We start from the raw sequence: 57,671 nt of genomic DNA, 5'->3' as shown, positions 1-57,671 counted from the left end.
ATGATGGGCTCCGAAGAAGGCGGTACGGAAATCGAGGAAGTGGCCGAGCATTCCCCGGAGAAGATTTTCAAGGAAGTGATCGATCCGGTCGTCGGTCTCATGCCGTTCCAGGCGCGCAGGCTGGCATTCAACATCAACATTCCGAATGAGCTGGTGAACAAGGCAGTCGGCTTCATGACGGCGCTGTATGCCGCATTTACGGACAAGGACTGCTCGATCGCCGAGATTAACCCGCTTGTCGTAACGGGCGACGGCAACGTCATGGCGCTCGACGCCAAGCTGAACTTCGATTCCAACGCGCTGTACCGCCACAAGGATATTGTTGAGCTGCGCGACCTGGACGAGGAGGACGAGCGTGAGATTCAGGCCTCCAAGTTCGATCTCAGCTATATCGCGCTCGACGGCAACATCGGCTGCATGGTCAACGGCGCGGGCCTGGCGATGGCGACGATGGACATCATTAAATATTACGGCGGCAACCCGGCCAACTTCCTTGACGTAGGGGGCGGCGCGACGACCGAGAAAGTAACCGAAGCGTTCAAAATCATCCTTTCCGACGAGAACGTCAAAGGGATTTTCGTCAATATTTTCGGCGGCATCATGCGCTGCGACGTCATCGCGAACGGCGTGGTCGAAGCGGCGAAGCAGCTTGGCCTGACCAAGCCGCTGGTCGTCCGCCTGGAAGGCACGAATGTGGACCTGGGCAAGAAGATTCTGAACGAATCCGGCCTGAACATCGTCGCCGCCGACTCGATGGCGGACGGCGCGCAGAAGATCGTCGAGCTTGTGAAATAAGCACGGCACCGAAGCACCGAACACCGAACACCGAACGATAACCAGTAAGGGATGTGAGCCTTTCGATGAGCATTCTGGTAGACAAGCATACAAAGGTCATAACGCAAGGCATTACGGGCAAAACCGCCCTTTTCCACGCCAAAGGCGCCCTGGATTACGGCACGCAGATGGTCGGCGGCACCTCTCCGGGCAAAGGCGGGACGACAGTGGACATCGCGCTCGAGAATGGAAGCACCGTTTCGCTGCCGGTATTCAACACGGTTGAGGAGGCGGTGAAGGCGACCGGCGCGACGGCGTCCGTCATCTACGTTCCGCCGGCGTTCGCGGCCGATGCGATCATTGAAGCGGTCGATGCGGAGCTGGACCTGGCGATTTGCATCACCGAAGGCATTCCGGTGCTCGACATGGTGCGGGTATCGCGTTATATGGAAGGCAAGAAAACGCGCCTGATCGGGCCGAACTGTCCGGGCGTCATCACGCCGGACGCTTGCAAAATCGGCATTATGCCGGGCTACATTCACACGAAGGGCCATGTGGGCGTCGTTTCCCGCAGCGGCACCCTGACGTATGAAGCCGTGCACCAGCTGACGACCCGCGGCATCGGACAATCGTCCGCGGTCGGCATCGGCGGCGACCCGGTCAAAGGCTCCGAATTCATCGACATTCTCAAGCTGTTCAACGACGATCCGGACACCTACGCGGTTATCATGATCGGCGAGATCGGCGGAACGGCGGAGGAAGAGGCGGCCGAGTGGATCAAGGCCAACATGAAGAAGCCGGTCGTCGGCTTCATCGGCGGCGCCACCGCGCCTCCGGGCAAGCGGATGGGCCATGCGGGCGCCATCATTTCCGGCGGCAAGGGAACGGCGGCCGAGAAGATCGCCACGCTGGAGGCTTGCGGCATCAAAGTGGCGCCGACGCCTTCCGAGATGGGGTCGACGCTGGTGGGCGTCCTCGAAGAAAAAGGTCTGCTCGAGAAATGCGTCAACCGCAAATAAAATAGCAGGAATCGTACGATTCCGTTTGCGAAAGAAGGTAAGCAACCTTCCGCCGCCCGATCAGGGTGTCCGGAAGGTTGTTTTTTTGTTTGGACAATCCGGGCCCGCTTGCATTCTGTTCCCGGCTCCCTCACAATAGGATGGGAAATGCAAGTGCGCCCGTAATACGGGAGGCATGGTTCGATATGGGAGAATGGAGCAAGCGCGACATCTTGTTTGCGCTTCATGAAACGAGAGGCGTCGGCGCCATTACGATCAGGAAGCTGGTCGAGGGCAATTTGCTGGAGCGGTGCATGACGTTCGGGCAGGAGGAGTGGCGGGCGCTGCAGGTGGATCGTCCGGCGCGCGAGGCGCTGCAGCACACGTTCGATCCGTCGTTCGTCGAGGCGCGCAAGTCGTTGTACTCGGAGCGCGGCATCGCCTGGTTCACGGTTTTTGACCGCGACTATCCAAGCTGGCTGGGCAGAACCAGCGATCCGCCATGGGTGCTTTACGCCAAAGGCCGGCTGGAACTTCTCGAAGGCGTGTCCACGGCTATTGTCGGCACGCGCGGGCCAACCTCCTACGGCCGCCATACGGCCGCCAGGCTGGCCGAACAGCTTTCCTCATACGGCGTGACGATCGTCAGCGGTCTTGCGCGCGGCATCGACACGATCGCTCATGAAGGCGGCCTGCGGGGCGTCGGCAGCACGGTGGCGGTGCTCGGAACGGATATCGAGACGGTCTACCCGCCCCAGAACGGTTTCTTGTACCGCACGATCGCAGAACGCGGTCTGTTAGTGTCCGAGTATCCGCTCGGCACCGTCAGCCATCCGGGGCTTTTTCCGCAGCGCAATCGGATCATTGCCGGGCTGGCCTATGCGACGATCGTCATCGAGGGGGCTTATCAAAGCGGTTCGCTCATTACCGGGCAGCTGGCGCAGGGCTACAATCGCGAGGTGTACGCGGTGCCGGGGCCGATCAACTCGTCGAAAAGCGACGGCCCAAACCGGCTGATCCGCGATGAGGGCGCCAAGCTGCTGCTGACCGTCGACGATGTGATGACCGATCTTCGCGGGTCTTACGGGAGCCGATTGCTGAGCCGTAAGGGCGGGATATTCGATGAACGAACGCCGGCGCGGCGGGACGGAGAGCTTAGCGAAGAGGAAGCGTTGATCGTCGCCGAGCTGCGCGATCGGCCGCTCACGGTGGACGATTTGGCGGCGCGCCTGGAGATGCCGCTTGGACATTTACACGCACTTCTGATAAATTTATCTATAAAACGCAGGATCGAAGGGCATCCGGGTTCATTATACAGCGCGCTGTAGCGCGCGGGTGGGATCGATGTCGGGAGGAGGGGCACATATGGCGGATTCGCTCGTGATCGTGGAGTCGCCCGCAAAAGCGAAGACGATCGGCAAATATTTGGGCAGCAAATATATCGTCAAAGCGTCGATGGGGCATATCCGCGATTTGCCCAAAAGCCAAATCGGGGTTGAGGTCGACAACGGCTTCCAGCCGAAATACATTACAATCCGGGGCAAAGGCAACGTCCTGAAGGAATTGAAGGACGCAAGAAAAAAAGTGAAGCACGTCTATCTGGCGGCGGACCCTGATCGCGAAGGCGAAGCGATCGCATGGCATCTTGCGCACTATTTGGAGCTGGAGGAAACGGACAGCTGCCGGGTCGTGTTCAACGAAATCACGAAACAGGCGGTCAAGGACGCGTTCAAGTCGCCGCGGCCGATCAACATGGATTTGGTCAACGCGCAGCAGGCGAGACGGATTCTGGACCGTCTGGTCGGCTACAAAATCAGTCCGTTATTATGGAAGAAAGTCAAGAAGGGACTCTCGGCCGGGCGCGTTCAATCGGTTGCGGTAAAGCTGATCATCGACCGGGAGAATGAGATCGACGCTTTCGTGCCTGAGGAGTATTGGTCGATAACGGCGCAATTGCTCCACGGGCAGACACCGTTTGAAGCGAAATTTTACGGCATGGACGGCGAGAAAAAAGAGCTGTCGAACGAAGGGGACGTCCAGGGGGTTCTGAAGGCGCTCGGAGCAAACGAATTCACTGTCGGAGAAGTCAAGGAGCGGGAACGTCTCCGCAATCCGGCAGCGCCGTTCATCACGAGCTCGCTGCAGCAGGAGGCCGCCCGCAAGCTGGGCTTCCGCGCCGCCAAAACGATGTCCGTCGCCCAGCAGCTCTATGAGGGCGTGGATCTCGGCAAGGAAGGAACCGTCGGTCTGATCACTTACATGCGTACCGACTCCACGCGCATTTCGCCTGTCGCGCAGGAGGAAGCGAAGGGGTACATCACGGAGAAATTCGGCGCGGCGTTCGCGCCGGCGGAATTCCGCAACTATACGAAGAAGAACGCCAATGCGCAGGATGCGCATGAAGCGATCCGCCCGACGTCCGTGCTTCGGGAGCCGGATGAGGTCAAGCCGTTCCTCAGCCGCGACCAATTCAGGTTGTATAAGCTCGTATGGGAGCGGTTCGTGGCGAGCCAGATGTCGTCCGCGGTGCTCGACACGATGACGGTGGACATCCAGGCGGGCTCCGTCACCTTCCGCGCCGTCGGTTCGAAGGTGAAGTTTCACGGATTCATGAAGGTGTACGTGGAAGGCAACGACGACGGCACGACGGACGAGGAGAAGTTTCTGCCGCCGCTGGCGACGGGCGACACGGTGAAGAAAGCGTCGATCGAGCCGAAGCAGCATTTTACGCAGCCGCCGCCCCGTTACACGGAAGCGCGGCTGGTGCGCACGCTCGAAGAGCTCGGGATCGGGCGTCCCAGTACGTACGCGCCGACGCTCGAGACGATCCAGAAGCGCGGCTATGTGGCCATCGAGGACAAAAAGTTCGTGCCGACCGAGCTCGGCGAGCTTGTCATCCAGCTGATGGAGGAGTTTTTCCCCGAAATATTGGATGCCGAATTTACGGCCCATATGGAGGGAGACCTCGACCACGTCGAGGAAGGCAAGGAAGACTGGGTCAAGGTGCTGGGCAGCTTCTACGAGTCGTTCGAGAAGCGCCTCGAGGTGGCCGAGGAAGAGATGAAGGAAGTCGAAATCCAGGATGAGGTATCCGACGAGATGTGCGAGAAGTGCGGCAGGCCGCTCGTGTACAAAATGGGCCGCTTCGGCAAATTCCTCGCCTGCTCCGGGTTTCCCGATTGCCGGAATACGAAGCCGATCGTCAAGGATATCGGCGTCACCTGCCCGAAATGCCGTGAGGGGAAAATTATTGAGCGCCGCAGCAAGAAGGGCCGTATTTTCTACGGCTGCGATCAATATCCCGGCTGCGATTACGTATCCTGGGACAAACCGACCGACAAGCCTTGTCCGTCGTGCGGCGCGATGATGGTGGAGAAACGCAGCCGTTCCGGCGGCAAGCTGCTCTGCACCCAATGCAGGCACAGCGAGGAGCTCCCGGACGAGCAAGAGCAAGCCTAGCGGCGGCGCCGGTCAACGGCGCCTTTCGCACTTGAACGAGAGAAAGGAAGGTATGGCCTTGACAGTTAATCAACCGGTTACGGTTATCGGCGCGGGCCTTGCGGGCAGCGAGGCGGCGTGGCAGATCGCCTCGCAAGGCGTGCCGGTCATCCTGTACGAGATGCGCCCGGCGAACCGGACACCCGCCCACCATACCGATAAATTCGCCGAGCTTGTATGCAGCAACAGCCTGCGCGCCAACGGGCTGACGAACGCGGTCGGCGTCCTGAAGGAAGAGATGCGCCGGCTCGATTCGCTTATACTGCGCTCGGCCGACAAGCATGCCGTACCCGCCGGCGGAGCGCTTGCCGTCGACCGCGACGGCTTCTCCGGCGAAGTGACGGGCAGCCTGCGCAGCCACCCGCTGATCGAGGTTCGCCCGGAAGAGGTGACCGGCATTCCGCAGGACGGCATTACGGTCGTCGCGACCGGACCGCTGACATCGCCGAGCCTGTCCGAGGCAATCCGGCAGCTGATGGGCGAGGAATACTTTTATTTCTATGACGCCGCCGCGCCGATCATTGAGAAGGATTCGATCGACATGGGCAAGGTGTATCTTGCCTCCCGCTATGATAAAGGCGAAGCGGCTTACTTGAACTGCCCGATGACCGAAGAGGAGTTCGAGGCGTTTCACGACGCGCTGATTCACGCCGAGACGGCGGCCTTGAAGGAATTCGAGAAGGAAGTTTATTTCGAGGGCTGCATGCCGATCGAGGTGATGGCGGCGCGCGGCAAGCAAACCGTCCTTTTCGGTCCGATGAAGCCGGTCGGTCTGGTCAACCCGCACACCGGCAAGCTGCCGCATGCGGTCATCCAGCTCAGACAGGACAACGCGGCCGGCACGCTGTACAACATGGTCGGCTTCCAGACCCATCTGAAGTGGGGCGAACAGAAGCGCGTCTTCTCGATGATCCCGGGGCTGGAAAATGCCGAGTTCGTCCGCTACGGCGTCATGCACCGCAACACGTTCATCAACTCGCCGAAGCTGCTGGAACCCACCTATCAGTTCAAGGGGCGCTCCGACCTGTTCTTTGCCGGTCAAATGACGGGAGTTGAGGGGTATGTCGAATCGGCCGCTTCCGGCTTGATCGCGGGCATCAACGCAGGGCGCCTGGCGAGGGGGCTGGAGCCGCTGGTTCTGCCGCCGGAGACGACGCTCGGCAGTATGGCGCAGTACATCACGACGGCGGATTTCAAGCATTTTCAACCGATGAACGCCAACTTCGGGCTGTTCCCGCCGCTCGGCGCGCGCATCCGCAACAAGCGGGACAAGAACGAAGCGATCGCCGGCCGCGCGCTTGAAACGCTGGATCGCTTCAAGACGGAAGCTTTGGATCGGGCGGCGGAAGCGGGCCGGTCCTGATTCAACCTTTGGGGGCAGAGTGGAGGGGAAAAGCGATGGAGATGCAGTTTCACGCAACGACGATATGCGCCGTCAGGCACGAAGGCAAAGGCGCAATCGCCGGTGACGGCCAGGTGACGTTCGGCAACAGCATGGTGATGAAGCACTCCGCCAAGAAGGTCAGAAGGCTCTACCGCGGCCAGGTCGTGGCCGGGTTTGCCGGATCGGTGGCGGATGCGATTACGCTTTTCGAGAAATTCGAAGGCAAGCTCGAGGAGCATCACGGCAACCTGCAGCGGGCCGCCGTGGAAATGACGAAGGAATGGCGTTCGGACCGCGTGCTTCGCCGGCTGGAAGCGATGATGATCGTAATGGACGGCAGCGGACTGCTGCTGCTGTCAGGCAATGGCGAGATCATCGAGCCCGACGACGGCATTCTCGCCATCGGATCCGGAGGCAGCTTCGCGCTTGCCGCGGCGCGCGCCCTTAAACGCCACGCGACTCATCTCGATGCGAAGGAGATGGCCAAGTCGGCGCTCGAAACGGCTGCCGATATCTGTGTCTATACGAACCGGAACATCATCGTGGAAGAAATCTAAATCTAACGTGCCGGTCTTTGACGGCGGCAGGATCGGAGGTCCTTTCCATGGGCAATGAAGCGCTGACTCCGCGGCAAATCGTCGCGGAGCTTGATAAATACATCGTCGGCCAGAAGGCCGCCAAACGGTCCGTGGCGATCGCGCTTCGCAATCGGTACCGCAGAAGCAAGCTGGATGAGTCGCTGCGCGAAGAAATCGTGCCGAAAAACATCCTTATGATCGGGCCGACGGGCGTCGGAAAGACGGAAATCGCCAGGCGGCTGGCGAAGCTCGTGAACGCGCCTTTCGTGAAAGTGGAAGCGACCAAGTTCACCGAGGTCGGCTATGTCGGGCGCGACGTCGAGTCGATGGTGCGGGATTTGGTGGAGACCTCGATCCGCATGGTGAAAGCGGAGAGAACCGAGCAGGTGAAGGACAAAGCGGAAAAGCAGGCTGACGAGCGGCTGGTGGCGCTGCTTGTGCCGAGCGGCAGCAAGCCGAAAAGCGGCCGCAACCCGCTGGAAATGCTGTTCGGCAACCAGCAGGCGGCGCCCCAGGAGGAGCCGGAGTTGGACGCTTCGATCGCGGAGCGCAGGCGCCAGGTTCGGGAGCAGCTTGCGGCTGGCCGGCTTGAGAACGAAATGCTCGAGATCGACGTGGAGGACACGAGCCCGAATATGCTGGATATGCTTTCGGGCCAGGGCATGGAAGGCATGGGCATGAATATGCAGGAGATGTTCGGCCAGTTTCTGCCCAAACGCACGAAAAAGCGCAAGCTGCCCGTCAAGGAAGCGCGTAAAGTATTGACCCAAGAGGAAGCGGCGAAGCTGATCGATATGGATGAGGTCATCTCCGAATCGACGCGCCGGGCCGAGCAAACCGGTATCATTTTCATCGATGAAATCGACAAGATCGCCAGTACGTCCCGAGGCTCGGGGCCCGATGTGTCGCGGGAAGGCGTGCAGCGCGACATATTGCCGATCGTCGAAGGGTCGACCGTGATAACCAAGTACGGCCCGGTCAAAACCGATTACGTGCTGTTTATTGCGGCGGGAGCGTTCCACGTCGCCAAGCCGGCCGATTTGATTCCGGAGCTCCAGGGCCGGTTTCCGATTCGCGTGGAGCTGAGCAATCTGACGCTGGACGATTTCGTCAGCATTCTGACCGAGCCGAAAAACGCGCTGACGAAGCAGTACACCGCGCTGCTCGAAACCGAGGGCATCCGCGTCGAGTTTTCCGAAGAGGCGATTCGCGAGTTGGCCGGCATTGCCGCCGACGTGAACCGGAACACGGAAAACATCGGCGCCCGGCGGCTTCATACGATTCTGGAGAAATTGCTCGAGGATTTATCCTTCGAGGCTCCCGAGCTGTCGCTGGAGCAGATTACGATCACCCCGGAATATGTGCGGGATAAGGTCGGCGATATTGCGCAGAATCGGGATTTGAGTCAATATATACTGTAGCACGACGTTTTGCATCGATTTGGGAGGCTTGGGCATGACTTTATTAGCAAAAACCAGAACGCTGAACCGGCTGCTTCAACGGGCCGCCGGCAAGGCGCTCAGCTTCCGCGAAATGGCGGAGGTGCTCTGTTCCACGATTCAGGCGCATGTGTTCGTCGTAAGCCGGCGCGGCAAGCTGCTTGGCTGCGCGGCTGTCGGCGTTTGGGAGCATGAACGGATTCGCGCGGCCGCGTCGGGCGAAACGCATTTTCCTGCTGTGACGAACGAGCGGTTTCTGCAAATGCAGGAGACGGTAACCAACGTGGCGCCGGACGAAGGCATAGCGGAGACGTTCCCGGAAATGTCCGGCCATGAGGTCATGACGGTCGTTCCCATTGTAGGCGGCGGAGATCGGCTTGGAACCCTTGTTCTGACCCGCAACGCCGGGGCGTTCGGGGACGACGACCTGATTCTTGCGGAATACGGCTCCACCATCGTCGGAATGGAAATCATCCGCGAGCGCGCGGAGGAAATCGAGATGGAGGCGCGCAGCAGGGCCGTCGTGTCGGTTGCCGTCAATTCCTTATCGTTCAGCGAGCTTGAAGCGGTGGAGCATATTTTCGAGGAGCTCGGCGGCAAGGAGGGGCTATTGGTGGCCTCCAAGATCGCCGACCGTGTCGGCATTACGCGCTCTGTCATCGTCAACGCGCTCCGCAAGCTGGAGAGCGCGGGCGTGATCGAGACGCGGTCGCTCGGCATGAAAGGCACCTATATCAAAATTCTTAACCACCAGCTTCTGCGGGAGCTCGGCAAAATGAAAATTTGACGCCCGGCCTACCGTGCCGGCACAGTTCGACAAGCTCTATCGCAAAAAGCCCTATCTTAAAAAAGATAGGGCTTTTTGCTTATTGTGGTGCATTAAAAAATTAGGGAATATTAGGTAGTCGGCATAAAACGACACATCCAACCTCTATATATCGACAGCGCCTCTCATTTTTTTAATAAGTTTATGTCGAAATCAGCAGGAAACCGCGAAAAGTTGTTGAATAGTTAATTTTAGAAAAGATTAGGAAAGTGGGGGAATCGCCGTGAATTTGCTTAACGGCCCCGAGTTCAGGAGGCTGCAGGGAGCGATCGGCGCAGCCGAAATGCGGCAGCGGGTCATTGCCGACAATATCGCCAATGTGGATGTGCCCTATTTCAAAAGATCCGAAGTCGTCTTCGAAGATATACTGGAGCGGCAGTTGAACGCGCCCGGAACGAACCGGCTTGCCGGAAGGCGGACGGATGCGAAGCATATCCCGATCGGCGGCGGCTCGGCGGATTTGCGGCCTAGAATCGTAACCGATCAGACCTCGGTCATGAACAACAACGTCAACAATGTGGATATCGACCGGGAAATGTCGCTGCTCGCAAAAAACCAGCTTCGCTACAATGCGATGATTCAGCAATTGAACCACGAGGTGCGCATGGTACGGACGGCCATTGAAGGGAGAGCGTAATGTTTGAAGCTGAACAACGGATTTGACGCAAGCGCATCGGCTTTGACGGCCCAGCGGCTCCGCATGGACGTCATCTCGTCGAATATCGCGAACGCCGAAACGACGAGGGGACGCCTCGTCAACGGGAAATTCGAGCCTTATAACCGGAAAATGGTCGTCATGGAACCGATCCGGACGACATTCGCGGACGTGCTGGACGCCAAGCTTGAAGGCGGTTCAGGGCGTTCGAACGGCGTCAAGGTGACCCGGATTATGGACGACCGGACACCGCCCAAGCTGGTCTACAACCCGACGCATCCGGATGCCGACCCGGACGGTTACGTAAAAATGCCGAACGTGGACATTTTGAAAGAAATGGTCGATATGATTTCGGCCACCCGTTCTTATGAAGCCAACGTCACAGCCTTGAACGCGACGAAAGCGATGTTCATGAAGGCGCTCGAAATCGGCAAGTAATAAATAGCACGGAGGGATCAGTTTGATCACGAATCCACTACTAAATCCTATAAACCCGATCCGTATGAATGAAACATCGACTGCGGCAAAAGTTACGCCGGCCGAAACGGCGCAAAGCTTCGGCGCTTTTCTCAAAGATGCGATCGACAGCGTGGGCGAGCAGGAGAAGCAGGCCCGTCGTCTGACCGATGATTTTCTGGTCGGCAAAGCGGACGTTTCACAATTGATGATTGCGTCGGAGCAAGCGCAGCTTAGCCTTCAACTCACCTCGCAAATTCGCAATAAAGTCATCGAAGCCTATCAAGAGATCATGCGGACGCAGCTATAATGCCGGTATCGTCCCAGCATAGTAACCGGGTGAGGTGAAATCGTGAATGAGAAAGTTGCCCAGTATCGGGACCGCATGTTCGGATATTGGCAAAATTTCAGCAGAAACCAGAAGATTATGCTGGTCTCAGCCGCAGCCGGTCTGATCCTTGTCATTATTCTTCTGACGAATATGTTTTCAAGAACGCAGTACGAGGTTGCATTTCAGAATCTGGACGCGACGGACTCGGCGGCCATTATGGCTTACCTGGACGGAAGCGGCGTTCCGTATAAGCTCGAAGCGGGCGGAACCAGCATTGCGGTTCCCGTCGCGGACGCCACGAAGGTCAAGGTCGAGGTCGGCTCGCAGGGAATGGTGCAGAACGGCTCGATCGGATTCGATTCGTTCGACAGCGGCGCATCCCAATTCGGGATGACGGACAACGAGTTTGACGTGCGTTACCGGAATGCGCTCAACGGGGAAGTGCAGCAGCTGCTGAACGGCATGCAAGGGGTTCAGCGATCGAACGTGCTGATCAACTTGCCGCAAGAGAGCGTGTTTATCAATCCGGACGAGCAGGAACAGGCATCGGCTTCGATTACGATGTCGTTCGTTCCCGGCTTCCGCCCGACGCAGGAGCAGATCGACGGCTATTATAACCTGGTGAAGACTGCCGTTCCGAATCTGGCGGTCGCGGATATTACGATTTCCAGCCAGCAGGGCGAGCTGGTGGCATCGTCGAAAGTGAGCGGCGGTTCGGCGCTTGCGTCAAGCGCCGTGGATGCGCAGTTCCAGATTCAGCGCAAATACGAGAGCGAGCTTAAGCGCAGCATTCAATCTTTTCTCGGTACGATGGTCGGCATGGACAATCTGGTCATCAACGTGACGAGCACGATGAACTTCGACCAGACGGTATCGAAGGAAAATCTCGTTACGCCGCTTGAGAACAACAATAATGAAGGCGTGAAAATAAGCGAGCAGGTCGACAGCGCGACATCCACGGGAACGAGCGGCGCCAGCGGCGGCGTTACCGGGACCGGCGAGACCGACGTTCCGGGCTATCAAGCCGTGGACGGCGCCGACAGTTCAACGTCGGAAACGACATCGCGGACGACGAATTGGGATGTGAACCGCATCCAGCGGGATATCGTTTCCGCTCCCTACGTCGTCAAGGATCTCATGATCGGGATCGGCGTACAGGAAGGCGCCCTGCCGGAGGCGAACCGCGAGGTCGTCATGAGCTTTCTGACGGAGATGGTCAGAAGCCAGCTGGTTCAGTCCGGACAGAACATCGCCGATGACGCGTTGATCGCCCGCAAAGTGCAGCTCATCTCGCAGCCGTTCGTCGAATCGGCGGATCCGGGAGCGACGGGAGGCATTCCGCTCGGATGGGGAATCGGCATCGGCGCGGCCGCGCTGGCGCTCGGCGGCGCAGCCGTATTCGTCCTGATGCGCAGACGCAAACAAGCGGCGCTTGCGGCTGAACAAGAAATGGTGCAGCCGCCGAAGGTCGAGCTTCCGACGATCGACCTCGATCAGGTCACGACGGAAAGCCAGGTCCGGAAGCAGCTGGAGCAGCTCGCCAAACGGAAGCCGGAAGATTTCGTAAACCTGCTCCGCACGTGGCTCGTGGATGAATAGGGGTGAAACGATATGGCTAGAGCAGCGGCATTTCAGGGGCTGAGCGGGAGGCAAAAAGCGGCCATACTGTTGATTACCCTTGGACCGGAAGTGTCGGCGCAAATCTTCAAGCATTTGCGCGATGAGGAAATCGAGCAGCTGACGTTGGAAATCGCCAACGTCCGCAAGGTCGACAGCCTTGACAAAGAAACGATATTAACCGAGTTCCATCAAATCTGCATGGCGCAGGAATATATATCGCAAGGTGGTATCCAATACGCCAAGACGATTCTGGAGAAGGCGCTCGGAGAGAACAAGGCGCTTGACGTCATCAACCGGTTGACGGCCACCTTGCAGGTCAGGCCGTTCGATTTTGCCCGCAAGGCCGATCCGACGCAAATTCTGAACTTCATCCAGAACGAGAATTCGCAGACGATCGCGCTCGTGCTCTCCTACCTGCAAGCCGACCAGGCGTCGGCGATTCTGTCCTCGCTGCCGCAGGACAAGCAGGCGGAGGTTGCGAGAAAAATCGCGCTGATGGACAGCACGTCGCCGGACGTTATTTATCAGGTCGAACGCGTTCTGGAACAGAAGCTGTCCTCGACCGTTACGCAGGATTACACGATGGCGGGCGGCATAGAAGCGATCGTCCATATTTTGAACGGTGTCGACCGCGGCACCGAGCGGACGATTCTCGATTCGCTCGAAATTCAGGATCCGGAGCTTGCCGAGGAAATCAAGAAACGAATGTTCGTTTTCGAGGACATCGTCAACATCGACAATCGTTCGATCCAGCGGATTATCCGCGATATCGAGAATGCCGACCTTCAGCTGGCGCTCAAGGTGGCGAGCGAAGAAGTGCGGGAAGCGATCTTCCGCAACATGTCGAAGCGGATGTCCGAGACGTTCAAGGAAGAGATGGAATTTATGGGACCCGTCCGGCTGCGCGACGTCGAAGAGGCGCAGACGCGCATCGTAGCGACGATCCGCAGGCTGGAGGAATCCGGCGAGATCATCATCGCCCGCGGCGGAGGAGACGATATCATTGTCTAATCTGATCAAATCTTCCTATGTCGTACCGCTTGAGGATCTCAGAAAGCTGGATGCGACGAAGCAGATGCTGTATCTGGCCAAGCTGGCCGACATGCGGAACGGACTTCAGGCTGCGGCCGAAGCGCCCGACGAACAAACGGTTGCAATGAAGCACCAAATACTTCGCGATGCGGAATCGTTCGCCGAGGAGCGGCTCGGCCAGGCGTCCGCCGAGATCGAGCGGATGAAGGGGGAAGCGCAGGCGCAGATCGACGCCTGGTGGCAAGAGCGGCGCGAACAGGATTTGCAGCTGGTCGAGGGAGCCAGGCAGGCCGGATTCGAACAAGGCTTCGACGAAGGAGCCGCGCATGCGAGGGAGGAAGCGGCCCTGCAATGGAATTCCCTGATGCAGGAGGCGCAAACGCTGCTGGAGCAGGCTTACCTGATGAAGGAGCAAATCATTCAGGAGGCCGAGCCGTTCCTGGTCGAGCTCAGTACCGCGATCGCCGAGAAAATTATCGGCAAGCAGCTGACCGTCTCGCCGGAGCTGTCCGTCGAGCTTGCGCGCAAGGCGTTGTCGCGGCTCCGGGAGCAAGGCGCCATTACGCTGTGCGTCGGCCCGTCGCAGTTCGCTTTCATCCAAGCGGCGCGGGAGGAGCTGAGCCTGGCGATCGATTCGCAGGCCGAGCTTCACATTTTGCCTGACGCGTCGGTACGCGACCACGGCTGCGTGATCCGCTCCTCCTTCGGGAGCATCGACGCGCGGATCGACACGCAGCTGGAAGAGATCAAACGAGAGTTGATCCAAATTGCGCTGCAAAGCGACGAGCGGAGGCAATCGGATGACCGTCCTGCAACCTGACATTTCCAGATACATCGACCATTTGAGACCGCTCGATCCGGTTAGGGTCAACGGAAAAGTGACGCAGGTGATCGGCTTGACGGTCGAATCGGAAGGTCCGGACGCGAGCGTCGGCGATGTCTGTTATATTTATCCGGCCAAATCGGCCAAACCGCTGAAGGCCGAGGTCGTCGGTTTTCGCAATAACAAGGTGATTCTGATGCCGCTCGGCGACCTGCATGCGATCGGCCCCGGCTGCGACGTCGTCGGAACGGGCAAGCCGCTTACGGTGCAGGTCGGCTCCGAGCTGCTCGGCAAGGTGCTGGACGGTTTGGGACAGCCGCTCGACGGCTCCTTCATCCCGACGCGGATGCCGCATTACTCGACGCATAACCTGCCGGCCAACCCGCTGTTCCGGCCGCGCGTTACCGAGCCGCTCGGCATCGGCGTGCGGGCCATCGACGGTCTGCTGACCGTAGGACAAGGGCAGCGGGTCGGCATTTTCGCCGGTTCCGGCGTCGGCAAAAGCACGCTGCTCGGCATGATCGCGCGCAATACGTCGGCGGACGTCAACGTCATCGCGCTGATCGGCGAGCGGGGGCGCGAGGTGCTGGAATTTATCGAGAAGGATCTCGGACCGGAAGGCTTGGCCCGTTCGGTCGTCGTCGTGGCGACGTCCGACCAGCCGGCGCTTATCCGGATCAAGGGAGCGTTGATCGCGACGACGATCGCCGAATATTTTCGCGACCGCGGCCTGAATGTGATGCTGATGATGGATTCGGTCACGCGCTTCGCGATGGCGCAGCGCGAGGTCGGGCTCGCGATCGGCGAGCCGCCGGCAACCCGCGGTTATACGCCGTCCGTGTTCGCTATGCTGCCGAAGCTGCTGGAGAGGGCAGGCACGGGACCTGCCGGCTCGATTACGGCGTTCTATACGGTGCTCGTCGACGGCGACGATATGAACGAGCCGATCGCGGACGCCGTTCGGGGCATCCTTGACGGGCATATCGTGCTTAGTCGAAGCCTGGCCAACAAAGGCCATTTTCCGGCCATCGACGTGCTGGCATCGGTCAGCAGGGTGATGAGCAACATCGTCCCGGGCGACCAGCAGGATGCGGCCAACGAGCTCAAGCGCCTGCTGTCCGTATATAGAGATTCGGAGGATTTGATCAATATCGGGGCGTATCAGCGCGGCTCGAATCCGGAAATCGACAGGGCGATCGAATATTACGATGCGATTCGCGGCTTCACCCAGCAGAAAACGCATGAGAAGGTCGGCTTTGCAGAAGCGCAGCAGAATCTGGTCGCACAATTTTACGGGAGGTAATCAGCCGGAATGTCCAAATACCGTTATCCGCTGCAACGAATCGTCGATCTGAAGACAAGCGAGAAGACGCAAGCCGAATGGATGCTGTCCGCGGCGATCGGCAAGCTTCACGATGAAGAACGGTCGCTGGAACAGCTTGCGTCGGAGCTGGCGGAATGCCGCGAGCGGCTCCACGCCGCGGCTTCGGAAGGAATTCCTCTCGCCGAGCTCCAAATGATCCAGCACTATATCGGCTTTCTGGAGTCGCGCATCGACCGCAAAAAGCAGGATGTCCGGTATGCGCAGACCGAGGTGGAGCGCGGGCAAATAAGGCTTTCCGATAAAATGATGGACGAGAAGATCTGGCTGAAGACGAAGGAAAAAGCGCTGGATGCCTTTCTGCACGGCATGCGGCTGAAGGAACAGAACGAGCTGGACGAGATGGCGACCGTCCGGCATATGCTTGCGGCCAGGTAAGCCGCAAGCTGCGTGAAGCTTCCTGAAACAAACCGCGAAGCGCGCTTAGCCTCGCGGGCTTGAGGAGAGATTGGAATGGCGGAGATTGAAGCCGAAAAAACATACAGCGCGGTGGAACGAATCATGTTCTTTCTGACGCCGATTCTGTTCACGTTGGTGCTGCTGGGCGTTCTGCTGACGTTGTTCAACATCGATTTGCGGAACCGGCTGCTCGATGCCGGCAATAAGGTGCCGCTGCTGGAAAAAGTGCTGCCGGATGCTCCCGCGGCGGAGTTGCCGCCCGGAGAGGGCGACGAGACGATCCGCAGCCGCAATATCGGCGAAAGGATCAGCGAGCTTGAGAAGCTGCTGGCCGCCAAGGAATCCGAGCTTGCCGCGCTCACGGCGACGAAGGCGGCGCAGGAAAACACGATTGCCGATCTGCAAAGCCAGCTGGAGCAGTCCAAAGCGGCAGGCGCGAAGAAGCAGCTCGACGACCAGGAATACCGGAACAGGATTTCCGTCCTTGCGTCCATGTTCGGCGATATGACGCCGGGCCGCGCGGCGCCGATTCTCCAGAGCATGACGCTTGAGGAGATGGTGCTGATTATGGATGCGATGAGCCCCGATTCCCGGATCGCGGTCATGGAGAAGATGACTCCGCGAATCGCGGCGGAAGCGGCGGCGCTCCTTAAAGACACGATACCGGTCAAGGACAGGCAAATCGCGGCCCTCCAGTCGCGGCTGAAACAGCAAGCGACCGAAACGGCACAAGCCGATCCGTTCCTGGATACGACGCAGCTCAGCGCGACATTCAACAATATGGCGCCGGCCAAAGCGGCGGAGCTGCTGCTGCAAATGGCGGAGGTCAGTCCGTCGAAGGTGCTGCAGGTGCTCAATTCCGTAAACGATACGGCACGGTCCGGCATCGTCGCGGAGATGAGCGGCCTGAACCGGAAATACACGGCACAGCTTGTGGCGAAGCTCATGTCCGGCAAGTGAGAAATATCCCAAAGTGAAGCCGAGCTCTGCAGCTTACTCCTAATACTTTTCGGGGGCCCCGCCATGCATGAGGAGGAGCTTTGAAAGGAGGTGAGAAAAAGATGCAAATGACTATCGGGCAAATGCCGTCAGGTTCCGTGCAGCTGATCGCTTCAACCGGCGGCGCGCCTTCCGGCGAAGCGGCTCAAGTATTCGGCGGGTTGCTCGCGCAGGCGGCAGGCGGAACGGCGGAGGCCGGCGCCGCGAATCATGCCGTGCTTGGCAAGGCGATTGCCGCAGGCCTCGTTTCCGGCGATTTGGCCGCGCTGCTCGCCGGCGCAACCGGAGAAGGCATCGAATCGAAGCTCGACCGGGCGCTTCAGCTGCTGCAAGGTGAAACGGCGGCGGAAGGCGGGCAAGACGAAGCCGGGTTGGCGGACGTCTTGAACGAATTGAGCGCGCTGCTCATGTCGCTGTTCGGTTTTGTGCCGGTAAAGACGGCGGAAGCGGCCGACAACGGCTCGCAAACTTCCGGAGAGGGCGTTGCCGAAGCGGCGGTGGACACGGGCGATTCCGTTCGCAGCCAACTGGTTCAGACGCTGTCGTTCCTGAAGACGTTCCTGCAGGAAAGCGGCTCGAATGCGCTCGGCAAGGAACAGCTCGCCATCTTGAATGCCCGGTTGGACCGTTTGCAGCAGCCGGCGTCGGACAACGACCGCGCGGCGGGAATGCAGCAGGCGGAAAGCAAGGAAGGGCAGCCTGACGCCAAGCCGAACGGAACGGCGAACGCTGCCGGCCCAGCCGCGCAACCTAACCCGGGCTTGATCCGCGATGGCAACCGGCAGGCGGATGCCCGCGCGAAGCTGTCCGACGCCAATCCCAACGGAGCGGCGAACGTTACCGTGCAAGCCGCGCAGACGAACCTGCACCTGGTCCGCATGGGCAATCAGCCGCTTCAGCCTTCCTTATTGAAGACGGTTATTGCCGAGGCGGAGGCTGAGACAGGGAAGGCCGCGACTGCAGGCGCTGACGAAATCGCAATGGATGCTGCGTTTGATGGGCTGCCGACTGGCCGTCCGGATGGAGCGAAGCCGATTGTCGAAGGGGCAAAAACGCAGGTGCCGCAACCCGTGCCGGTAAACCGATTCTTCGAAACGATGACGGGCATGATCGTCAAGCAGTTCGGACTGACTCAGGCAAACGGCGTGACCGAAGCGAAGCTTCTGCTTATGCCTGAACATCTGGGACAGGTCGATGTGAGAATTTCACTGCAGAACGGCCAATTGACGGCTCAGTTCGTAGCGGAGAACGCGGCGGCGAAAGATATGCTGGAGAATCAGCTGGCGCAGCTTCGAAGCTCCCTTCAGTCGCAAGGCCTGCAGGTAGAGAAGCTGGAGGTTTCGCACGGCACGCAGCAGAGCCAGATGTTCCAGGACGGACGGCATCGCGAGCATGGCGGACAAGCGTTCCGGCAGCAGCAGGGCAACCGTAGCGGAAACGCGGCTGACGGCGGTATGGCCGGCTTCGAGGAAGAACTTGTCGATTCGGCCGTCAGAAACGGACTCGGCTACGGCAGGGCGATCAACATTACGGCCTGATCCGTTGAAACGGAGGTGAGAAGGAGCAATGGCGAACGAAATTGTATCGACGAAAAACGTATGGCCATACTACGATGCCGCGAACGTGCAGGCGGCGGCGGCCAAGCCGAAGGATACAAGCCTGGGCAAAGACGATTTTCTTAAAATTCTCGTCGAGCAGCTGAAAAACCAGAACCCGATGGAGCCGCTGCAGGATAAGGACTATATCGCGCAGATGGCGCAATTTTCTTCCGTGGAGCAATTAATGAACATGGCGAAGGAGATGACGGCCCTCCGTACGAACCTGGGGTTCGCATCTGGGCTGATCGGCAAGGAAGTGGAATGGATCGAGAACAATGCCTCCGGTCAAGCGATCGAACGCTCCGGAACGGTGGACTCGATCGTTGTCCGTGACGGTGTGCAGTATGTCAAGATCGGAGATGAGAACATCCCGGTCGATCGGCTGACCTCCATTGCCGACAAGCGGGAGGTGCCTGCCGGTGAGTGATTCCGTCAGAATCGGGCAGCTGCACCCGGCGGGAGCTGCGCCTATCGGCATCCGCAAAACGCAGGCCGCAGAAACGGGCACGCCGCATGGCGTCAAATTCCAGGACCTGCTGCAAGCTTCCCAGTTGAAATTCAGCCGTCATGCGGAGGTGCGCATGCAGCAGCGGGGCATATCGCTCAAGCCGGAACAGCTGGGCCAGATCATGAACGCGCTGACGCAGGCGGAAGCCAAAGGGGCGAAAGATTCGCTCGTGCTTTACCGCGACATCGCGATGATCGTCAATGTGCCGAGCAAAACCGTCGTGACCGCGATGGACGGCAAATCCGCGATGGGTAACGTCTTTACACAGATCGACAGCGCGGTCGTCATTTCGTAAGCATCGGCACGGCTATGCAGCGAGCAGCAACGGCAAGCAAAGGGTCGGACCTAACCGGGGACCCGGAGCCGCGGACCGAACGAAGCGGCTTGCCGGGCTAAACAACTTCTAACCAATATTAAACGGGAGGCTAACAAGCGTATGTTAAGATCGATGTACTCCGGCGTGTCCGGTATGCGCGCTTTTCAAACGAAGCTTGACGTAATCGGCAACAACATCGCGAATGTGAACACGATCGGCTTCAAAGCGGGCCGCGTCATGTTCAAGGATATTTTGAGCCAGACCGTGGCCGGCGTGAGCCAGCCGACCGAAGGAACGATCGGCGGCGTCAATGCCAAGCAGATCGGCCTGGGCGTAACGCTGTCGGCGATCGATACGATTCATACGGCGGGCAGCGCCATGACGACGAACGTCGCAACGGACGTGCGGATCGACGGCGACGGATTTTTCGCGCTGAAAACGACGCCGGACCAAGAGGTGCCTTACCTGTCGCGCGCCGGCAACTTCATGCTTGACGCGAACCGCCAGCTCGTCAACTCCGACGGCATGTTCGTCATCAGCGCAGGCGGCGAACCGATCGTGCTCGGCGAGGATGTAACGGCGTTCTCGATCGCGCAGGACGGAACGATTATCTCGGTAAGCGCGGATGGGACAAGCGAGCCGACCGAGTTCCAGCTCGCGGTCGTCAAGGTGGCGAACCCGGCGGGACTGGAGAAAGTCGGCGGCAATCTGTACCGCATGACGCCGAACGCGCATCCCGACGGGGAAGTGGTGCTGAGCAACGCCGGCAATATCGAAGTCGGCACGGGCGCCATCATTTCCGGGCAGCTTGAAATGTCGAACGTCGACCTGACGACCGAGTTCACGGAAATGATCGTCGCGCAGCGCGGCTTCCAGGCAAACTCGCGCATCATCTCGACCTCCGACGAAGTGCTGCAAGAGGTCGTCAACCTGAAGCGGTAACAGCTGAGCCATAACAGGCAGGCAAGAACTCCGCGGGGAGAACGTCCGGCGTTCTCCCCCGGATGATAAGGGGGAAGCTCATGATTGAGATGACGCGGCTGAACGGTACGAAGCTGATAATCAACGCGCTTCTGATCGAGACGATTGAAGAAGTACCGGACACGGTCATTACATTGACGACCGGAAAAAAGATATTGGCTTCGGAACCGGCGGCCGTGCTGATCGACCGAATTCGTCAGCATTTGCGCGAAATCGGGGTCGTAGCGTCCATCATTCGGAGCGAGCAAACGGAGGGGCCTTCGTCATGAAGAAAATGTTGCCTTGGTTAATTACGATCTTGCTGGCGATTGCGTTAATCGCGGTAGTCGCCGTATTTCTGTTCAATCAGTTTTTCGACGATTCGGGCAAGGATGCCGCGGCCGCTGCGATTGAAAGCGTGGAAGCCGTGAAGCCCGAGAAGATCAGCGCTTCCGAGCGCGTCGAGCTGACGGCCGAGATCCAGGACATCCGGACGAATCTGCTGGATACGGACTATGTAGTCGTCATGAACTTCGCCTTCCAGCTCGACTCCAAAAAAACGAAGGAAGATTTCGAGAAAATCAAGGACATCCAGATTAAACCGATCATCATCCGCACGCTGTCCGATATGACGCCGGAGGAGCTTAAAGGCTCCAAAGGGAAAGACGCGCTGACCGCGAAGCTGCTTAATTTGATCAATCCCGAGCTGCCCGAGAAATCGAAGCTCACCAAAGTCGAAATCACCAACTTTATCATAACGACGATCTGAGCCGGTTATCCGTGAGGTCGTTACCGAAAGCTTGTTGAGGGGGTGACACCTATGGTAGATGTATTATCGCAAAATGAGATAGACGCGCTGCTGGCCGCCCTTTCTTCCGGTGAAATGGACGCCGAGGAGCTCAAGAAGGAAGAAACGCAGAAAAAGATCCGCGCTTACGATTTCAAACGGGCCGTTCGCTTCTCCAAGGACCACCTTCGAAGCCTGACCCGTATTCACGAAAACTTTGCCCGGTATTTGACGACGTATTTCTCCGCGCAATTGAGAACCTTCGTCCAAATCAATGTGGTGCAGGTCGAGCAGCTGCCTTACGACGAATTTATCCGATCCATCCCGAAAATGACGATTCTCAACATTTTCGAGGCCGACCCGCTCGAAGGCCGAATGGTGCTCGAGGTGCATCCGAACGTGGCCTACGCCATGCTGGACAGGATGCTGGGCGGCCAAGGCTCGGCCCCCAACAAAATAACGGCGCTCACGGAAATTGAAACGATCGTCATGGAACGGATTTTCAACCGGGCGTTTGAAAGCTTGCAGGAGGCCTGGCGGACGGTCATCGATCTGTCGCCCCGGCTGGAGGCGCTGGAGACGAATCCGCAATTCATGCAGATCGTTTCGCCTAATGAAACGATCGCCCTTATTTCGCTCAGCACGAAGATCGGCGATACGACCGGCATGATCAATCTCTGTATTCCGCATGTCGTCATCGAGCCGATCATGTCGCGCCTGTCGGTTCATCATTGGTTCGTTTCCCAGAAAAAAAACCGTGCGCCCGAAGAAGTCGATATTCTGAGCAGCAGGGTAAGCAAAGCAAAGCTGCCGATCGTTGCGGAGCTCGGAAATTCGTCGATCTCGATCCGCGAGTTTCTGGAACTGAATGTGGGCGATGTCATTACATTGGACAAGCGCACCGATGAAGGGCTTCGCGTCAAGGTCGGCGAGCGGTTGAAATTTATCGGCAGTCCGGGCACGATCCGGGATCGAATGGCCGTGCAAGTGGACGAGATCGTAAGCGAAGGAGCGGAAGAAGATTATGACGAGTAAGGATTATTTGTCGCAAGAAGAGATCGACGCCTTGCTGCGCCAATCCTCCGGCGACGCGGATCCGGGCCCGGCTCCCGAGCCGGCTTCGGATGAGTATTTGAGCCCGTTGGAAGAAGACGCGCTCGGCGAAATCGGCAACATCACGTTCGGCAGCGCAGCTACCGCGTTATCCACGCTGCTCGGCAAGAAAGTGGACATCACGACCCCGAAAGTATCGGTCATTCACAGAAATGATCTGGATACGGAATTTCCGAAGCCGCATGTAGCCGTGCATGTTCAATATGTGGAAGGCTTCCAGGGCATCAACTCGCTGGTCATCCGGACGAGAGACGCCCAGGTCATCGCGGATTTGATGCTCGGCGGCGAGGGCGACGTTTCGGAAGGACAGGAGCTCAATGAGATTCACGTCAGCGCCGTGCAGGAAGCGATGAACCAAATGATGGGATCATCCGCAACGTCGATGTCCACCATCTTCAACCGGTTCGTCAATATTTCGCCGCCCGGCATCGATATTCTCGATGTGACGAACGGCTCGGGCGTCGGCAATTTGCCGCCCGTCGACGTTTTCGTCAAGATATCATTTCATTTAAAGATCGGCGATCTGATCGATTCGACGATCATGCAGCTGCTTCCGGTATCGTTCGCCAAGGAGATGGTGTCCACCTTGATGGGCGGAGCATCCGCGGAGCCCGCGGCCGTGGAACCGTCGTACACGCCGGCGCCGCCCGCGCCGGCACCGCCGGCGCCGCCCGCGCAGCAGCCGTCTCAGCCGCCGATGTACGATCAGCCTCCGATGCAGCAGCCGCCCGGATACGGTGCGCCTATGATGCCGGAAATGCCTGCGGCGGGGATGCCGATGATGCATGCTCCGGGTCCGCAAACGTACGGTTCCATTCCGGGCAGGAACGTCAACGTCCAGCCTGTGCAATTCGGTCATTTCCAACAGGCGCCGTTTCCGCAAGGGGACGACACGAATCTCAATTTGCTGCTGGATATCCCTCTGAAGGTAACGGTGGAGTTGGGAAGAACGCAGAAGCAGATTAAGGAAATACTTGAGCTGTCCCAAGGTTCGGTCATCGAATTGGATAAGCTCGCGGGCGAACCTGTCGACATCCTGGTCAACAACAAGCTGATCGCCAAGGGAGAGGTTGTCGTTATCGACGAGAATTTCGGTGTGCGGGTAACCGACATCGTCAGCCAGTGGGACCGGATCCAGAAACTTCAATAATTTCCTAGGGGGAAACAACAATGGCAAACCGCATTTTGATCGTAGACGACGCTGCTTTCATGAGAATGATGATCCGGGATATCCTGACCAAAAACGGCTACGAAGTCGTCGGCGAGGCTCCGGACGGAGCCCAAGCGGTTGAGAAGTATAAAGAGCTGAAGCCCGATTTGATTACGATGGATATTACGATGCCGGAGATGGACGGCATAGCCGCCCTGAAGGAAATCAAGAAGATGGACGGCAACGCCAAGGTCATTATGTGCTCCGCCATGGGACAGCAGGCGATGGTGATCGACGCGATCCAGGCCGGCGCGAAAGATTTTATCGTCAAGCCTTTCCAAGCGGATCGCGTAATCGAAGCGATCAAGAAGACGCTGGGATAACGGCCCGGGCATGAAGCGCCATGATCCCGCTCGTCTCGCGTTGTCCTCTCTCGCCGCCTTGGCAGCCGCGCCGTCAGCGGTGTCGGCGGCCGGCGATAATAGCGGCGCCGTGAATAATCTGGACGGGCCGCCCGCGGAGATGGTGGGCACTACGAGTATCGTCGGCAATCTCATTTGGGTGATCGTCAGTTTAATTATCGTAATCGGACTGATCGTGTTCGTCATCAAGTTTATGGCAGGCCGAAGCCGGATTTGGGGCGCGAACCGGTCGCTCCGCTCGCTCGGCGGCGTAGCCCTGGGGCAGAACAAATCGCTGCAGGTCGTGGATATCGCCGGACAATTGTACATCGTAGGAGTCGGCGAGGACGTCAGGCTGCTGGACAAAATTGAAGATCCCGAGCAGGCCGAAGCGATTATCCAGCTGCTGGAGCATCCGTCGCCGCCCATGTGGAACACGGCCGCCGCCCTCTCGTTCATGAACCGGTTGCGCAGCCGGACGGCAGGCGGGAACGTTCAGGAAACGAGTCCGATCGAGGACGACGACTTCCGCTCCATGCTGCAGAATAAGCTGCAGCGCCAGGCGGAAACGAAACTAAAGGTTGAAACGCTGTTGAACGAGACTTTATCGAAAGATCGGTTGAGAGACGAATGAACAGGAAAGTCGCCATTTCATTGATGCTTCTATTGCTCATGTCGCTAGGCTTGCAGCTGCAAGCGTACGCCGAGCCGCTGCCGAATATCGATATCCAAATCGGCAACGGCAGTGAAACGGGACCGAATACCTCGGCGATTTCCCTGCTGTTAATGATTACCGTACTAAGCATCGCGCCGGCTATTCTCGTGCTGATGACCAGCTTTACCCGAATCGTCATCGTGCTCGGATTCGTGCGGACGTCGCTGGGAACGCAGCAAATGCCGCCGAACCAGGTGCTGATCGGCTTGGCCTTGTTTCTTACTTTTTTCATTATGGCGCCTACATTGACGCAGGTGAATGAGGCGGCTTTGCAGCCGTACATGAAAGGCGAGATGACGCAGACGGAGGCTTTGAACGCCGCCGCTCAGCCGATGAAGAAGTTTATGGCTTCCAACACCCGGGAGAAGGATCTGCTGTTGTTTCTGAAATACACCGGCAGCGAGAAACCTTCGGGCTACGAGGACATACCGCTTACCGTGCTGGTGCCGGCTTACGCGATCAGCGAGTTGAAAACCGCGTTTCAAATGGGGTTTATGATTTTCATTCCGTTCCTTATCATCGATATGGTCATTGCCAGCGTGCTTATGGCAATGGGGATGATGATGCTGCCGCCGGTCATGATTTCATTGCCGTTCAAGATTCTGCTGTTCGTGCTGGTCGACGGGTGGTATTTGGTCGTCAAGTCGCTGCTGTTAAGTTTCAATACCGTTGTATAGGGGTAAATGAATAGCTGCCTTTCAGGCATGGGAGGGAACACGAATGGACGCCGATTTCGTCATCGGACTGGCAGGGCAAGCGGTTTTTACGGTTTTGAAAGCCAGCGCGCCCATGCTCGCGATCGGGCTGGTAGTCGGCTTGATCATCAGTATTTTTCAGGCGATGACGCACATCCAGGAACAAACCCTTGCATTCGTGCCGAAAATCGTGGCCGTGCTTGTGTCGGTGCTGCTTTTCGGGCCCTGGGTCCTGAATACGCTGGTCGACTTTACTTACAACCTGCTGAATAACCTCTACAAATATATCGGTTAGGCTGTGGAAAGATGAATATGTTTCTGCAGGCGTTTCCTGTTTTTCTGTTAATCTTTTGTCGAATCACGGCGTTTTTCGTCGTAGCGCCGCTGTTCTCGACGCGCGGAGTGCCGAACGCCTTCAAGATCGGTCTGGGCTTTTTCATCTCCCTCATCGTTTTCCTGAGCTACGGCGTCGGCGAGTCGGCCGCCTTTGACATCGGGTATCCGCTGCTGGTCATTCGCGAAGTGTTGACGGGTGTGCTGCTCGGCTACATCGTCTACCTGTTTTTTACGGTCGTTCAAACGGCCGGAGCCTTCATCGATCTTCAATTGGGCTTGGCGATGGCGAATATCATCGATCCGCTGACGGGCGCCGCGGCTCCCGTTACCGGCAACCTCAAGTACTACTTGATGCTGATGATCTTTTTATCGATGAACGGCCATCATTACATGCTGACGGCGCTCATGCAAAGCTATGACTGGATTCCGCTCGGCAGCGAGCTGTTCTTCCGCATTCGGGAGGGCGGCGTTACCGAATTTCTGACCCGGACGTTCGCGATGACGTTCTCCCTTGCGCTGCAGCTCTCCGCTCCGCTCGTCGTTGCGATGTTTCTGACGGACGTGGGACTCGGGTTTCTGGCCAAGACGGCTCCCCAGTTCAACGTCTTCGTCATCGGCATACCGGTCAAGCTGCTCGTCGGATTCGTGATTTTGGCGTTGACGCTGCCTGGCATGACGCTGCTCTTCGGCAATCTTTTCGCTGAAATGTTCGAATCCCTCAACCGCCTGCTCGCGATCGTAAACGCAGGCCCCGGTTAACGCTTAATCGGCTTCAAGGAGGGTGCGGTCATGCAGACGTTCCGCTTCAGGCTGGATCTGCAAATGTTCAACCAGGAAAAAACCGAACCGGCCACCGCGAAGAAGCGGGCGGAAACCAGGCAGGAAGGGCAAGTGGCGACGAGCCAGGAGCTGCCTGCGGCGATCATATTGCTGTTTATTTTTCTAAGCTTCATGATGCTCGGCGACTATTACGGCGAACGGGTTTTGCGGATTTTCGGCGACCTGTTCGAGAGCTGGCTGACCTACGATTTGTCGACGGGCAATCTGATGCCGCTGTTCTCCAGCCTGCTCATACAGTTGCTGCTGCTGATCGCGCCCGTTTTCATCATCGCGGTCGTCGCGGGTCTGTTCAGCACGTATTATCAAGTCGGTTTTCTGCTGACGGCCAAGCCCCTCATGCCGAAGCTGAGCAAGATCAACCCGCTTGCCGGCGCCAAGCAGATGGTGTCGCTTCGTTCGATGGTGGAGATGGTCAAGAGCGTTCTAAAATTGATCATTGTCGGCTTTATGGTTTATTCGTCACTCTGGGGCGAAAAGGAAACGCTGCTGACGCTAGCCCAAATGGAGCCTCTGCAAATTTTCAAGTTCACGGCGTCGGTCACCCTGTCTCTGGGCGTCAAAATCGCCGCTTTGCTGCTGGTGCTCGCCATTTTCGATTATATGTACCAAAAGTACGAGCACGAAAAAAGCATCAAAATGTCGAAGCAGGACATTAAGGACGAGCACAAGAAGAGCGAGGGCGATCCGCTCATCAAAGGCAAAATCCGCGAGAAGCAGCGCCGGATGGCGATCCGGCGGATGATGCAAAACGTGCCGAAGGCCGATGTCGTCATTACGAACCCGACTCACTTTGCGGTGGCGCTGCAATACGACGCCTCGAAGATGGACGCACCGGTCGTGCTCGCCAAAGGGATGGATTACGTCGCCCTGCGCATTCGGGAACTGGCCAAAGAAAACGGCGTTACGATCATGGAAAACAAGCCGCTCGCTAGAGCGCTGTACGATAGGGCGGAAATCGGCGACGCCATTCCCGCGGATTTGTTCCAGGCGGTGGCGGAAGTGCTCGCCTACGTGTACAAGCTGAAAGGCCGAGTCAAAAAAGCGTAGAACGGAGGGGACGTCATGAAGATCAAAGATTTGGCTGTACTGATCGGGATTATCGGCATCGTGCTCATGATGGTCATACCTATTCCGATCCGCTTGCTCGACGTCCTGCTTGTCATTAACATTTCGGCCGCATTAATGATTCTGTTGATTGCCATGAATACGAACGACGCGCTCGATTTCAGCATTTTTCCGTCGCTGCTCCTCATTACGACACTGTTTCGGCTTGCGCTCAACGTATCGACAACCCGCAACATTTTGTCGAAAGGGGAAGCCGGCGATGTCGTGGAGACGTTCGGCAGATTCGTGGCGGGCAACGAAATTGCCATCGGCTTCGTCGTGTTTCTCATTCTGGTCATCGTGCAGTTCATCGTCATTACAAAGGGCTCGGAGCGGGTAGCGGAGGTTGCCGCCCGCTTTACGCTCGATGCGATGCCCGGGAAGCAGATGAGTATCGACGCCGATCTCAACTCCGGTCTCATTAACGAGCTGCAGGCGAAGGAGCGCCGGGAGAAAATCGAAAAGGAAGCCGACTTCTACGGCGCGATGGACGGTGCGAGCAAATTCGTCAAGGGCGATGCGATCGCTTCCATCATCATCCTCATCATCAACCTGCTGGGCGGCTTCATCATCGGGATGGCCGTTCGCGGCATGGGTTTCCGTGAGGCGCTCGAAACGTTCTCGGTCCTGACGATCGGCGACGGCCTCGTCAGCCAGATTCCGGCGCTGCTTATCTCGACTGCGGCGGGCCTGATCGTGACCAGGGCCGCTTCCGAAGGAAACCTGGCTTTCGATTTGACGAACCAGCTGTTCAAGCATCCGAAGCTGCTCTATATCGTTGCGGGCACGGTTGCGCTGCTCGGCCTCGGCACTCCGATCGGTCCGGTAGCGACGCTGCCGTTCGCCGCCATGCTTGTGTTTGCCGGCAGGCGGATGTCGCGGAATCTGGCCCTGAAGCAGCATGAGCAGGAGCTCATGGTGGAAGAGCAGCAGATCGAGGAGGTGCGCAGCCCGGAGAGCGTGATCAACCTGCTGCAGGTCGATCCGATCGAATTCGAGTTCGGTTACGGGTTGATCCCGCTCGCCGACACGCAGCAAGGCGGCGACCTGCTCGACCGGATCATCATGATCCGACGGCAATGCGCGCTGGAGCTCGGACTTGTCGTTCCGGTCATCCGGATCCGGGACAACATTCAATTAAAGCCGAACGAGTACGTCATCAAAATCAAAGGCAACACCGTGGCGCGCGGCGAATTGCTGCTCAACCATTACCTGGCGATGAGCCCCGGCTACGACGACGATTCGATCGTCGGCATCGAGACGCAGGAGCCGGCTTTCGGCCTTCCGGCGCTGTGGATCGACGAGGAGATGAAGGAACGGGCCGAGCTTTCCGGCTACACGGTCGTGGATCCGCCGTCGGTCGTGGCGACCCATTTGACCGAAATCATCAAGAAGCACGCGCATGAATTGATCGGCCGCCAGGAGACGAAGACACTCATTGAGAATGTCAAGGAATCGTATCCGGCGCTGGTCGACGAGCTGATCCCGTCGATCCTTTCGATCGGCGAGGTGCAGAAGGTGCTCGTCAAGCTGCTGCGCGAGAAAATATCGATCCGCGATCTGGTCACGATTTTCGAAACGCTGGCCGACCACGGCCATTATACGAAGGATCCGGATATATTGACGGAATATGTGCGGCAAGCGCTCTCCAGGCAGATTACGAACCAGTTCTCGTCGGGTGCCGACACCCTGAAGGTCATCACCGTCGGACCGTCGCTGGAGAAAAAAATCGCCGAGTCGGTTCAGCAAACGGACCAAGGCAGTTATCTGGCTCTCGATCCGGTATCGACCCAACACATTTACCAGAAGCTGAACGAGCAGGTACACCGGCAGATCCAATCCGGCCAACAGCCGATTGTTCTCGCTTCCCCGACGATCCGCATGTATTTGCGGCAAATCGTGGAACGCACCATGCAGGATGTTCCGGTGTTGTCTTACAGCGAATTGGAACCGAGTGTTGAAGTACAAAGCATCGGAGTGGTCAATTTATGAGGGTTAAGCGTTATGTCGTAAACGCATTGCCGGACGCGCTGCCGCTCATCAAAAGCGAGCTCGGCAAGGATGCCGTTATTCTGAATACGAAGGAAATTCATATCGGAGGCTTCCTCGGCTTGTTTCGCAAGAAAAAGATGGAGGTGATCGCGGCTGTCGAGACGAATTCGCCTTCGCAGAAGCCGGGGCCGTCCGCGCCGAAGCGTCCGGCTGCGGCTTCGCCCGCGGTAACGTCCGCTGCTTCGGCGTCCGGCGGGGCATCGCGGCCCGGGATCGGGACGCAGCACGCGCCGGCACGGCCGCCGGCGGCCGCGGCGTCATCCGTACCGGTGGAGCGCCCCGTTTCCTCGACGCCGGAATTCGCCAGAGCGGTCATGCAGGCCGCCGCGGAGCTGGATGCCGATGCGAAGGCGGCGGCCCCGGCGGTGACGCCCAACGCTCCGCTGAAAGCCGGCGGAGGGCCGCCGAAACCGGCGGCCCCGGCGGCGCCCGCGGCGCCGGATCAATCGGAGGTGCTGGAAGAGATCAAGCAAATGAAAGAGCTGGTCTCCAGGCTGGCCAAGCGGCAGGACGGGGACAAGGAAGCCCCTGCGTTCGCGGGCTTGCGCGAGCGGCTGTCCGATCAGGAGGTGGCGGACAAGTGGATCGAACGGCTGTTCGAGACGGTGCGCGAGCATCCCGAGTTTGCCGGGGATGAGCCGTCCGTAAGGCGGATCGCCGCCGACACGCTGCGGGAGTGGATCGAGCCGTTCACGGCGCCGGGCATCGGGAGGTCCAAACGGATCGTTCATGTGGTCGGGCCGACGGGAGTCGGCAAAACGACGACGATCGCCAAGCTGGCGGCCGAGCAGTCGTTGAAAGGCAAACGGAAAGTGGGGTTCATTACCTCCGACACGTACCGGATCGCCGCCGTCGACCAGCTCCGCACGTACGCCAACATTTTGAACGTTCCGCTTGAGGTCGTCTTTTCCCCGCTTGAGCTGACGAGGGCGTTCAAATCGCTGGAGGATCGCGACATCATCTTCATGGACACGGCGGGGCGCAATTTCCGCAACGAGCTGTACGTCTCGGAGGTCAACAGCCTGCTGCAGACGGACGAGAACAGCGATACGTATCTGGTGCTGAGCTTGACCGGCAAGACGAAGGACATGGAAGCCGTCGCCGGTCGTTTCTCCAAATACGGCGTGGACAAGCTTATTTTCACCAAATTCGATGAAACCGACACGGTCGGCGCCGTTCTTAACATGGCGATGGAGCACGGCTTCAAAACCGCTTATATGACTTACGGCCAGAACGTGCCGGACGATATTGAGCCATTCCGGCCGGACATCTATGTACAACAGCTATTGGGGGCGGCGGCTCATGAATGATCAAGCGCAGGCGCTGCGCAATCTGGTGCAGACACAGGCAACGGCCGCCGGTGGACGCGCTACCCGTATCGTCACCGTCACCAGCGGCAAAGGCGGCGTGGGCAAGTCGAATTTCAGCCTGAATTTCGCCCTGGCGCTGCAGAAGCTCGGCAAGCGCACGCTCGTGTTCGATGCGGATATCGGCATGGCGAACATCGATGTGCTGATGGGTACATCGGCTCCCTACAACTTGTACCATCTGTTGAAGCGCGAGAAGTCGATCTGGGATATCGTCCACTCGGGCCCGCTCGGCATCCATTTTATCGCAGGCGGTTCGGGCTTCAAGGATTTGCTCGATCTGTCGGAAGCGGAGCTCGATTACTTCGGCGAGCAGATCGGCAGGCTGCACGGCCATTACGATGTCATTCTGTTCGACACGGGGGCGGGTCTTTCCAAGGAAACGATCAAGTTCATCGTAGCCGCCCAAGAGACGGTCGTCGTGACGACGCCCGAGCCGACGTCGATCACCGACGCTTACGCGCTGATCAAAATGGTCAGGGCGATGAACCATGACGTCGATTTCAAGCTCGTGGTGAACCGGGCGACCGACGGACGGGAAGGCAAGCTGACGGCGGACAAAATCGGCCTTGTGGCCAGACAGTTTCTGCAAATGGAGCTTCCCGTGCTCGGTGTCGTGCTGGATGATGCCAATGTGACGAAAGCGGTCAAAAAGCAGGTTCCTTTTACGCTCGCTTACCCCGGCGGCGATGCGGCCAAGAACATCGAGGACATTGCCAAGCGTTTCCTGTCCGTCGACAAGGATGGGGAGAAGGGCGGCGTCAGAGGATTTCTGCAGCGAATGTTCAGACGGTAACATACTGATCCTGGTGGGAGGTAGCCCGCTATGACGCCTTATCGCATTCTCGTAGTGGACGATTCCGCATTCATGCGCAAGCTGTTCTCCGACATCATCGGCGGAGACCCTTCCTTTACGGTGGTCGGAACGGCAGCGACGGGAGCGCAGGCGGTCGAGCTGCTGGCAGCCCTCGACCCCGATGCGGTGACGATGGATATCGAAATGCCGGATATGAACGGACTTGAGGCGCTTCGGGTCATTATGGGACAAAAGCCGACGCCGGTCATCATGCTGTCCGGCCTCAGCGAGGACAACAGGCGGGCAACGGTCGAGGCGCTGCAATACGGGGCATTCGATTTCATCCATAAGCCCACGGTCATGACGGCCGATATTGATCGGGTGGCCGAGCAGCTGCTGTCGCGCTTGAAAAGCGCGGTCAGCGTCAAGCTTCGTTCGTCGCTGCTGCCGCTTCCCGACAAACCGGCCGCCAAATGGCCCGAGAATCCGGCGTCCAAGGCTGTCGCTTCCGCTCAAGCGACACGGGCCGCGCCCGGAGGCGGGGCGCGGAGCAACCGGAAACCGGCCGAACCTGCGCCGGCCGAATCCGCGGCTTCCGCCGCTCCGAAGAAAAAGGCTTCGCCGGCGGCGCGGAAACCCGCCGTCTCTCCGGCAGCGCCGGGAACGCCGGCGGTTCCGAAGCTGCCGAGCAGGGTTTTGGAATTCCGTCATTTGATCGCGATCGGAACGTCGACCGGAGGCCCGCGCGCCCTTCATCAACTGATCGGCTCCCTGCCCGGAAATTTGCCGGCGCCGGTGCTGATCGTCCAGCATATGCCGCCGAAGTTCACCCATTCCCTCGCCCAACGGCTCGATTCGTTCTCGGAGCTGTCCGTGAAGGAAGCGGAGCATGGAGAGCGGGTTGCCGCCGGCACGGTCTATATCGCTCCCGGCGGCTATCATATGACGCTCGCCCGGGCGGGCGGCAGCTATCGGATTGAGCTTTCGCTGGGCGAACCGCGGGGAGGCCACCGCCCCTCCGTCGACCTGTTGTTCGAGTCTCTTGTACCTTTTGTCGAACTGGCTCGGCATGCCGTCATCATGACCGGGATGGGCAGTGACGGTGCAAAAGGCATGAAGGCTTTGGCGGCTAGCGGAGCGGAGACGACGATTGCCGAATCGGAAGAAACCTGCATCGTATTCGGCATGCCGCGCTCCGCGATCGAGCTCGGCGCCGCCAAAACCGTATTACCGCTGCACGGCATCGCTCCGCTATTGACGGAAGCGGTGATGAAATAAACGGCACTGATTACCGAGAACGACGCAGTTCACACAGGAGGTGCAAGGGAATGGATATGAATGCGTATTTGTCGATGTTCATCGACGAATCGAACGATCATCTTCAATCTTTGAATGAAAACTTATTGCGGCTCGAGAGCGCTCCTGAGGATTTGAGCATCGTACAGGTCATTTTTCGCTCCGCGCATACGCTGAAGGGCATGTCCGCCACGATGGGATTCGAGGATTTGGCTTCGCTTACCCATGAAATGGAGAACGTGCTCGACCTCGTCCGGAACAACAAGCTGAAGATGGACGGGTTTATTTTCGACACGTTGTTCAAAGGCCTGGATGCGCTCGAGGCGATGGTGCAGGACGTCGTCGGCGGCGGAACGGGCAAAGCGGACGTCTCGCATATCGTGGCTTCGCTCAAGGCGATCGTAAGCGGCGACTACAAAACGGCCGCTTCCGCTGCGGGCGCGCCGGTCGGGGCAGGTACCGGCAATGCGGTCAATGCGGGCGGAGCGGAAGCGGGCGGCATGGAACTGGACCAATTCCAGTTCTCCGTTATCCAGCAATCGATGGAGACCGGCCATCATGTGTTCCATATTAACGTCAAGGTCCGGGAGGACTGCATGCTGAAAGCCGCCCGCGCATACATGGTATTCGAGCTTCTGGAAAGAAGCGGGGAAGTCGTCAAATCGGAGCCGTCTGTTCAGGAAATCGAGCAGGAGAAGTTTGACCGCTCCTTCTCCCTCTACCTGATTACGCAGAAGCCGATGGACGAGCTCAAAGTCCAGATCGAGAACGTCTCCGAGATCGAGTCCGCCCAGCTGACGCTGCTCGACGAAGAGTCGCTTTCGCTGCTCTCGAAGCCGTCCAGGCCGGAGCCGGCCGCCGCTCGGCGCGAGGGAGACGGGAAACCGGCTGCCGACGATAACAAGCCGCGCGCCGGCGCGGCGCCCCAGGCGGCGGGAGGGGCCGTCACGAAGACGATCCGGGTAGACATCGAGCGGCTGGACGTGCTGATGAACCTGTTCAGCGAGCTGCTGATCGACCGCGTCCGGCTGGAGCAGCTGGCGAGCGAAATCCGCCGCGGCGATCTGACGGAAACGGTCGAGCATATGGCGCGCGTCAGCGGAGATTTGCAGAACATCGTGCTGAAGCTTCGCATGGTGCCGGTCGAGTCGGTATTTAACCGGTTCCCGCGCATGATCCGCGATTTGGCCAAAACGCTGGACAAGAAAGTGGACCTGGTCATCACCGGAGCCGAAACGGAGCTGGACCGGACGGTTATCGACGAAATCGGCGACCCGCTCGTGCATCTGCTGCGCAACTCGATCGATCACGGCATCGAAACCGCCGACAAGCGCCGGCAGTCCGGCAAACCCGAGACCGGCACCGTCAACCTGCGCGCTTTCCATAGCGGCAACAATGTATTCATCGAGATCGGGGACGACGGAGGCGGCATCAACCGCGAACGCGTGCTGGCCACCGCCGTGAAGAACGGGGTGGTGACCGCGGAACAGGGCAAGACGATGAGCGACGAAGAGGTGTACATGCTCCTGTTCGCCCCGGGCTTCAGTACGGCGGAGAAAATATCGGACATTTCCGGTCGCGGCGTCGGTCTCGACGTCGTCAAATCGAAAATCAATTCGCTCGGCGGCGCGGTAAGCGTCCAGTCGCAGCTCGGCAAAGGCACCGTATTTTCCATCCAGCTTCCGCTGACGCTGTCGATCATATCCGCCATGCTCATCAAGCTGGGCTCCGAGAAGTTCGCGATCCCTCTATCGTCGATCATGGAGACGACGATCGTTCGCCGGGAACAGATCCATCACATTCACGGCAACCGGATGATCGAATTCCGGGGCGCGATCATTCCGGTCGTCTCGCTCAGCCGTTTGCTCGAATCGCCGGATTTCGACGAGTCGCAGGAAACGGAGACGGAGGCCGTCATCATCCGGAAAGGCGACAAGTGGGCGGCCGTCATGGTCGACGATTTTATCGGCCAAAGCGACATCGTGTTGAAGCCGCTGGGCAACTATCTGAACGGCACGGCGGCGGTATCCGGCGCAACGATTCTGGGCGACGGACAGGTTGCGCTGATCATCAATCCCAACGCACTGATCAAGTGATTACCGGACGAACTATGAGGAGGTATACCAATGGGCGAGGAGTTAAAAGTAATCGTATTCGCGCTAGGCAACGAGCAATACGGAATTGAAGTCGACAGAGTCCGCACCATCGAGCGCATGCTGCCGATCACGCGCGTTCCCAAAACACCCGCATTCATCAAGGGCGTCATCAACCTGCGCGGCGTTGTCATCCCGGTGCTTGATTTGCGCGGACGCTTCGGGCTTGAACAGACGGAGGCGACCGAAAACTCCCGCATCATTATCGTCGCGGCGAACGATCTGGAGGTCGGCTTCATCGTCGACTCGGCGAACGACGTCATCGATATCGACAGCGATGCCATCGATACGCCGCCCGAAGTGGTAGGAGGCATTAAAGCGAAATATTTAAGGGGCGTGGCGAAGCTGGGCGAGCAGCGCCTTCTGATCATGTTGAATTTGGCCGAAGTGTTGAATAAAGACGAAATCATCCAGCTTGAGCGGATCGAGGAATAGCGCGTGATTGCTTTTAACGAATTTGCGGACGAATTCAAGCTGGACGTGTTGAAGGAAGTCGGGAATATCGGGGCGGGACATGCGGCCACCGCCCTCTCCCGGCTTCTCGACAAGCCGGTCGATATGGCCGTTCCGACCGTAAGCCTGGTTCCCTTCCAGGAAATCGCGGACCTCGTCGGCGGCTTCGAGCAGGTTGTCGTGGCCGTCTTTCTGCGGGTTGAAGGGGACGCTCCCGGCAATATGTTTTTCATCATTCAGGAAAATTCCGCCAAACGGCTGCTGAGCAGCCTGTTGTCCATCGAGCCGGGGGACGGGGCGGCGTATACGGAGATGGAATTTTCGGCGTTGAACGAGATCGGCAACATATTGGCGGGCTCCTATCTATCTTCGCTCGCCGACTTTACGAACCTGTCCATGCACCCGACGGTCCCTTCGCTCGCCGTCGACATGGCGGGCGCCATTTTAAGCTACGGACTGCTGCAATTCGGCCAGATGGGCGATAGCGCGATGCTGATCGAAACGACTTTTCTGGAAGATCGCGACGAGGTGGAAGGCCACTTTTTCCTGATCCCCGATCCGGATTCGTTCGAGAAGATATTCCGTGCGCTGGGAGTGCCTTTGGAATGACGGAGTATATCAAGGTCGGTATGGCCGATCTCAACATCGGCTCGGCAGGCGAAGTCCTGAAGACGACAGGCCTCGGCTCCTGTGTCGGGCTGACGCTTTACGACGCCGGCGCGCGTGTGGCCGGGATGGCGCACATTATGCTGCCTTCGTCCGAAATCGCCAGAGAGGGCGGTTTCAACCGGGCCAAATATGCCGATACGGCGCTTCCGGTTCTGATCGAACGGATGACCAAGGCCGGAGCTTCCGTTAGAAGAATGACGGCCAAGCTGGCGGGGGGAGCCCAAATGTTCGCGTTCGCGGGCCAGAGCGATACAATGAGAATAGGCCCGCGCAATGTCGAGACATGCAAACTGCTGCTCAGCGATATACGCATCCCGCTGACGGCCGAAGACACCGGCGCCAGCTATGGCCGAACCATCGAGATGGACAGCGGAACGGGATTGCTGACCGTCCGCAGCGTTCAGTATGGAATAAAGGAGCTGTAGCATGCTGGGATCTGTACGTTGGAATCTGGCATTGGCCGGTTCCGGTATGCTTCTTACGTTTTGGTCTTCACTGGGAAACAACGGTTTTGCCGTTTCCGGCCTGCGAAGCATGTACGCATTCATTGCGTTTTTCGTATTGGGTTACTTGATCCGGTTCATCCTGCGTGCAATCGTCGGGACGACGCCGGCGGACGGGCCCGGCCTGCCGGCCGATCCCGGCGTCGGCGGACAGGTCGATCTCTCGACACCGGAAGCGGGAGAGGATCTTAACGATCTTCTCAAGGCCCAGTTGGAAGGGAAGGGCCATCCGCCGGCAGAGGCGGCCGGCTTTGAACCTTTTCAACCGAAAAAAATCGTTTCGACGCAGAACATGGACCCGGAAGCACTGGCCAATGCGATACGTCATCTGTCTGATAACAAGGAATGACCGACCGCGGTTATCTGGAATGCTTTCCTTAAGCAAAACGGGAATCATTCGACATGATCGGTTTTCCTTAAGGAAAGGTTTGGGAGGGTGAGACGATGATGATCGAACCGAAAGCTCCTCATTTGTCCAACATGGAGTTGTGGCGGAAGTGGAAAGAAGACAAGGATATTGAGGCTAAAAAAAAGTTGATCGAGTTTTATTTGCCGCTGGTCGATTATGTGACGAACCGGATGGCGATCGGCTTGCCCAAAAACGTGTCCAAGGACGACCTTGCGAGCAGCGGCGTGATGGGCCTGATCGACGCGATCGAGAAGTTCGATTACCGGCGCGGACTTCAATTTGAAACCTACGCTTCCTGGCGAATCCGCGGCGCGATGATCGACGGCCTGCGGCAAGGCGACTGGGTTCCGCGCTCCGTGCGGGAGAAAGCGAAAAAAATAGAGGAAGCCTACCAGCAGCTGGAGCAGCAGTATCTGCGGTCGGTAACGGACGCCGAAATCAGCTCCTATCTGAACGTGAGCGAACGGGACTTCCGGACGATGGTGCAGGAAATCGCGGTAACGACTGTCGTCTCTCTTGAGGATCCGATCCGCGAGGAGGAATCGGAGACGCGGATGTCGATGCTGGTCGATGAGAAGGCGAAAAATCCCGATCACAAGGTTCAGCAGTTTTTTTTGAAGGAAACGCTGGTCAAGGGAATCGAAAGGCTTACCGAGAAAGAGCGGATCGTCATTTCTCTTTTTTATTACGAGGAGCTGTCGCTTAGTGAAATCGCCGAGGTGATGTCGCTGTCGCCTTCGCGGATTTCCCAGCTGCATTCCAAAGCGATTCTGCGGCTTCGCGGCGCGCTCGACAAGCAGAAAAACCAATTGATGCAGAACTGACGGAAGGAGGGGAAATGTTGTCAAACCTTGCCGCATTGGAAACGAGCATCGGTATTCAGATCGCGCCCGATCGACTATCCGCCGTACTGTATTTCAACAAGACGGATGAGGGGTTGGCATTCACCGCCGAGGAGCTGGAGCAATTTGTGAGAAGCCACGGCGTCGTGTTCGGCATCCATAAAGACGTACTGGCCGGCGTTGCGCGGGATCCGAAAAATTATTTCTACGGACAGACGGTTATCGCGACCGGCAACCCCCCGATCGACGGGAAAGACGGGGCGATCGAATTTGCGTACAGCATGGAAGAAGCTGCGCGCAAGCCGATGGAGCTGGAGGACGGTACGGTAGATTATAAAGAAATCATCCGGCTGAAAAACGTCATCAAGGGACAGCTGATCGCCGAGCTGATTCCTGCCGGGGAAGGGCAGCCGGGCAAAGCCGTTACCGGTGAAGAGCTTAGCGGAAAGAACGGCAAGGCGGCCCGGTTCAAGGTGGGCAAGAACGTCGTCCTGAATCCCGAGCAGACCGCCATGTACGCGGCAATCGACGGCATGATCGCCAGGACCGACCGGGACAAGATCAACGTGTTTCCGGTTTATGAAGTGAACGGCGACGTCGATTACAATATCGGCAACATCGATTTCGTCGGCACGGTCGTCATCAGGGGCAACGTGCTGACGGGCTTTCGGGTCAAAGCGGCAGGCGACATTCGCATCGTCGGAGGCGTGGAGGGCGCCGAGCTCGAATCGGACGGATCGATTGAGATTACGGGCGGCATTATGGCCGGCAGCAAAGGATCCGTCAAGGCGGGCAAGACGGTGAAAAGCTCCTTCATCCAGGACGGCAACGTGCTGGCCGGCGAGGACATCGTCGTGTCCCAGAGCATTATGCATTCCCACGTCAGGGCGGCGAGGAACATTGTATGTTCGGGGGCCAAAGGGCTGCTCGTGGGCGGAGTTGCGCAAGCCGGGGAAAAGGTTACGGCGCGGACGGTCGGCAACACGATGTCTACCGCCACCGTCATCGAGGTCGGTGTACTCCCCGAGCTGCGCGCCGAGCTGACTGATCTTCGCAGCAAGCTGAAGGGCGTCTCGGAAAGCCTCGATAAAACGGACAAAGCGCTCACGCTGCTCGACCACCTGGCCGCCGCGGGGCAGCTGTCTCCCGACAAGCTGGCGCTTCGCGTCAAGCTGAACGCCACCAAACGCCAGGCGTCGGAGGAACAGGCCGCCGTCAAGGAACGGATCCTCGAGATCGAGAAAACGCTGGAAGATACGGAGCGCGCCAAGGTCGAAGTGATCCATACGATATACGGCGGAACGAAGATCGTCGTCGGCCGCTACACCCGTTTCGTCAAGGATCCGGTGCAGCGGGTATGCTTTCGGTACTTTGACGGCGACATCAACATGACGCCGCTGGTATAATAGCGGTAGGCGGTCTACCATTCGTTCGAAAGGGAGATGGCGAATGACCTTCAAATCCATCGATTTGCAAATGTCCATTCCACGCACCCCGGAAGCGAGCGGCATACACGCGCAGCAGCTGCACAAGCCGGTTGCCGAGCAGCAGATGCTGGCGGCGGCCGCGGAGAAACGGACGGAACGGTTGAGACGGCGAAATACCGGCGTCGAAGAAACCGAGGGACAAACGATCAGGGACCGGCAGGGCAAGCAGCAGCCGGGCGGTCAAGAGCACCGGCGCGGCAAACGGCGGCAAGCGGGCGCACAGGCGGCGCCGCCCGCCGGCAATCATCCTTATAAAGGAAAGCATATCGACCTTACCTATTAGAACGGGATTACGGATTCGCCGCTGAGGCGGCCTTATTTTTGTGAAACGGCAGGTGAATGTCTTGGCACCATGGCAGCTCGTCGTATTGTTGGGGGCATTCGCGATCGTGGGCGCTCTGATCATGCCGCGGCGCGGCAAGGCAGCCGGGCCGGCTTCGAACGCAGAAGGCATGCAGGCCGCTCTGGAGCAGTTTATGGAGAACATGGAGGCGGATAACCGTGAATGGATCGAGACGGTTACCCGCGCCCAGCACCGGCAGCGCGAGGACAATGCCGCGCGCGACGAGCGGACCGCCACTTTGGAGCGGCGCGTGATCGAGCTTGAGGGCAAGCTTTCCCGCTTCGAGACGCGCACGGAGGAGCGGCTGGAACGGATTCGCGGCACGGCGGCTGCGGCAGCGGCCGTTGCGCCGGGGCAGCCGCCGGCGGGCGACGGCCCGCAAGGCAAGTCGACGATGCCGGAAGGCATATCGGCGCCTCGGATCCGTGAACGTTATGCTGAGCTGTTCGACTTGCACGGTCAAGGCAAGTCGATCGAGGCGATCGCCAAAAAGACCGGCATGAATAAAGGCGAAGTCATGCTCATTCTGCAGCTGGCCAAGCAGGAGGAGGAACGCCGTGTTTAACAACCGTCCGTTCCTTTTCGGTCTGGGCGCGGGGATCGTGTTCGGGGCGCTGCTGCTGCAATTGATGCTTGTATCCGCGCAGCAGCCGGATCGTACGGAGCGGCTCGACCGTTTGACCGGCGAACAGGGCGGCTATACGCAAGCGGAGGTGGACAAGCTGCTCGCGGCCGCGGAGCGGCGCATCCGCAGCGAGCTTGAGGCGGGCAAAGCGGATTCCGCGCCGGCCGGCGCCGCCGGAGGGAATGAGAAGACCGCGGCCGGTCAGCCGGACGACACCGCGGAACCGGCCACCACGCCCGGCACGGTCAAGGTGGACAAGCTGCCGGTGCGCATCAAGCAGGGCATGACGCTGGATCAGATCGCCGCGCATCTGAAGTCCAAGGGCGTGCTTGCCGAGGAAAAGGTGTTCCTCGCGCTCATGTCGGATTGGAGCAAGGAGATTGTGGCCGGCTTTTACTTTTTCGACGGAGAATTATCGCCCGCCGATGTGAAACGGATCATTACGAGCCCGCCGTTCGATTATTGAGCGGCGGTTTTTTTTGGGCGGTGTTCATGGTTGATGTTGAAATAATGGTCTTTCAACGAAAAAAGCTCGTTTGGCTGCATGATTTCCAACCTAGGATTTCAGAGCGGGAATTAATCATTGTTCGCCGAATTGTTCGGCGAATAGCCCGCGGTTGCGCCGGTCGGTCGAATATGGTATAGTAATTGTCGGTGTTAAAAACACACGCCGGTCAATTTCGTCAAGGGTGCTTCCGCGAAGCGGAAGTTTTGACGAAAGATGCGACAGGCGGAGGTCAACAAAAAACCATATTGGAGGTGTTGTGGAGATGGCGGTTATTTCCATGAAACAGCTGCTTGAGGCTGGGGTTCATTTCGGTCATCAGACCCGTCGTTGGAACCCGAAGATGGATCGTTATATCTTCACCGAGAGAAACGGCATTTACATTATCGACCTGCAGAAGACGGTCAAGAAAGTCGAGGAGGCGTACAACTTCGTTCGCTCCGTCGCCGAAGAGGGCGGCACGATTTTGTTCGTCGGCACGAAGAAGCAAGCGCAGGATTCCGTTAAGGAAGAAGCGGAGCGCTGCGGCAATTTCTACATCAACCAACGTTGGCTCGGCGGCACGCTGACCAACTTCCAAACGATCCAGAAGCGGATCGATCGCCTTCGCCAGCTTGAGAAGTGGGCGGAAGACGGCACGTTTGAAGTTCTGCCTAAGAAAGAAGTCATCATTCTCAACAAAGAGAAGGATCGCCTGGAGAAGTTCCTGGGCGGCATCAAGGGCATGCGCAGGCTGCCGAGCGCTCTGTTCATCATCGACCCGCGCAAAGAGCGCATCGCCGTTGCGGAAGCCCGCAAGCTGGGTATCCCGATCGTCGGCATCGTCGACACGAACTGCGATCCGGACGAGATCGACTACGTCATTCCGGGCAACGACGACGCGATTCGCGCCGTTAAGCTGCTCACGTCCAAAATGGCCGACGCAATCGTTGAAGCTCACCAAGGCGAGCAAACGACGGCATAAAGTTGGAAACGAAAAGGGTGGTTGGAAGGTGAAAACCTCTCGCCGCCCTTTTTTTAAAAGCTATAGCGGCTTTGCTACATAAAGAGAACCGAATATTCAGGAGGTCAATCTAATGGCAGTTAATGCGAGTGCAGTTAAGGAATTGCGCGAAAAAACCGGAGCGGGCATGCTCGATTGCAAGAAAGCGCTGGAGGAAGCGAACGGCGATCTGACCAGAGCGGCGGAAATTTTGCGCGAGAAGGGCCTTTCGGCGGCAGCCAACAAAGCGGGCCGGATCGCAACGGAAGGCATCGTTGAGTCATACATCCACGGCGGCGGAAGGATCGGCGTGCTCGTTGAGGTCAACTGTGAAACCGACTTCGTCGCGAAGACCGACCAGTTCCGCGAATTCGTGCGCGACGTCGCGATGCAGATCGCGGCAGCGGCACCGAAATACGTCCGCCGCGAAGAAGCCCCGCAAGAGGATCTCGACAAAGAGCGCGAAATCCTGAAAGCTCAGGCGCTGAACGAGGGCAAGCCGGCTCACATCGTCGACAAGATGGTCGAAGGCCGGATGGCTAAATTTTATGAGGAATATTGCCTGCTTGAGCAGCCTTTCGTAAAAGACCCGGATAAAACGATCTCCCAACTGCTGAACGAAAAAATCAGCGCGATCGGGGAAAATATTTCGATCCGCCGCTTTGTTCGCTACGAGCTCGGCGAAGGTCTCGAGAAAAAACAAGACAACTTCTACGAAGAAGTGATGTCTCAAGCCAAATTGTAATCCGAACGCAGACGGCGGGGCGGCACTTCCGCCCCGCCTTTTGTTGCGTCTAGTGATTTTCACTTTTTTAGGGATTATTTTTGGTCCGATTGTCTCGGCGCTTTTGGGAAGTGTTTTTATCAGGAGGGCCCTCGGATGCGAGGCGCCGGATGGAGGTAATCGTTTGGAACGTCCCGTGTATAAACGCATCGTTCTGAAGGTAAGCGGCGAGTCGCTCGCCGGACAGAACGGATACGGCATCGAAGCAAGCACGATCGCATCGATCGCAGAGCAGGTGAAGTCGGTCGTCGAGTTGGGTGTGGAAGTCGCGATTGTGTGCGGCGGAGGGAACATTTGGCGGGGGATCGCCGGGTCGGCCAAAGGCATCGACCGCGCGACCGCCGATTACATGGGCATGCTGGCCACCGTTATGAATTCGCTCGCGCTGCAGGACGCATTGGAGCAAATCGATGTGCCGACCCGCGTGCAAACGTCGATCGCCATGCAGCAAATCGCGGAGCCGTATATTCGCAGACGCGCGATTCGGCATCTGGAGAAAGGACGTGTCGTCATTTTTGCGGCAGGGACGGGCAACCCGTTTTTCTCCACCGATACGACGGCGGCGCTGCGCGCAGCCGAAATCGAGGCGGAAGTTATTTTAATGGCGAAAAACAAAGTGGACGGCGTATACTCCGCCGATCCGTTCAAGGATTCCACGGCCGAGAAATTCGAGCAGCTCACCTATATGGATGTGCTCAACAAAAATCTCGGCGTCATGGATTCGACGGCGTCTTCCCTATGTATGGACAACAACATCCCGCTCATCGTTTTCTCCATTACCGAAGCCGGCAATATCAAGCGGGTCGTGATGGGCGAGAAAATCGGGACCATCGTGAAAGGGAGTGTGGGCTAATGCCACAATCGATCAAGAAAAATGCGGAAGAGCGAATGGACAAAGCGCTCGGCGCGCTGCGCCGCGACTTGTCGACGCTCCGCGCGGGACGAGCCGCTCCGGCCCTGCTGGACCGCGTTCAAGTGGAATATTACGGCGCGATGACGCCGATCAACCAGCTGGCGAACATCAATACGCCCGATACGCGTACGCTGATCATCCAGCCGTGGGATAAAACGTCGCTCGGCGCGATCGAGAAGGCGATTCAGAAATCGGATCTCGGACTGACGCCGTCGAATGACGGCACCCAGATCCGGATCGGCATTCCGCCGCTGACCGAAGAGCGCCGCGCCGAGCTGGTCAAGGCGACCAAACGGTTCGGCGAGGAAGCGAAGGTGGCGATCCGCAACATTCGCCGCGACGCGAACGACGATATCAAGAAGCTGGAGAAAACCGACATTTCGGAGGACGAATCCAGACGGCATCAGGAAGACATCCAGAAGGCGACCGACAGGTTCATCGCGGAAGTCGATAAAATATTGGCCGCCAAAGAGAAAGAAATTATGGAAGTATAAAACGGCAGGATTGAACCGCCCCTCCGGACAGGTGGGGTTTGTTCTATTCTATTATCCTTTGTCCCTTTGGGAGGGAAACGAATGTTCGAGCGGATTCGATCCCGGCTCGGCCGGGTGCCGCAGCATACCGGCTTAGGCGTTGCGGAAGGCAATATTCCGCGGCATGTAGCCATTATTATGGACGGCAACGGGCGTTGGGCGAAAACGCGCGGCCTTCCCCGCGTCGCGGGCCATCATTCGGGTATGAAAACGGTAAAGCGGATTACGATGGCGGCGAACGAGCTCGGCATCGAATATTTGACCCTGTACGCTTTCTCTACGGAAAACTGGAAGCGTCCGAAAGCCGAGGTCGAGTTTCTGATGAAGCTTCCCCAGGAGTTTCTCGCGATCGAGCTTGACGAGCTGATCGAGAACAATGTACAGGTGCGCATGATGGGCTACAAGGAGGAACTGCCGGATTACACGCTTGAGGCGGTGGAGCAAGCGATCCGTCGGACGGCCGGGAATACCGGATTGGTGCTGAATTTTGCGCTTAATTACGGCAGCCGCAAAGAGATGACGGATGCGGTACGCAAGCTGTGCGCGGATGTGCGGGACGGTTTGATCCGTCCCGAGGACATCACGGAGCAAGCATTCGAAGCCCGCTTGCTGTCGGACGGCATCCCCGACCCGGACTTGCTCATCCGGACGAGCGGCGAGCTGAGGATCAGCAACTTCATGATGTGGCAGCTGGCCTACAGCGAGCTTTGGTTCACGGATGTTTATTGGCCGGAATTCACCGAAGCCCATTTCCACGAAGCGATCGGAGAATATCAACGGCGTGCGCGCCGGTACGGCGGACTTTAACGTACATAGGAGTGAGGCGGAGGTTGAAACAGCGAATCGTGACGGGCGTGCTGGCCGGGCTGGCGTTTGCGATGCTGGTCGTATTGGGCGGCTGGTATTATAAAGGATTGCTGCTTATATTGGCTCTTATCGGCTTTTATGAATATATCCGGCTGAACGGCTATCCGCTTCGCGATCCGCTTGCGCTGCTCGGTTTGATCGGTATGCTCGCCATCGCGGCGCCCTTGCAGGACATGGGCCTGCCCCGGGTGCCGCCGGAGACGATCGTCTGGAGTTTAATGTTCGCTTTGCTCGCCGTCACTGTGCTGACCAAAAACAGGGCCACGCTTGACGGCTCCGCGCTGATGCTGATGGGAGCCGTCTACGTCGGCTTCGGCTTCTCGGCGATGATGGCGGTGCGCGGCATCGAGCCGGGCGGACTTTTTCTGAGCGCACTTACTTTCGGCGCCATATGGGCATCCGACGCCGGCGCTTATTTTGTCGGCAAAACGGTCGGCCGCCATAAGCTGTGGCCGGCCATCAGCCCGAATAAAACGATCGAGGGAGCGCTCGGCGGCGTGCTGCTCTCCTTAATCGTCTGCCTGATCAGCGCGCTTGTCGCGCCGGAATGGATCTCGGTGGGAAGAGCCTTGACGATCGGCATCATCGCTTCGGTGGCGGGGCAGCTCGGCGATCTTATTCAGTCCGCCTATAAGCGGCTGCGCGGGGTCAAGGATTCCGGAAAGCTGCTGCCGGGGCACGGGGGCGTGCTCGACCGCTGCGACAGCTGGCTGATCGTGTTCCCGCTGCTGACGCTCACCGGCGTACTGGGATAGTTATCGGATACGATATAGGGGGAGCTCGCTTGAAAAACATATCCATCCTCGGCTCAACCGGGTCGATCGGCACACAGACGCTGGACGTCATCGCGAGCGATCCGGAGCAATACCGGGTAACCGGCCTGGCGGCAGGCACGAATGTGGAACTGCTTGTCAGGCAGGCCCAAGCTTTCCGTCCGGCCAAAGTGTGTTTGGCGACGAAGGAGGCGGCCGACCGGGCCGCGGCATCGCTCCCGCCCGGAACGAAAGTGCTTTACGGCGCGGAAGGCCTCGATGAAATCGCCGCCGGCACCGGCGCCGACTATGTGGTGACGGCGATTGTCGGCAGCCAGGGGATTCGTTCGACGATGGCGGCTATCGAGGCCGGCGCGTCGATCGGCCTGGCCAATAAGGAGACGCTTGTGGCAGCGGGGCATCTGGTCATGCGCCGCGCCGCCGAGAAGGGAGTCGCGATTCTGCCGGTAGACAGCGAGCATTCCGCGATCTTCCAATGCCTGAACGGCGAGAGCCGGGGGGCGGTGCGCAAAATTACGCTGACGGCTTCCGGCGGGTCGTTCCGCGACAAAACCCGCGATGAGCTGCAGGGCGTCACCGTGGAGCAGGCGTTGAACCATCCGAACTGGGCGATGGGCGCGAAAATTACGGTCGATTCGGCGACGATGGTCAACAAAGGACTCGAAGTGATCGAAGCGCATTGGCTGTTCGGCGCCGGTTACGATCGAATCGACGTGCTGCTGCATCCGGAGAGCGTCATCCATTCCTATGTCGAATTTGTCGATCACAGCGTCATTGCCCAGCTCGGCTGGCCGGACATGCGCATTCCGATTCAATATGCGCTGACTTATCCGGACCGCCGTCCCACGCCGACCGCTCCGCTCGATCTGGCGAAGCTCGGCAAACTGCATTTCCGGGAGATGGATTATGCCCGTTACCCGTGCCTGAGGCTCGCGTTCGAGGCCGGACGCGCCGGGAAGTCGGCGCCAGCCGTCTATAACGCCGCGAACGAGGTGGCCGTGGCGCGTTTTCTGAAGGGCGGGATCGGTTTTCTGGATATTGAAAAGGTGATTGAAACGGTATTGGAAAGGCATGCCGTATGCGAGCTGCCGGATTTGGCGGCGATCGCCGAGGTCGACGCGCATGCGCGCCGGGAAGCGTCCGCCGTGTGACGGCACACGTTCCGCGCGGGGCGGCCTTCGGTTCTCTTGTATCGGCCGGGAGAATAATGATAATCTAAGTACAGGCCGTTACGAACAGGAGGGCGCACGACATGGAAATGGTTGAGATTGTGCTCTTGACCGTGCTCGTTTTTTTCGTGATCGTATCCATTCACGAATGGGGTCACTTTTATTTTGCGAAGCGCGCGGGCATTCTCGTTCGCGAGTTCGCCATCGGCTTCGGGCCGAAATTGTTTTCGGTGCAGCGGGGGGAAACCCGTTATACGCTGCGGCTCATACCGGCGGGAGGCTTCGTGCGCATGGCCGGTGAAGACCCGGAAACGGTGGAAATTCAGCCGGGACAGACGATAGCGGTCAGACTGGTGAATGACCGGGTGACGCGGCTTTATCTCGATCGGCTGGACGAACGCAGCAACGTCATTCGGGGCGAGGTGGAATCCGTCGACCTGGAGCGGAGCCTGAAGCTTGCGCTTCACGTCGAAGGGGAGCGGGAGCGCTATGACGTTCATCCGGCGGCGATTATGATCGCGCGCGGACGCGAGACGCAGATTGCGCCGATCGACCGCCAATTCGGCAGCAAGACGGTCGGGCAGCGCGCCTTGGCAATTTTTGCCGGGCCGCTTATGAATTTCATCCTTGCGTTCGCGTTGTTTATGGTGTACATCCAGATGGCCGGCGTGCCGATGGAAAATCCGGACCGGATCCTGGTCGGCTCGTTCGTCGACGACAAGGAATCGCCCGCCGCCAAAGCCGGACTCAAAGTCGGCGATGAAATCCGGACGATCAACGGACAGAACATCGGCGTCGACGTGGATAAAATGCTGACCCTGATCGGAAGCTCCGGCGGCAAGCAAATGGAATGGACCGTCATTCGGGACGGCAAGCCCGTCAACATCTCGATCACACCGGTTCCGGATGGGGAGAACGTCGGCAAAGTCGGCATTTATCCGGCTTATCCGTCCCGTGCGGCCACCTTCACGGAGACGTTCGCGTTCGGCGCGAAGGCGATGAAGAACATGACGATCAACATTTTTGAAGGATTCAAAATGCTCATTCTGGGCCAATTCGAGCTCGACGACCTTGGCGGGCCGGTGAAGACGGCGCAGGTGACCAGTCAGATCGCGGCTCAAGGCATCGAGCAGCTGACGTCGTGGACGGCGGTTCTCAGCCTGTACCTCGGTATTTTCAACCTGCTGCCGATTCCTGCGCTGGACGGAAGCCGGCTCATTTTCCTCGGCGTGGAAGCGGTGCGGGGACGGCCGGTCGATCCGAACCGGGAAAGCATGGTGCATTTCATCGGATTCGCAATGCTGATGCTGCTGATGCTTGCCGTCACGTACAACGATATTTTGAATTTGATTCAGGGGTAGGCCGAAGGCCGTATTGCCGATTGGGAGGCGCGTATGTCGAAGGATAAGGGGTTCGTAACGGAAATTACGCCGCAGGGGGAAGATTTTTCGCGTTGGTATATCGACGTCATCAAGAAAGCGGAGCTGATGGACTATTCGCCGGTAAGAGGCTGCATCGTGTTCCGTCCGGAAGGCTATGAGCTGTGGGAAAACATACAGCGCGAGCTGGACCGCCGTTTCAAGGAAACCGGCCACCGCAACGCCTATTTCCCGCTGTTCATTCCGGAAAGCTTCTTCCAGAAGGAGAAGGAGCATGTCGAAGGCTTCAATCCGGAGCTGCCTTGGGTGACCGAGGCGGCCGGCGAGAAGCTGGAGGAGCGTTTGGCGATCCGCCCGACGTCCGAGACGATGTTCGGCCACATGTACGCGAAATGGATTCAGTCTTACCGCGATCTGCCGCTGCTGATCAACCAATGGGCGAACGTCGTCCGGTGGGAGAAAAGAACGCTGCCGTTCCTGCGGACGAGCGAATTTCTATGGCAGGAAGGCCACACGGCGCACGAGAATGAGGAGGAAGCGCGGGAGGAAACGATGAGGATGCTGGAGATTTACCGCGACTTCGTCGAGAACTTCCTCGCCATACCGGTCATCGTCGGCCAGAAGACGCCTTCGGAGAAATTCGCGGGCGCGGTCGACACGTATTCGATCGAGGCGATGATGAAGGACGGCCGCGCGGTGCAGGCGGGCACGTCGCATTACCTCGGGACGAATTTTGCGGTGGCGTTCGATATCCGATTTTCGGACCGCGGCAACAATCTGCAGCATGCGCATACGACTTCGTGGGGCGTAAGCACCCGGCTGATCGGCGCGCTCATTATGGTGCACGGGGACGACCGCGGGCTGGCGCTGCCGCCGAAGGTCGCGCCGACGCAGGTCATCATGATCCCGATCGGCCCTCCGAAGACGAGGGAGCAGGTGGTCGGCAGAGTGGACGAGCTGTACAAGGACCTTAAGGCGGCCGGCATCCGCGTGCGGGTCGACGACCGCGCCGATCTGAGCCCCGGCTGGAAATTCAACGAATATGAGATGCGCGGCGTACCGCTCCGTCTGGAGCTCGGCCCGCGCGATATGGATAACGGCGTCGTCGTGCTCGTATCCCGGATATCCGGCGAGAAGCGCGTCGTGCCCCAGGACAACCTGGCGGAGGAAGTGCGGCGGATGCTGGACGAAATCCACAACGATATGTTCGAGAAGGCGAAGTCGTTCCAGGAAGAGAATTTTAAGGCGCTGGAGACGCTCGACGAGATGAAGGCGTTCCTCGAGCAGAAGCGCGGGTTCGTCGAAGCCGGCTGGTGCGGCTCCGAGGCTTGCGAGCGTCAGGTGAAGGAAGAGACGGGGGCTACCAGCCGCAACATCCCGTTCCAGCCGGCCGCGCATCGGGAGTCCTGCCTCGTATGCGGCGAGAAGGCGGCGCACACGGTGGTTTTCGCGAGAGCCTATTGATGCTAGAATAATAATATGCAGCGGGGCTCCCCCAAAAGTGCAGGCCGCTTTTGGGGGAATTGTTTTTGTATTTCTTTAAGGGTTGCATGGGGAGGAAAGGCATGAGCAGCACAGGGGACAAGCGCCGGCGGTTCGAGCTGCTGCTGAAGCAGGCGAACGTGGCGGACGATGTGATACTAACCTACTTCTCGGACGGATACATAGACCATGTGGCCGTTAACGCGGCGAACCGGGAATGGACGTTTTGCATCCGCAAAACGTCCTTGCTTCCTTACAAGGTGTACCGGATGTTCTGCGAAAGCGTCAGGTCGAAGCTGGGACACATCGCCGATATCGCCTTTGTGTTCGACTACGATCCCGAGGTGCGCACGCATGAGGTGGCGAGCGCATATTGGGAGCACTTCGTCGACTGGGCGACGCAGGAGATGGTGTCGGTCAACGGCTGGCTCGGCAAGGCGCGGCTGCAGGCGGAGGCCGATCTGCTGACGTTGACTTTGCTGGACAATATGGGGCTGGAGCTGGCGCGCAAGAAAAAAATCGACGAGGCGGCCGTCCGGTTCTTCGAGCGTTATTTCAAACGGACGTGCAAGATCAAGCTGACGGCCCTCGAAGCCGGCGAATCGCGCCAGGAGGCCTACGAAGCGTTCAACCAGAAGCGGGAGCAGGAGGAGCGGGAGGTCGTCCAGGCGATGATGGCCAGCGTCGTGTCGGAAGCTCCGCCCGCCGGGGGGCCCGAGAACGAGCGCCTGATCGTCGGCTATGACATCCGCGAGGAGCCGGTGCCGATCATGCGGGTGACGGAAGAGGAGAAAAAGGTGACCGTACAGGGCGCCGTTTTCGGCCTCGAGCAGAAGGAGCTTCGCAACGGAAGCACGCTTTTCACCTTCAATGTTACGGACTTTACCGATTCGATCATGATGAAGATGTTCGCCAAGACGAAGGAGGATGTGAAAGTCCTCAGTCTGCTCGCCAACGGCAAATGGATCCGGGCCCGCGGGCGCGTCGAGTACGATCGGTTCATGACGGAGCCCGAGCTTGTCATGATGCCGAACGATCTGCATGAGGTAAAGGCCCCGCCCGAACGGAAGGACGACGCGGAGGAGAAGCGCGTGGAATTCCATTTGCACACGACGATGAGCACGATGGACGCGGTGACCCCGGTCGATACTTATATCAAGACGGCGGCCAAATGGGGACACCCGGCGATCGCCGTTACCGACCACGCCAACGTGCAGTGTTATCCGGACGCGTACAAGGCGGCCAAAAAGAACGGCATCAAGGTGCTGTTCGGCGTCGAGGCCAATGTCGTCAACGACGCGGTGCCGATGGTGCTGAATGCGCGCGTGGAGGATTTGCAGACCGCCGAATACGTCGTGTTCGACATTGAGACGACCGGCCTGTCGATCATCAACAGCAAGATCATTGAGCTCGCCGGCGTCAGAATGCGCGAGGGCAAGGAAATCGACCGGTTCGAAACGTTCATCAACCCGCACGAGAAAATTCCATACCATATTCAGCAGCTGACCAATATTACGGACGATATGGTGAAGGATGCGCCGGAGCTTGAGCCGAAGCTGCGCGAGTTTATCGAATTCATCGGCGACGCCGTGCTGGTGGCGCACAATGCCCGGTTCGATATCGGCTTTATTCAGGCGAACTGCAAGGCGATCGGCTTGCCCGAGGTGGCGAACCCGGTGCTCGATACGCTGGAGCTCGCGCGCTTCATCCACCCGTCGCTCAAAAACCACCGGCTGAATACGCTGGCCGACAAGTACAAGATCAGCCTGGAGAACCATCACCGCGCGATCGACGACTCCGTGGCGCTCGGCGGCGTGCTTTTCGGCCTGATCACCGACGCTGCGTCGCGCAGCATAACGGGGCTGCATCAGCTGAACGATTACGTGGGACTGGATTTTTCCAATTCGCGTCCTTTTCACTGCAATATCTACGCCCTCAACGCGACCGGCAAAAAAAACCTGTTCAAGCTTATCTCGATGTCGCACACCGAATATTTCAAGCGGGTCGCCTGCATGCCAAAATCGAAGCTGGTGGAGCTGCGCGAGGGGCTGCTCGTCATCTCCGGCTGCGAGAAGGGCGAGTTTTTCGAGACGGTGCTGAACAAAACGGAGGAGGAGGCCGAGGATGTCGCAGGCTTCTACGACGTGCTGGAAATCCAGCCGGTCGACTTCTATATGCATCTGGTCGAGAAAGGCCTGGTCGGCAGCCGGGCGGAGCTCGAGCAGGCGCTGCGGCGCGTATGCCGGATCGGCGACAAGCTTGGCAAGCCGGTCATCGCGACGGGCAACGTCCATTATTTGAACCCGCGCGACAAAATTTTCCGCGACATTACGATTCACGGCATCACCGGCTTCAGCCCGTTGAAGGATATCAAGAAGCCCGACGCCCATTTCCGCACGACCGCGGAAATGCTGGAGGCGTTCGCCTTTCTCGGCGAGGAGAAGGCGCGCGAGGTCGTAATCCGGAATACGGTGGAGCTGGCCGGACGGTTCGAGGATTTCGAGATGTTTCCGGACAAGCTGTTCACCCCGATCATCGAAGGGGCGGACGAAGAAATCCGGAACACCTGCTACGACTTCGCCAAGCGGATGTACGGGGAGCCGCTGCCGCAGGTCGTCGTCGACCGGCTGGAGAAGGAGCTCGTGCCGATTATCAAGTACGGCTTCTCGGCGAACTATCTGATTTCCGAGCGGCTCGTCAAGAAGTCCAACGCGGACGGCTATCTCGTCGGCTCGCGGGGCTCGGTCGGCTCGTCCGTCGTCGCGACGTTCCTCGGCATATCCGAGGTCAATCCGCTGCCGGCGCATTACATATGCTTGAATCCGGATTGCAAGCACAGCGAATGGTTTCTCGACGGCAGCGTGCCGAGCGGCTTCGACCTTCCGGATAAATCATGCCCGGACTGCGGGCGGCCGCTGAAGGGCGAAGGCCAGGATATTCCGTTCGAAACGTTCCTCGGCTTCAAGGGCGACAAGGTTCCCGATATCGACTTGAACTTCTCGGGCGAATATCAGCCCCATGCGCATAACTACACGAAGGTGCTGTTCGGGGAGAAAAGCGTGTTCCGGGCCGGCACGATCGGCACGGTCGCGGAGAAGACGGCGTACGGCTTCGCGAAGAAGTACGAGGAAGACCAGGGCAAAAAATGGCGCGGCGCCGAGCTGAACCGGCTGGCCGCCGGCTGTACCGGCGTCAAGCGGAGCACCGGCCAGCATCCGGGCGGGATTGTGGTCGTGCCGGATTATATTGAGGTTGAGGACATTACGCCGGTTCAATATCCGGCCGACGATACGAGCGCGGAATGGAAGACGACGCATTTCGACTACCACGCATTCGACGCGAACCTGCTGAAGCTCGATATTCTGGGACACGACGATCCGACGATGATGCGCATGCTGCAGGATTTGACGGGCGTCGATCCGACGACGATCCCGATGAACGATCCCAAGGTCATGAGCCTGTTCAACTCGACGCAGGCGCTCGGCGTGACGGCCCAGCAGATCCGGACGCCGGTCGCCACCTACGGCGTGCCGGAGATGGGAACGAAGTTCGTCCGCCAGATGCTCGAGGAAACGCAGCCGTCAAGCTTCGCCGACCTGCTGCAGATTTCGGGCCTGTCGCACGGCACGGGCGTCTGGCTCGGCAACGCGCAGGAGCTGATCAAGAAAGGCACCTGCAACATCAAGACCGTTATCGGCTGCCGCGACGACATCATGCTGTTCCTTATTTATAAAGCGGGAATGGATGCGGGCCTCGCGTTCAAGATTACGGAGAGCGTCCGCAAAGGCAAAGGCCTGACGCCGGAGTGGATCGAGGAGATGAAGCGGTGCAAGGTGCCGCAATGGTATATCGATTCCTGCCTGCGCATCGAGTACATGTTCCCGAAGGCGCACGCCGCCGCTTACGTCATCTCGGCCGTTCGCACCGCCTACTTTAAGCTCTATTATCCGATCGCCTATTATGCCACTTACTTCACGGTGCGGGCGGAGGACTTCGATCTGGAGCTGCTGTGCCAAGGCTATGACGCGATCATGAAGAAGCTGATCGAGATCGAGGAGAAGGGCTTCAACGCCACGACGAAGGAGAAGGGCATGATCTCCATTCTCGAGATGGCGCTGGAAATGACGGCGCGCGGCTTTTCGTTCAAGCCGATCGATCTGTACCGCTCGGACGCCACGAGGTTCCGGATCGACGGCGATTCGCTCATTCCGCCGTTCGCGGCGATCGGCGGCATCGGCGACAACGCGGCCCGCAACATCGCGGCGGCCAGGGAGCAGGGGGATTTCCTGTCGGTCGAGGACTTCCAGCAGAAGTCACGGGCGTCGAAGACGATCGTCGAGCTGCTCGGCGCGATGGGGTGCTTTCGGGGGCTGCCGGAATCGAACCAGCTGTCGCTGTTTTAAATCGAATGGATGACGGAATGAAACCGAAGGCGTGGTTTTCATTTGCTGTTGTCACTTCTCCCCGATTATGCTATAATTTTTCTGGTAATGCTGTTGATATGGTGTCTGCAGAAGAAGAGTGGGGAAACCCACTCTTTACGTTTTGTCTGCGGACAAAACATCATTGGTTCGGGGGGTCAGGTGCCGTGAGCACATCCAAAATAAAAGCCGCAGTTGAAGAAATGGTGCAGCCTTTTTTGACGGAGCACGGATTTGAACTGGTGGACATCGAATACGTCAAAGAAGGCGGCAACTGGTTTCTTCGCATTTTCGTCGACAAGGAAGGCGGCATCGATATCGATGAATGCGGCCGGATCAGCGAATACGTCAGCGAACGGCTCGACGAGAACGATCCGATTCCGGACGCTTATTTTCTCGAGGTATCGTCGCCCGGCGCGGAACGCCCGCTCAAGAAGCCCGAGGATATGGCGAAGGCGGTCGGCAAGCCTGTGTTTCTGACGACTTACGAGCCGGTCGGCGGCGCCAAGGAATTCGAAGGCAGGCTCGTTTCCTTTGACGGCGAAGAGGCCGTCGTGGAGGTCGGGAAGCAACGGCAGGCGATTCCGTACGCCAAGATTGCGGGCGCGCGTCTGGCCGTCGTATTTTAACCAGTTGAGAGGGGGAACTGTTTTCCAATGAGCATGGATTTTATCGAGGCGCTTGCGGAAATCGAGAGGGATAAGGGTATCGGCAAGGACGTGCTGCTCGAAGCGATCGAGGCGGCGTTGATTTCGAGCTACAAACGCAATTTCAACACGGCTCAGAATGTGCGCGTCGACATCAACCGGCATACGGGCGTCATCAAGGTGTATGCGCGGAAGACGGTCGTCGAGGAGGTGCTTGACCCGCGTCTGGAAATATCGGTCGAGGCGGCGCGCGAAATCAATCCGCATTACCAGCTTGACGATATCGCCGAGATCGAGGTAACGCCGCGCGACTTCGGCCGCATCGCGGCGCAAACCGCCAAGCAGGTCGTGACGCAGCGCATTCGCGAAGCGGAGCGCGGGCTGATCTACAATGCGTTCGTAGACAAGGAAGAAGATATCGTGAACGGCATCGTGCAGCGCCAGGACACGCGCAACCTGTACATCGACCTCGGCAAGGTGGAGGCCGCCTTGCCGCTTGCCGAGCTGATGCCGAACGACAAGTTCAAGCACGGCGACCGCGTGAAATCATATATCACCAAAGTCGAGAACACGACGAAAGGGCCGCAGATCATTTTGTCCCGCACCCATCCGGGCCTGCTCAAGCGGCTGTTCGAGCTCGAAGTGCCGGAAATCTACGACGGCGTCGTCGAGATTCGCTCGGTGGCGCGCGAGGCGGGCTTCCGCTCCAAAATCGCCGTTCATTCCCGCAATCCGGAGGTCGATCCGGTAGGGTCATGCGTCGGTCCGAAGGGATTGCGCGTGCAGACGGTCGTCACCGAGCTGAAGGGCGAGAAAATCGATATCGTCCGCTGGTCGGACAGCGTCGAGGAGTATGTGGCCAACGCGCTCAGCCCGTCCAAGGTGCTGGAGGTCATCGTGTACGAGCAGGAGAAAATGGCGCGCGTCATCGTGCCGGATTATCAGCTCTCGCTTGCGATCGGCATCAAAGGGCAGAACGCCCGTTTGGCGGCGAAGCTGACCGGCTGGAAAATCGACATCAAGAGCGAGACGCAAGCCGAGCAGGAATTCGACCGGCCGAGAACGCAAGGCGGGGCGATGCACCAGGACTCCGTTTCCTACGACGGGTAGCCGGCCGGCTGCCGGAGGGCTTATAGAAGGACGGGGGGATGACGATGAAGCCCAGGAAAGCGCCTTTGCGCAAATGCGTGGCCTGCCAGGAAATGATGCCCAAGAAATCGCTTATTCGCGTTGTACGGACGCCGGACGGCGGCGTGCTGATCGACCTGACGGGCAAAAAAGCCGGCCGGGGCGCCTATCTGTGCGGCAAGGTCGCCTGCTTCAAGCTGGCCAAGAAAAGCAAGTCCTTCGACCGGGCGTTCAAGCTGGCCGTCGACCCGGCGATCTACGAGCAGCTGGAGCGGGATTTCGTCGCGGTGGAGGACGATTTCAACGCCGCCAAGGAGCGGGAAGACGATGACGGCGAAGCATAAGGCGTTGTCGGCGCTAGGCATGGCGATGAGGGCCGGCAAGCTGGCGACCGGCGATGAAACGGTGCTCAAGGCGGTCAAACAGGGAAAAGCGGCGCTCGTGCTCGTGGCCGGCGACGCTTCCGACAATACGAAGAAGAAATACCGTGACAAGTGCGCGACCTATGGCGTGCCGTTGCTGGAAGTGTTCGACCGGTTCACGCTCGGCGCCGCGATCGGCAAGGAGGAGCGTGTGATCGTCGGAGTGGCGGACAGCGGCTTCGCCGGCATGATACGCAGTCATCTCGGTACACATTCGGAGGTGGAGGAATATTGACTAAACAGGACAACAAGGATAAACTGCGCGTCTATGAATACGCCAAATCGCTCAATATGAGCAGCAAGGAAATCATTACGATTCTGAAGCGGCTCGATTTGCCCGTCAACAATCATATGAGCGTGATGGAGAATGAAATGGTGTCCAAGGTTGAAGGCTTCTTCCGCAATATCAAGGAGAACGCCGCGGCCAAGCGGGCGCAGGAAAGCTCGGGCGCAGGCCGCCAGCAAGCTGTCAAGCCGTCCGGCGACCGGCCGCAGGCGGCACAGGGCGCGCGGACGAACGACCGGCAGGACTCGCTCCGCTCGAACACGCTTCAATCCGGACAGCGGCCGGCGCAAGGGCAGTCCGGCGGACAGCGCCCGAGCGATACGGTAAACCGGATCAACCCAAATCAAACAGAAAAGCAGGAGACTATGAATTCAACTACGACGACAACGCAAGTTCAGAGCAACCCGAATGGCCGGCAAGGCGGCGGAAACGGCCGTCCGCAAGGGCAGGCCGGCCAAGGACAGCAAGGCGGCGGGTATAGCCGTCCGCAAGGCCAAGGCGGAAACCGCCAGCAAGGCGGCCAGGGACAGCAAGGCGGCGGGTATAACCGGCCGCAAGGCCAAGGCGGACAGAACCGCGGACCGCAAGGCGCAGGCCAGGGCGGGCAGAACCGCGGGCCGCAAGGCGCAGGCCAGGGCGGGCAGAACCGCGGGCCGCAAGGCGCAGGCC

The 57,671-nt window shown here is 58.6% G+C and carries 60 protein-coding genes (1 of these 60 running past the window's edge); all 60 read left to right on the top strand.

Annotated elements, in window-relative coordinates; all coding sequences use genetic code 11:
- Positions 1–795, top strand: partial view of an ADP-forming succinate--CoA ligase subunit beta gene (sucC, locus tag RWM61_RS07700; protein WP_313999181.1) — the 3' portion only. It extends 366 nt beyond the left edge of the window; 795 of the gene's 1,161 nt are visible here — the last part of the coding sequence; the start codon falls outside the window, past its left edge; its stop codon occupies positions 793–795.
- Positions 796–860: 65 nt separating this feature from the next.
- A complete protein-coding gene (sucD, locus tag RWM61_RS07695; protein ID WP_313999178.1) occupies positions 861–1,793 on the top strand; it encodes a succinate--CoA ligase subunit alpha in 933 nt (310 codons plus the stop codon).
- Between the two features lie 185 nt (positions 1,794–1,978).
- Positions 1,979–3,100: a DNA-processing protein DprA gene (dprA, locus tag RWM61_RS07690; RefSeq protein WP_313999176.1), complete on the top strand. Its 1,122-nt coding sequence runs from the start codon at positions 1,979–1,981 to the stop codon at positions 3,098–3,100.
- A gap of 37 nt (positions 3,101–3,137) precedes the next feature.
- Positions 3,138–5,231: a type I DNA topoisomerase gene (gene topA / locus RWM61_RS07685; protein ID WP_313999174.1), complete on the top strand. Its 2,094-nt coding sequence runs from the start codon at positions 3,138–3,140 to the stop codon at positions 5,229–5,231.
- Positions 5,232–5,289: 58 nt separating this feature from the next.
- Entirely contained in the window at positions 5,290–6,633 is a 1,344-nt protein-coding gene (trmFO, locus tag RWM61_RS07680; RefSeq protein ID WP_313999172.1) for an FADH(2)-oxidizing methylenetetrahydrofolate--tRNA-(uracil(54)-C(5))-methyltransferase TrmFO, read from the top strand.
- A 35-nt stretch (positions 6,634–6,668) separates the two neighbouring features.
- Positions 6,669–7,211, top strand: a complete 543-nt coding sequence (gene hslV, locus RWM61_RS07675) for an ATP-dependent protease subunit HslV (protein WP_313999169.1) — start codon at positions 6,669–6,671, stop codon at positions 7,209–7,211.
- Between the two features lie 47 nt (positions 7,212–7,258).
- The gene (gene hslU / locus RWM61_RS07670) at positions 7,259–8,653 is read left to right on the top strand and encodes an ATP-dependent protease ATPase subunit HslU (protein WP_313999167.1); all 1,395 of its coding nucleotides are present in this window, start codon (positions 7,259–7,261) and stop codon (positions 8,651–8,653) included.
- Between the two features lie 34 nt (positions 8,654–8,687).
- Complete coding sequence (codY, locus tag RWM61_RS07665) at positions 8,688–9,458, top strand: GTP-sensing pleiotropic transcriptional regulator CodY (RefSeq protein ID WP_313999165.1); 771 nt, start codon at positions 8,688–8,690, stop codon at positions 9,456–9,458.
- A 262-nt stretch (positions 9,459–9,720) separates the two neighbouring features.
- Positions 9,721–10,134: a flagellar basal body rod protein FlgB gene (gene flgB, locus RWM61_RS07660; RefSeq protein ID WP_313999163.1), complete on the top strand. Its 414-nt coding sequence runs from the start codon at positions 9,721–9,723 to the stop codon at positions 10,132–10,134.
- Positions 10,135–10,137: 3 nt separating this feature from the next.
- Positions 10,138–10,590: a flagellar basal body rod protein FlgC gene (gene flgC, locus RWM61_RS07655; protein WP_313999161.1), complete on the top strand. Its 453-nt coding sequence runs from the start codon at positions 10,138–10,140 to the stop codon at positions 10,588–10,590.
- A 22-nt stretch (positions 10,591–10,612) separates the two neighbouring features.
- The gene (gene fliE / locus RWM61_RS07650; protein WP_399538130.1) at positions 10,613–10,918 is read left to right on the top strand and encodes a flagellar hook-basal body complex protein FliE; all 306 of its coding nucleotides are present in this window, start codon (positions 10,613–10,615) and stop codon (positions 10,916–10,918) included.
- Between the two features lie 42 nt (positions 10,919–10,960).
- Entirely contained in the window at positions 10,961–12,538 is a 1,578-nt protein-coding gene (gene fliF, locus RWM61_RS07645; RefSeq protein WP_313999159.1) for a flagellar basal-body MS-ring/collar protein FliF, read from the top strand.
- Positions 12,539–12,550: 12 nt separating this feature from the next.
- Positions 12,551–13,570 carry a flagellar motor switch protein FliG gene (gene fliG / locus RWM61_RS07640; RefSeq protein WP_313999157.1) on the top strand — a complete coding sequence of 340 codons (1,020 nt, stop codon included), beginning with the start codon at positions 12,551–12,553 and terminating at the stop codon, positions 13,568–13,570.
- On the top strand, positions 13,563–14,411 hold the full coding sequence (locus RWM61_RS07635; protein WP_313999155.1) for a FliH/SctL family protein: 849 nt from the start codon (positions 13,563–13,565) through the stop codon (positions 14,409–14,411). The genes fliG and RWM61_RS07635 overlap by 8 nt, the downstream gene beginning before the upstream one ends.
- On the top strand, positions 14,392–15,717 hold the full coding sequence (gene fliI, locus RWM61_RS07630; RefSeq protein WP_313999153.1) for a flagellar protein export ATPase FliI: 1,326 nt from the start codon (positions 14,392–14,394) through the stop codon (positions 15,715–15,717). Before RWM61_RS07635 ends, fliI begins: the two co-directional genes overlap by 20 nt.
- Positions 15,718–15,726: 9 nt before the next feature.
- Complete coding sequence (gene fliJ / locus RWM61_RS07625) at positions 15,727–16,173, top strand: flagellar export protein FliJ (protein ID WP_313999151.1); 447 nt, start codon at positions 15,727–15,729, stop codon at positions 16,171–16,173.
- Positions 16,174–16,248: 75 nt separating this feature from the next.
- Positions 16,249–17,154: an MgtE protein gene (locus RWM61_RS07620; RefSeq protein WP_313999149.1), complete on the top strand. Its 906-nt coding sequence runs from the start codon at positions 16,249–16,251 to the stop codon at positions 17,152–17,154.
- Positions 17,155–17,255: 101 nt separating this feature from the next.
- Positions 17,256–18,731, top strand: coding sequence for a flagellar hook-length control protein FliK (locus RWM61_RS07615; RefSeq protein ID WP_313999147.1), 1,476 nt, complete (start codon positions 17,256–17,258; stop codon positions 18,729–18,731).
- Between the two features lie 28 nt (positions 18,732–18,759).
- Positions 18,760–19,218: a flagellar hook capping FlgD N-terminal domain-containing protein gene (locus RWM61_RS07610; RefSeq protein WP_313999145.1), complete on the top strand. Its 459-nt coding sequence runs from the start codon at positions 18,760–18,762 to the stop codon at positions 19,216–19,218.
- Positions 19,211–19,594 carry a TIGR02530 family flagellar biosynthesis protein gene (locus RWM61_RS07605; RefSeq protein WP_313999143.1) on the top strand — a complete coding sequence of 128 codons (384 nt, stop codon included), beginning with the start codon at positions 19,211–19,213 and terminating at the stop codon, positions 19,592–19,594. The genes RWM61_RS07610 and RWM61_RS07605 overlap by 8 nt, the downstream gene beginning before the upstream one ends.
- A gap of 141 nt (positions 19,595–19,735) precedes the next feature.
- A complete protein-coding gene (gene flgG / locus RWM61_RS07600) occupies positions 19,736–20,557 on the top strand; it encodes a flagellar basal body rod protein FlgG (RefSeq protein WP_313999141.1) in 822 nt (273 codons plus the stop codon).
- An 80-nt stretch (positions 20,558–20,637) separates the two neighbouring features.
- The gene (locus tag RWM61_RS07595) at positions 20,638–20,865 is read left to right on the top strand and encodes a flagellar FlbD family protein (RefSeq protein ID WP_313999139.1); all 228 of its coding nucleotides are present in this window, start codon (positions 20,638–20,640) and stop codon (positions 20,863–20,865) included.
- Positions 20,862–21,344, top strand: a complete 483-nt coding sequence (locus RWM61_RS07590; RefSeq protein WP_313999137.1) for a flagellar basal body-associated FliL family protein — start codon at positions 20,862–20,864, stop codon at positions 21,342–21,344. Before RWM61_RS07595 ends, RWM61_RS07590 begins: the two co-directional genes overlap by 4 nt.
- 51 nt (positions 21,345–21,395) lie before the next feature.
- The gene (gene fliM / locus RWM61_RS07585) at positions 21,396–22,397 is read left to right on the top strand and encodes a flagellar motor switch protein FliM (RefSeq protein ID WP_313999135.1); all 1,002 of its coding nucleotides are present in this window, start codon (positions 21,396–21,398) and stop codon (positions 22,395–22,397) included.
- On the top strand, positions 22,387–23,625 hold the full coding sequence (gene fliY / locus RWM61_RS07580) for a flagellar motor switch phosphatase FliY (RefSeq protein WP_313999133.1): 1,239 nt from the start codon (positions 22,387–22,389) through the stop codon (positions 23,623–23,625). The genes fliM and fliY overlap by 11 nt, the downstream gene beginning before the upstream one ends.
- Before the next feature lie 20 nt (positions 23,626–23,645).
- The gene (locus tag RWM61_RS07575) at positions 23,646–24,008 is read left to right on the top strand and encodes a response regulator (protein WP_036579262.1); all 363 of its coding nucleotides are present in this window, start codon (positions 23,646–23,648) and stop codon (positions 24,006–24,008) included.
- Positions 24,009–24,018: 10 nt separating this feature from the next.
- Positions 24,019–24,660, top strand: a complete 642-nt coding sequence (locus RWM61_RS07570) for a flagellar biosynthetic protein FliO (RefSeq protein WP_313999129.1) — start codon at positions 24,019–24,021, stop codon at positions 24,658–24,660.
- The gene (gene fliP, locus RWM61_RS07565) at positions 24,657–25,418 is read left to right on the top strand and encodes a flagellar type III secretion system pore protein FliP (RefSeq protein WP_313999127.1); all 762 of its coding nucleotides are present in this window, start codon (positions 24,657–24,659) and stop codon (positions 25,416–25,418) included. The genes RWM61_RS07570 and fliP overlap by 4 nt, the downstream gene beginning before the upstream one ends.
- A 43-nt stretch (positions 25,419–25,461) precedes the next feature.
- Complete coding sequence (fliQ, locus tag RWM61_RS07560; protein WP_313999125.1) at positions 25,462–25,731, top strand: flagellar biosynthesis protein FliQ; 270 nt, start codon at positions 25,462–25,464, stop codon at positions 25,729–25,731.
- An 11-nt stretch (positions 25,732–25,742) separates the two neighbouring features.
- The gene (gene fliR, locus RWM61_RS07555) at positions 25,743–26,531 is read left to right on the top strand and encodes a flagellar biosynthetic protein FliR (protein ID WP_313999123.1); all 789 of its coding nucleotides are present in this window, start codon (positions 25,743–25,745) and stop codon (positions 26,529–26,531) included.
- Positions 26,532–26,561: 30 nt separating this feature from the next.
- Positions 26,562–27,659: a flagellar biosynthesis protein FlhB gene (flhB, locus tag RWM61_RS07550; RefSeq protein WP_313999121.1), complete on the top strand. Its 1,098-nt coding sequence runs from the start codon at positions 26,562–26,564 to the stop codon at positions 27,657–27,659.
- Between the two features lie 15 nt (positions 27,660–27,674).
- Complete coding sequence (flhA, locus tag RWM61_RS07545) at positions 27,675–29,708, top strand: flagellar biosynthesis protein FlhA (RefSeq protein WP_313999118.1); 2,034 nt, start codon at positions 27,675–27,677, stop codon at positions 29,706–29,708.
- Positions 29,705–31,078: a flagellar biosynthesis protein FlhF gene (flhF, locus tag RWM61_RS07540; protein WP_313999116.1), complete on the top strand. Its 1,374-nt coding sequence runs from the start codon at positions 29,705–29,707 to the stop codon at positions 31,076–31,078. Before flhA ends, flhF begins: the two co-directional genes overlap by 4 nt.
- Positions 31,071–31,931 carry a MinD/ParA family protein gene (locus RWM61_RS07535; RefSeq protein ID WP_313999114.1) on the top strand — a complete coding sequence of 287 codons (861 nt, stop codon included), beginning with the start codon at positions 31,071–31,073 and terminating at the stop codon, positions 31,929–31,931. The genes flhF and RWM61_RS07535 overlap by 8 nt, the downstream gene beginning before the upstream one ends.
- Positions 31,932–31,961: 30 nt before the next feature.
- On the top strand, positions 31,962–33,209 hold the full coding sequence (locus RWM61_RS07530; protein WP_313999112.1) for a chemotaxis response regulator protein-glutamate methylesterase: 1,248 nt from the start codon (positions 31,962–31,964) through the stop codon (positions 33,207–33,209).
- Between the two features lie 50 nt (positions 33,210–33,259).
- Entirely contained in the window at positions 33,260–35,323 is a 2,064-nt protein-coding gene (locus RWM61_RS07525) for a chemotaxis protein CheA (protein ID WP_313999110.1), read from the top strand.
- Positions 35,324–35,353: 30 nt separating this feature from the next.
- On the top strand, positions 35,354–35,815 hold the full coding sequence (locus RWM61_RS07520) for a chemotaxis protein CheW (protein ID WP_313999108.1): 462 nt from the start codon (positions 35,354–35,356) through the stop codon (positions 35,813–35,815).
- A 6-nt stretch (positions 35,816–35,821) separates the two neighbouring features.
- On the top strand, positions 35,822–36,442 hold the full coding sequence (locus tag RWM61_RS07515) for a chemotaxis protein CheC (RefSeq protein WP_399538141.1): 621 nt from the start codon (positions 35,822–35,824) through the stop codon (positions 36,440–36,442).
- Positions 36,439–36,927 carry a chemotaxis protein CheD gene (locus RWM61_RS07510; protein ID WP_313999104.1) on the top strand — a complete coding sequence of 163 codons (489 nt, stop codon included), beginning with the start codon at positions 36,439–36,441 and terminating at the stop codon, positions 36,925–36,927. The genes RWM61_RS07515 and RWM61_RS07510 overlap by 4 nt, the downstream gene beginning before the upstream one ends.
- 1 nt (position 36,928) lies before the next feature.
- On the top strand, positions 36,929–37,354 hold the full coding sequence (locus tag RWM61_RS07505) for a hypothetical protein (RefSeq protein WP_313999101.1): 426 nt from the start codon (positions 36,929–36,931) through the stop codon (positions 37,352–37,354).
- A gap of 98 nt (positions 37,355–37,452) precedes the next feature.
- Positions 37,453–38,238: a FliA/WhiG family RNA polymerase sigma factor gene (locus tag RWM61_RS07500; protein WP_313999196.1), complete on the top strand. Its 786-nt coding sequence runs from the start codon at positions 37,453–37,455 to the stop codon at positions 38,236–38,238.
- A 14-nt stretch (positions 38,239–38,252) separates the two neighbouring features.
- On the top strand, positions 38,253–39,662 hold the full coding sequence (locus RWM61_RS07495; RefSeq protein ID WP_313999098.1) for a FapA family protein: 1,410 nt from the start codon (positions 38,253–38,255) through the stop codon (positions 39,660–39,662).
- 43 nt (positions 39,663–39,705) lie between these two features.
- A complete protein-coding gene (locus RWM61_RS07490; protein ID WP_313999096.1) occupies positions 39,706–40,026 on the top strand; it encodes a hypothetical protein in 321 nt (106 codons plus the stop codon).
- A gap of 40 nt (positions 40,027–40,066) precedes the next feature.
- A complete protein-coding gene (locus RWM61_RS07485; RefSeq protein WP_313999093.1) occupies positions 40,067–40,651 on the top strand; it encodes a hypothetical protein in 585 nt (194 codons plus the stop codon).
- Positions 40,644–41,177 (top strand): hypothetical protein, encoded by a 534-nt coding sequence (locus RWM61_RS07480; RefSeq protein ID WP_313999091.1) that lies wholly within the window; start codon positions 40,644–40,646, stop codon positions 41,175–41,177. The genes RWM61_RS07485 and RWM61_RS07480 overlap by 8 nt, the downstream gene beginning before the upstream one ends.
- Positions 41,178–41,481: 304 nt before the next feature.
- On the top strand, positions 41,482–42,180 hold the full coding sequence (rpsB, locus tag RWM61_RS07475; RefSeq protein WP_313999089.1) for a 30S ribosomal protein S2: 699 nt from the start codon (positions 41,482–41,484) through the stop codon (positions 42,178–42,180).
- Between the two features lie 112 nt (positions 42,181–42,292).
- On the top strand, positions 42,293–42,943 hold the full coding sequence (gene tsf / locus RWM61_RS07470; RefSeq protein ID WP_313999087.1) for a translation elongation factor Ts: 651 nt from the start codon (positions 42,293–42,295) through the stop codon (positions 42,941–42,943).
- 163 nt (positions 42,944–43,106) lie between these two features.
- Entirely contained in the window at positions 43,107–43,835 is a 729-nt protein-coding gene (gene pyrH, locus RWM61_RS07465; RefSeq protein WP_313999085.1) for a UMP kinase, read from the top strand.
- Positions 43,835–44,389 (top strand): ribosome recycling factor, encoded by a 555-nt coding sequence (gene frr / locus RWM61_RS07460; RefSeq protein ID WP_313999083.1) that lies wholly within the window; start codon positions 43,835–43,837, stop codon positions 44,387–44,389. The genes pyrH and frr overlap by 1 nt, the downstream gene beginning before the upstream one ends.
- A gap of 81 nt (positions 44,390–44,470) precedes the next feature.
- Positions 44,471–45,235, top strand: a complete 765-nt coding sequence (locus RWM61_RS07455) for an isoprenyl transferase (RefSeq protein ID WP_313999082.1) — start codon at positions 44,471–44,473, stop codon at positions 45,233–45,235.
- Between the two features lie 23 nt (positions 45,236–45,258).
- A complete protein-coding gene (locus tag RWM61_RS07450) occupies positions 45,259–46,050 on the top strand; it encodes a phosphatidate cytidylyltransferase (protein ID WP_313999080.1) in 792 nt (263 codons plus the stop codon).
- Positions 46,051–46,079: 29 nt separating this feature from the next.
- On the top strand, positions 46,080–47,219 hold the full coding sequence (locus RWM61_RS07445; protein WP_313999078.1) for a 1-deoxy-D-xylulose-5-phosphate reductoisomerase: 1,140 nt from the start codon (positions 46,080–46,082) through the stop codon (positions 47,217–47,219).
- A gap of 101 nt (positions 47,220–47,320) precedes the next feature.
- Positions 47,321–48,598, top strand: a complete 1,278-nt coding sequence (gene rseP, locus RWM61_RS07440; protein WP_313999076.1) for an RIP metalloprotease RseP — start codon at positions 47,321–47,323, stop codon at positions 48,596–48,598.
- Between the two features lie 33 nt (positions 48,599–48,631).
- Positions 48,632–50,080: a proline--tRNA ligase gene (gene proS / locus RWM61_RS07435; RefSeq protein WP_313999073.1), complete on the top strand. Its 1,449-nt coding sequence runs from the start codon at positions 48,632–48,634 to the stop codon at positions 50,078–50,080.
- A 101-nt stretch (positions 50,081–50,181) separates the two neighbouring features.
- Entirely contained in the window at positions 50,182–54,501 is a 4,320-nt protein-coding gene (locus RWM61_RS07430) for a PolC-type DNA polymerase III (RefSeq protein ID WP_313999071.1), read from the top strand.
- 185 nt (positions 54,502–54,686) lie between these two features.
- Positions 54,687–55,148: a ribosome maturation factor RimP gene (rimP, locus tag RWM61_RS07425; protein ID WP_313999069.1), complete on the top strand. Its 462-nt coding sequence runs from the start codon at positions 54,687–54,689 to the stop codon at positions 55,146–55,148.
- A 27-nt stretch (positions 55,149–55,175) separates the two neighbouring features.
- Positions 55,176–56,276 carry a transcription termination factor NusA gene (gene nusA / locus RWM61_RS07420; RefSeq protein WP_313999067.1) on the top strand — a complete coding sequence of 367 codons (1,101 nt, stop codon included), beginning with the start codon at positions 55,176–55,178 and terminating at the stop codon, positions 56,274–56,276.
- A 44-nt stretch (positions 56,277–56,320) separates the two neighbouring features.
- A complete protein-coding gene (gene rnpM, locus RWM61_RS07415) occupies positions 56,321–56,638 on the top strand; it encodes an RNase P modulator RnpM (protein ID WP_313999065.1) in 318 nt (105 codons plus the stop codon).
- Positions 56,622–56,951, top strand: coding sequence for a ribosomal L7Ae/L30e/S12e/Gadd45 family protein (locus tag RWM61_RS07410; protein WP_313999063.1), 330 nt, complete (start codon positions 56,622–56,624; stop codon positions 56,949–56,951). The genes rnpM and RWM61_RS07410 overlap by 17 nt, the downstream gene beginning before the upstream one ends.
- On the top strand, positions 56,948–57,671 hold a 724-nt coding region (locus tag RWM61_RS07405), incomplete at its 3' end, for a translation initiation factor IF-2 N-terminal domain-containing protein (RefSeq protein WP_313999061.1). The genes RWM61_RS07410 and RWM61_RS07405, both read left to right, overlap by 4 nt.

It is taken from the genome of uncultured Paenibacillus sp., from assembly GCF_963515335.1.
Lineage (GTDB): Bacteria > Bacillota > Bacilli > Paenibacillales > Paenibacillaceae > Paenibacillus_I.
The sequence above is the reverse complement of the archived record's forward strand: the minus strand, read 5'-3'. Positions and strand labels throughout refer to the sequence as shown.

Excerpts from the sequence above, each read along its gene's own strand:
- sucD (WP_313999178.1), top strand. The coding sequence starts at position 861 with ATGAGCATTCTGGTAGACAAGCATACAAAGGTCATAACGCAAGGCATT.
- dprA (WP_313999176.1), top strand. The coding sequence starts at position 1,979 with ATGGGAGAATGGAGCAAGCGCGACATCTTGTTTGCGCTTCATGAAACG.
- topA (WP_313999174.1), top strand. The coding sequence starts at position 3,138 with ATGGCGGATTCGCTCGTGATCGTGGAGTCGCCCGCAAAAGCGAAGACG.
- hslV (WP_313999169.1), top strand. The coding sequence starts at position 6,669 with ATGGAGATGCAGTTTCACGCAACGACGATATGCGCCGTCAGGCACGAA.
- hslU (WP_313999167.1), top strand. The coding sequence starts at position 7,259 with ATGGGCAATGAAGCGCTGACTCCGCGGCAAATCGTCGCGGAGCTTGAT.
- codY (WP_313999165.1), top strand. The coding sequence starts at position 8,688 with ATGACTTTATTAGCAAAAACCAGAACGCTGAACCGGCTGCTTCAACGG.
- fliG (WP_313999157.1), top strand. The coding sequence starts at position 12,551 with ATGGCTAGAGCAGCGGCATTTCAGGGGCTGAGCGGGAGGCAAAAAGCG.
- fliI (WP_313999153.1), top strand. The coding sequence starts at position 14,392 with ATGACCGTCCTGCAACCTGACATTTCCAGATACATCGACCATTTGAGA.
- fliJ (WP_313999151.1), top strand. The coding sequence starts at position 15,727 with ATGTCCAAATACCGTTATCCGCTGCAACGAATCGTCGATCTGAAGACA.
- RWM61_RS07620 (WP_313999149.1), top strand. The coding sequence starts at position 16,249 with ATGGCGGAGATTGAAGCCGAAAAAACATACAGCGCGGTGGAACGAATC.
- RWM61_RS07615 (WP_313999147.1), top strand. The coding sequence starts at position 17,256 with ATGCAAATGACTATCGGGCAAATGCCGTCAGGTTCCGTGCAGCTGATC.
- RWM61_RS07610 (WP_313999145.1), top strand. The coding sequence starts at position 18,760 with ATGGCGAACGAAATTGTATCGACGAAAAACGTATGGCCATACTACGAT.
- flgG (WP_313999141.1), top strand. The coding sequence starts at position 19,736 with ATGTTAAGATCGATGTACTCCGGCGTGTCCGGTATGCGCGCTTTTCAA.
- RWM61_RS07595 (WP_313999139.1), top strand. The coding sequence starts at position 20,638 with ATGATTGAGATGACGCGGCTGAACGGTACGAAGCTGATAATCAACGCG.
- RWM61_RS07590 (WP_313999137.1), top strand. The coding sequence starts at position 20,862 with ATGAAGAAAATGTTGCCTTGGTTAATTACGATCTTGCTGGCGATTGCG.
- fliM (WP_313999135.1), top strand. The coding sequence starts at position 21,396 with ATGGTAGATGTATTATCGCAAAATGAGATAGACGCGCTGCTGGCCGCC.
- fliY (WP_313999133.1), top strand. The coding sequence starts at position 22,387 with ATGACGAGTAAGGATTATTTGTCGCAAGAAGAGATCGACGCCTTGCTG.
- RWM61_RS07575 (WP_036579262.1), top strand. The coding sequence starts at position 23,646 with ATGGCAAACCGCATTTTGATCGTAGACGACGCTGCTTTCATGAGAATG.
- RWM61_RS07570 (WP_313999129.1), top strand. The coding sequence starts at position 24,019 with ATGAAGCGCCATGATCCCGCTCGTCTCGCGTTGTCCTCTCTCGCCGCC.
- fliP (WP_313999127.1), top strand. The coding sequence starts at position 24,657 with ATGAACAGGAAAGTCGCCATTTCATTGATGCTTCTATTGCTCATGTCG.
- fliQ (WP_313999125.1), top strand. The coding sequence starts at position 25,462 with ATGGACGCCGATTTCGTCATCGGACTGGCAGGGCAAGCGGTTTTTACG.
- fliR (WP_313999123.1), top strand. The coding sequence starts at position 25,743 with ATGAATATGTTTCTGCAGGCGTTTCCTGTTTTTCTGTTAATCTTTTGT.
- flhB (WP_313999121.1), top strand. The coding sequence starts at position 26,562 with ATGCAGACGTTCCGCTTCAGGCTGGATCTGCAAATGTTCAACCAGGAA.
- flhA (WP_313999118.1), top strand. The coding sequence starts at position 27,675 with ATGAAGATCAAAGATTTGGCTGTACTGATCGGGATTATCGGCATCGTG.
- flhF (WP_313999116.1), top strand. The coding sequence starts at position 29,705 with ATGAGGGTTAAGCGTTATGTCGTAAACGCATTGCCGGACGCGCTGCCG.
- RWM61_RS07535 (WP_313999114.1), top strand. The coding sequence starts at position 31,071 with ATGAATGATCAAGCGCAGGCGCTGCGCAATCTGGTGCAGACACAGGCA.
- RWM61_RS07530 (WP_313999112.1), top strand. The coding sequence starts at position 31,962 with ATGACGCCTTATCGCATTCTCGTAGTGGACGATTCCGCATTCATGCGC.
- RWM61_RS07525 (WP_313999110.1), top strand. The coding sequence starts at position 33,260 with ATGGATATGAATGCGTATTTGTCGATGTTCATCGACGAATCGAACGAT.
- RWM61_RS07520 (WP_313999108.1), top strand. The coding sequence starts at position 35,354 with ATGGGCGAGGAGTTAAAAGTAATCGTATTCGCGCTAGGCAACGAGCAA.
- RWM61_RS07510 (WP_313999104.1), top strand. The coding sequence starts at position 36,439 with ATGACGGAGTATATCAAGGTCGGTATGGCCGATCTCAACATCGGCTCG.
- RWM61_RS07505 (WP_313999101.1), top strand. The coding sequence starts at position 36,929 with ATGCTGGGATCTGTACGTTGGAATCTGGCATTGGCCGGTTCCGGTATG.
- RWM61_RS07500 (WP_313999196.1), top strand. The coding sequence starts at position 37,453 with ATGATCGAACCGAAAGCTCCTCATTTGTCCAACATGGAGTTGTGGCGG.
- RWM61_RS07495 (WP_313999098.1), top strand. The coding sequence starts at position 38,253 with ATGTTGTCAAACCTTGCCGCATTGGAAACGAGCATCGGTATTCAGATC.
- RWM61_RS07490 (WP_313999096.1), top strand. The coding sequence starts at position 39,706 with ATGACCTTCAAATCCATCGATTTGCAAATGTCCATTCCACGCACCCCG.
- rpsB (WP_313999089.1), top strand. The coding sequence starts at position 41,482 with ATGGCGGTTATTTCCATGAAACAGCTGCTTGAGGCTGGGGTTCATTTC.
- tsf (WP_313999087.1), top strand. The coding sequence starts at position 42,293 with ATGGCAGTTAATGCGAGTGCAGTTAAGGAATTGCGCGAAAAAACCGGA.
- frr (WP_313999083.1), top strand. The coding sequence starts at position 43,835 with ATGCCACAATCGATCAAGAAAAATGCGGAAGAGCGAATGGACAAAGCG.
- RWM61_RS07455 (WP_313999082.1), top strand. The coding sequence starts at position 44,471 with ATGTTCGAGCGGATTCGATCCCGGCTCGGCCGGGTGCCGCAGCATACC.
- rseP (WP_313999076.1), top strand. The coding sequence starts at position 47,321 with ATGGAAATGGTTGAGATTGTGCTCTTGACCGTGCTCGTTTTTTTCGTG.
- proS (WP_313999073.1), top strand. The coding sequence starts at position 48,632 with ATGTCGAAGGATAAGGGGTTCGTAACGGAAATTACGCCGCAGGGGGAA.
- RWM61_RS07430 (WP_313999071.1), top strand. The coding sequence starts at position 50,182 with ATGAGCAGCACAGGGGACAAGCGCCGGCGGTTCGAGCTGCTGCTGAAG.
- nusA (WP_313999067.1), top strand. The coding sequence starts at position 55,176 with ATGAGCATGGATTTTATCGAGGCGCTTGCGGAAATCGAGAGGGATAAG.
- rnpM (WP_313999065.1), top strand. The coding sequence starts at position 56,321 with ATGAAGCCCAGGAAAGCGCCTTTGCGCAAATGCGTGGCCTGCCAGGAA.
- RWM61_RS07410 (WP_313999063.1), top strand. The coding sequence starts at position 56,622 with ATGACGGCGAAGCATAAGGCGTTGTCGGCGCTAGGCATGGCGATGAGG.